Below are 57,671 nucleotides of genomic sequence, written 5' to 3' on the forward strand. Positions count from 1 at the left end.
ATCCCGCTTCGCCGGGATAGGCCCGTACGGCACGTTGATGATGTGCAATACCGCAGCAGTACAGGTCAGTGTCGATGCCGGCAGCAGTCCTGAGTCCATCGCCCAGCGTTGGCGACTTCTCGGGGACATGGGCCCGGCCCTCATCGCTGCGTTTGCGTGTTCTCCGCGCCTGCAAGGGGTTCCGAGAGGAGATTGGGCCTCCCAACGCATGCGGACGTGGCTCGAACTCGATTCCTGGCGAACAAGTGCAGTCCCGGAAGCGCAGGACTACGCAGGCTGGGCGCTCGACGTTCCGCTGATGTGCGTGAGGAACGAGGGCGACGATTGGACGGCTCCGCGGGGTGCCACCTTCGGAGACTGGATCGACGGCGCATTGGATGCCGAGATCGGACGTCGCCCGGTCTGGGCGGACTTGGACTATCACCTGTCCACGCTGTTCCCGCCGGTTCGCGCTGTCGGCCACCTGGAGGTTCGCTACATCGACGCACAACCGGGAGATCTGTGGCGAGTGCCGATAGCAGCGGTCGACGCGTTACTGTCCGGGCCCGCTGTGATGCGTGAGGCGAGTGATGCTGCAGCGTCAACGGCCGGGCGGTGGCGAGACGCGGCCGAGTACGGCTTGGATGACGTCGAACTACGTTCGGCGGCAACATCTCTGATGTCGCTTGCCGCCTCGTATGCGCCGGAGCCGCAGTTCGTCCGCCTTCTCGATGCCGCTGCCGAACGGTGTTGTCGCGCCATCGTGCCCGGTGAGAGCACCACATGACGGAGGAGGTCACCAAGGAAGCGGTCGAGGCCGTGCTTCTGCGGGCGCGTGAGCGGTCGACGCTGCTCACCGACTGCGTCGACGATACCGAATTGATCGCTCAGCATTCCCCGTTGATGAGTCCACTCGTGTGGGACCTGGCGCATATCGGCAATCAAGAGGAACTCTGGCTGGTGCGCGACGTCGGTGGCCGCGATCCGGTGCGTAGCGACATAGACGAGCTGTACGACGCGTTCAAGCATTCGAGATCGTCGAGACCCACACTTCCCCTGCTCAACCCGTCCGAGGCGCGCGAATACGTACGTACTGTTCGCGGGAAGGTCTGGGATGTGCTCGAAGCCAGCACGTTCGGGCGCACAGAACTCGACATGGACGGTTTTGCCTTCGGGATGATCGCGCAGCACGAACAGCAACACGCCGAGACCATGCTTGCGACACACCAATTACGTTCGGGGCCCACGGCACTCGTTGCGACACCCGCTCCGCAAGCGGCTCGCATGCCGGAACTCGACGAGATCACGATTCCCGCCGGCCCCTTCGTCATGGGAACCGACGACGAACCGTGGGCACTCGACAACGAGCGCACCGCACATCAGGTCTATCTCACCGACTTCGCGATCGACAGATTTCCGGTCACCAACGGGCAGTTCGTCGAATTCATCGAGGACGGTGGGTATTCCCGCCCGGAACTGTGGTCTCGCGACGGTTGGCGGCATCGTGTCGATGCGAAACTTCGTGCACCCCTGTTCTGGGAACGCGACAGTTCGGGTTGGTGGCACGAGACTTTCGGCGTCGAAGCTCCGGTTCCACCGGACAAGCCGGTAGTGCACGTGAGCTTCTACGAGGCCGAGGCCTACGCCAACTGGGCAGGCAAACGGCTTCCCACCGAGGCGGAATGGGAGAAGGCGGCGCGGTGGGATCCGGAATCCGGAAGATCACGACGGTTCCCCTGGGGGGACGTCCCCGCAGACGAGAATCTCGCCAATCTCGGTCAGCGCCATCTCGGTCCCGCCGGCGTCGGCTCGTACCCGGCGGGTGCGTCGGCAGCGGGTGTCGAGCAGATGATCGGCGACGTGTGGGAGTGGACGTCTTCGGGTTTCCATCCGTATCCGGGGTTCCGGGCCTTCCCGTATCGGGAGTACTCGGAGGTGTTCTTCGGCGGCGACTACAAGGTGTTGCGAGGGGGATCGTTCGGGACCGACAGCGTTGCCTGTCGCGGGACGTTCCGCAACTGGGACCACCCGATCAGGCGCCAGATCTTCTCGGGTTTTCGGTGCGCCAGAACGATTTCGGGTAGACCCTGACATGTGTCGGCACCTCGGGTATCTCGGGCCGCCGCGTTCGGTTCGTGAACTCCTCCACGACGGCGAGAACTCGCTGATGCGACAGTCGTGGGCACCTCGCGAGATGCGTGGCGGCGGGACCATCAATGCCGACGGATTCGGTGCGGCGTGGTGGAACGGTGGAAGGCAGGGACGGTACCGCAGTGTCTCGCCGATCTGGTCGGACCCGACTGTCGACGAGACGTTGTCCCACATCGATTCCGGATCCGTTCTCGCTGCCGTACGTTCCGCGACGGAGGGGATGGCCGTCGAGATCGGGGCCTGTGCACCGTTCGTCGACGGAACCTACGCTTTCAGCCACAACGGAGCGGTATCCGGTTGGCCTGGTTCACTTGCCGACTTGGCGGCGGAGGTACCCGCCGTCGAACTGCTGAAGATGCCCGCCCCGACGGATGCTGCCTTGTTGTGGACAGTGCTTCGGCATCGGTTGAAGTCGAAGCCCGCGGAGGCCGCCGTGACGAGCCTCGTTCACGATGTGGCTGCGGCGGCACCGGATTCACGATTGAACCTCCTGTTCGGCGACGGGCAGGAACTGTGGGCCACGGCGTGGGGCCACACGCTGTACACGCGAGTCGACGAGTCGCGGGCCCTGATCGTTTCCGAACCGTTCGATCAACTCCCGGACTGGCAGCAGGTGCCGGACCGGCACATCGTCTGCGCGCGTCCCGGTCATTTGATCATCACCCCGATTCCGATGGGAGAACAATGAAAACCCCTACACTCGAGGTTTATCTGACACCGGCCGAATCGGTCGACGCACTGCGAGCCGAGGCCAGGGAGGGCTTGACCGCTACGCCGAAATGGCTCTCGCCCAAATGGTTCTACGACGCGCGTGGAAGTGAATTGTTCGAGGAGATCACGGCCTTACCCGAGTATTACCCCACCCGTACCGAGCGCGGCCTGCTCGCGCAGTACGCCGACGAGATCGCTGCGTTGACCGAACCCGAGATCCTGATCGAACTGGGTTCCGGTTCCGCGGAGAAGACCCGGTTGCTCCTCGACGCGATGACCGCTCGTGGAACTCTGCGAACGTATGTACCGCAGGATGTTTCGGTGACGGCACTGGAAGGCGCGGCGCAGCAGATCGGTGCCGAGTTTCCCGGAATCGACGTGGTCGGAGTGGTCAGCGACTTCACCGGCTCGCTGCATCATCTGCCCGGTGGCGGACGGCGGGCGGTCGCGTTTCTCGGCGGAACTCTCGGAAATCTCGTTCCGGCAGAACGAGCCGATTTCCTCTCGGGGATCGCGGCGGTGCTCGATCCGGGGGAGAACCTGATCCTGGGCGTCGGATTGGTGATCGATCCGGCTGTTCTCGTGCCCGCCTACGACGACGCTGCCGGCGTGACGGCGCAGTTCAACCTCAATGTTCTCGCGGTCCTGAACAAGCAACTGGGAGCGAACTTTCCCTTGGAGGACTTCCGCCACGTCGCGCTCTGGGACGCCGAGAACGAGTGGATCGAGATGCGACTGGAAGCGATTCGAGAACTCTCGGTGCGTATCGACGACCTGGATCTGGAAATCACCTTCGCAGCGGGCGAGCAACTGCGAACCGAGATCTCGGCGAAGTTCACCGAGGACGGGATTGCCGCGGAACTCGCGTCCGCAGGCTTCGGGGTACGGAAGGTGTGGACGGATCAGGATCAGCGCTTTGTGCTGTTGTGTGCGCAGCGGGCGTGAAGTGGGCACATGTCAGAGGATGCTGTCTCCGCCTTGGGTATCGGTGAACTCCCCGGGATTCCGCAAACTTGTCGGTAGGTGCCCGTAGTATCGATCATATGTTCGAATCAATGATTTCCGCGGATGCGCTGTTTCGGCAGCATGCGGAAATCGCGCGCGCCCACTTCCTCGAGATCGACGCAGTCACTGCGCTGTACCTGGACCGTTGTGAGGAGGACGCCGCGGTTGGAGTCAACGAGGCTTTTCAGGGTCAATTCGCGCACGTGGAGATCGCGTCGAGACTGAGTATTACGGAGTATGCCGCGCAGAAAATGATTGCACTGGGATGTGACCTGCGCTGGCGGCTCCCGCGGGTGGCGGCCGCTTTTGCTTGTGGTGACATCGATCTGGCCAAAGCGACGGCACTGTCCGAAGCTCTCGCCAATGTTTCCGAGCACGCGCTCGATGAGATCGAGCGACTCCTCGTGGACGGTGCCTGCCGTACAACCGGTAACAAGTTGAAGGCGCGCGCACGAGGTCTCATTGCTCGGCACGACCCTGATGGGGTGCGTGCCAGGCGGGTTCGTGCGGAGGCGGATCGGGACGTTCGGACGTGCGCGTCTCACGACGGCATGTCGACTCTGGACGGAATGCTTCCAGCGGTCGGCGCTCAGACTTTGGCGACCAGACTCCGTGCGATGTCGATGCAGGTGTGTGGTTCAGATCCGAGAACTTTCGGGCAACGTCGTGCCGATGCACTGATCGCATTGGCGGAGGGAAAGACGTTGTTGGATTGTCAGTGCGACGGCGATTGCACTAGCAGGGACGATTCGAAGACCTCCGCGCTCCCGATTTCGACAATTCTTGTGGGTGTCAACGCTTCCACCCTGCTCGGATTCGACGACCTGCCAGGCTATTTGCAGGGGCACGGCCATATCGATGCCGACCTTGCGCGCGCGATCGCCGCGGATGCCACGTGGCAGAGAGTCCTCACCCTTTCACCGTCCGAGGTGCAACATTGTTCGACTGCGGGGGCAGTCGGACCGGTGCTCGGCGTGGGTCGGTCGATGCGCTCACCGGAGATACTGCCCGCTGTGACAAGGGGTAATCGCTCGACAAGGGGCAATCGCTCGAGAAGGAACAGTGGTTCGCGGCGCAGTGAATGCACGTACCAGCCGTCCGCGGCGTTGGCGAAGATTGTAAGGACGCGAGACGGTACGTGCCGCTTTCCGAATTGTGTTGTGCGTTCTGATAGTTGCGATATCGATCACACAGTGCCGTTCGATCACGGCAACCCCGCCCAGGGAGGACCTACTGCAGAACGGAACTTGGCCTGTCTGTGTCGAAAACATCACCGACTGAAGACGTTTGGCAGGTGGACAGTGCAGCAAATCGGGGGTGGTCATCTGGAGTGGAAAGATCCCTCAGGACGACGAACGGTTACCGCGCCCGTAGGCATGTTTTGTGCCCCCGAAGTGAGAGTGCCCGACGCGGCGAGACCGCATTTGACGGACGACGATGCGCTGGAACGACGTTTCGGGCTTCGGGACAGGGGAGTGGAAGCGGATCTTGAATACCTCCTGGACTGGAGTGTGCCCGCCTGGCGGAAGGCACGATCTGCATCAAGACGGACCGCGTCCCCGCTGGCGAACGCTTTGTCGGAGTTTGCAGACTTCTGAAGGGGTTTCGTTTCTCCTGTGGCCTGCGGGTATAGCGCGACGGCCCGAAAAATGGTGTTTGTCTGTTTATAGTGAGGCGCAGAACGGTTTCCGACCCGAGGAGAACGCGTGCGTCATCCGAAGCTCGCCGCATTGACCGTGGCCCTGACTGCAGTACTGGTGATGCCGGTGGCGCAGTGTGTGGCTCAACCATTCCCCTTCGACCCCGGCAGTTTCGGCAACGGAAGCACCGGATCGTTGGGGAGCGACGACCCGGACATACCCATCGAGAACACCCTCCCACAGCTGTCGGTCACCACACTGGTCGACGGACTCGATCACCCCTGGGACGTCGCGGCGGCCCCGGACGGCGCGATCCTGACCGGACAACGGTCCGGCGGATTCTTCGTTCGCCGAAGCGACAACACGACAGGTCCAGTCTCTGCTGACCTTTCGGATCTCTACGCGCAGTCCGAAACCGGACTCATGGGCATCGCGCTTGCTCGCGACTTCGCTCAGTCGCGCACCCTGTACACCTGCCAGGGATTCAGTGCCGGGGGAGTCACGGACGTTCGAGTGATCTCGTGGACCGTCGACGCCGGATGGACCGCACTCACGCGAACCGGAACCGTACTGCCCGGGATCCCGGTCTCGTCAGGGCGTCATGGTGGGTGCCGAATTCTTGCGGCCCAGGACGGAACGCTGTTCGTCGGAACGGGTGACACCGCGACACCGAGCGTGCCGCAGGATCCGAATTCGCTGGGCGGCAAGGTCTTGCACATCAATGCCGACGGAACTCCGGCGGCGGGGAATCCGAATGCTTCCAGCCCGGTCTACACGCTCGGGCACCGCAACGTCCAAGGCTTGGCCGTGCAACCCGGATCCGGCCGGGTGTACTCGGTGGAGCAGGGCACAAGCGTCGACGACGAAGTCAACCTGCTTGCCCCCGGCGGAAACTACGGCTACCGCCCGGATCGGCTTCCCGGAACGTACGACGAATCCGTGCCGATGACCGACCCGGTGCGAGTGCCGGGAGCGATTGCGGCGGTGTGGCGTTCGGGTAGCTCGACGTTGGCTACCGCGAGCGCTGCCTTCACCGGTGGGGCTGCGTGGGGTGCCTGGGACGGTGCGCTCGTAATGGGTGGTCTCAAGAGCAAGGAACTGATCTTCCTCCGCCTGAGTGCCGACGGACGCTCGGTCGACGCGCAGACCTTCGGGTTGGAGAACCAGTTCGGTCGCTTGCGGTCGGTGACTCCGACGCCCGACGGTTCGCTTCTGGTGACCACGGACAACGGAACAAGCGACAAGGTGCTTCGGGTGACACCCACGCCCTGATCTCTCAACACGTCAGCGTTCAGTACCAGGCGATAACCCGGCACGGACCACCGGAACCGCCCGCGTGCGTCGGCGCGCCCACCATCACCGTGGCGCCGGCGGCTGGAAGTGCGGACAGGTTTGCAAGGGCTTCGACTGCGTACTTTCCTGAGCCCAAAGCGCTTCGGTGAGCCCCGTGGGTCGTGCTTCGGCCCGCGTCGATGCTGAGGGTGTCCGAGCCCACGGCGACTATGTCGCGCTCGCGGACGAGAAAGTCGATCGCCTCGGGGGCGAATCCCGGTGTGTGCTGCACGCCGAGCGCATCTCGATTCGTGAAGGCACCACCGGCACCGGCTCGGGTATCCCAACCCGAGTTCATCGCCACCAGGCTGCGGGGAGATATCGTCCCGTGGACGGCTTCCCAATCGAGGATGTCCTGGCGGGTGAGCAATGTGTCAGGGTCGACGGCGGCGCGGGCGCTGATGTCGACGACCACAATCGGTACGACGAGGTCGGCAACCGGAATCTTCTCGACGGTGATCCCGTCCGCACTGGCGTGTGCGGGCGCGTCGATGTGAGTACCCGTGTGTTCCTCGAGGCGGAGTTCGTTGAGGTAGAACTTTCCACCTGACCCGGCAGAACCGAGCGAGCCCAGAGACCCACCGGCGTCGGCGATCTTCGCCAGGTTCCTCATCTCGAACGAGCGCGCGCCCGGCCACACCGGGAAATCCGGCGTCAGTACGTGTGTCAGATCGACAATGGTCCGACCCGATGGCGCTGCCGACGCTATGGGCTGCACCGCGCCGGCCACGACGGTCGCGCCGAGCGCAGTAGTGCCGAGCGCCGCGAAGATCGATCGTCGGCTGACCTTCCTGCCCTCGCGTCCGATCGATTCGTAGACCTCCGACAAGACCTTCGGTGAGCACATCAGAAACTCCAGATCACTGGGATCAATACGGTTGCAACTATCAGGAACCACAACAACATCGGGAGTCCGAGCTTCCAGTAATCACCGAACTTGTACCCGCCAGGCCCCATCACCATCATGTTCGCCGGCGTGGCTACGGGCGTCAGGAACGATGCCGCGGCTGCGACGGTGACCGTCATCAGTAGGGGCAGCACCGAGATGTCGAGTTCGATGGCGACCGAGATGGCGATCGGCGTGATGATCAACGCGGTCGCGGTGTTGCTGATCAGCTGGCCCAGAGTCGCCGTCACGACAAAGAGCCCGGCGACGACGACATACGGGCTTGCACCACCGACGACGTCGACGAAGGCATGCGCGAGTTTCTCGGCTGCGCCGGTCTGCTGGATCGCGGTCGACAGCGGGATCATTCCGCCGACGAGAATCAACGTCGTCCACGAGATGGACCGATGCGCCTGCTCGACACTGATGACTCGTAGCAGCACCATCGCACACGCCGCGAGGAGTCCGGCTATCGCCGACGGCACCAATCCGAACGTCAGCAACACGACCATCGCTGCGACGACGACGAGAGCGATGACCGCGCGGGTGCCCAACGGCGCTGCCTGCTTACGGATCTGGGCAGGTGCGTCCACCACGAGGACATTCGGATCGACCGCGGTGTGCGTGTCGAGATCGTCCCAGCTGCCTTGCAGGAGGAGCGTGTCACCTGCCGCCAACTTGACGCCCTTGGGGCCGCAGTCCTCACCGGCACGCTGGACTGCGAGGATCACCAGATCGCCACTGTCGGTCACCATGCCCGGAAAAGCTCTGTCGCCGATCATTTCCGAGCGCGGCGGGATTATCACCTCGACCACACCGTCGTGCTTGGTGATCAAGGGCTCTGCGGACGGCGCATCCTTGCCCATCAGCTGATACTGCTTCGCGAGGGTCTTGGCGTGTCGGCTCAGGTCAGGCGACATGGACGTCCCCGCACGATGGGGGAGGACGTGAGGGCCGAGAAGTACGGCGATCGCGATCGTTCCCAACACCAGGGGCGCACCGACCAAGGTGAAACTGAAGAACCCGAAAGCACCGGCCCCGGATTCCTCGGCGGCTTCGGAAACGATGATGTTGACCGGCGTTCCGGTCAAGGTGAGCATCGACCCGGCATGGGCGGCAAATGCCAACGGCAGAAGCAGTTGTGACGTCGACTTACCGAGACGCACCGCCAAGACGACCACCATCGGCACCAACGCGGCCACGGCTCCGTTGACGCTGATCAGTGCGGTCAACGCGGCAACCAGCAACATGATCGCACTCACGAGACGGACTCGGGATTCGCCGACTTTCGCCAGCAGTTTCTCGCCCGCCCACGTGGTGACGCCGGTGGCGTCGAGGGCTTCGCTGACGACGAAGAGCGCGGCGATGAACACCACCGTGGGATCGCCGAATCCTGCGAGCGCCTGCTCCATCGTGATCACACCGGTGGCGTACAGCGCCAGGGCAGTGCCGATCGCGATGATGCCGACCGGGATTCGGCCGATCACGAACAGCGCCACTACCAGTGCAAGCACGACGAAGGTGATGGTGATGTCATTCACGATTCGTAAAGGTACCTGCTCATACAGAACGGCCCCGTCTCGCAAGGAGACGGGGCCGTGGGACGGACGCGAAGGAATTAGTTGGAGGCGGCGATTCGGGCCTTCTCGAGAGCAGCCAGCGTGCGAAGAACCGTGGCCTTCTGCTTGTTGAGATCGCTCAGTCGAGCGCGCGCCGGCAACCCTTGTGCGAGTTCGGCGACCTTGATCTGCTCGTCGATCGAACCGAGCTGATCGAGAAGCCCTAGGACGCGCGTCTGGAGCGTGTCGATGTCCACGGTGTCCGTCTTGACCGGAGCGGCAACGCGCGTCGCGGTGCCCGTGCTGGCGGGGCGGGAAGCGCGTGCGGGCGACGTGTCGGCGACAACCGTTGCGGCGCGGGGCCGGATTGCCTTGCGAACCGCGGCCGCATCGGGAAGGACGTCCATGCGGATCTCGTTCAGGACTCGGCGTGCCTCGCGAGCGTTGACGCGGTACTCGCGCTCTTCGTCGTCGTCGGACTGCAGCGTGCCGCCGAGCGGGCGCAGACCGTACATGCCGAGGAAACGCTTCGCGTCGTCGATGATGCCTTCGTTTTCACGGCATTTTCCGCAGCGGGGTTCGTTGCGAAACATGTCCACGGAGTTGTCGTCTCCGCACCAGACACAAGATCCTGGGCGCCACCGCCGGATCGTCGGAACTGATGAATTCAGGGAATGAGATTCGGGCCGGGATTCCAGGGTTTGCGCGTCGATCACGACGAGCCACACTAGGCGAAGATTGCGGCGCGGTGAACACCGCCCCAACATCGACCTGGGTTTCTCGACGCGGGCGTGATCAAGATCATGCTGATTGCCGCTTTTGGTGGTATTCGTGTGTCCCACAGGTGGTTTCATGATGACCAGGTGGTCTGTTTCTGTGAGGTTCGCGAAGACGACTACGGGCGCGTACCGGTGACCGTAAAGTCACAGGTACGCGCCCGTAGTGCGGCGGGAGACTAGGCGCTGCCGTTGAACAGCGAAGTCACAGAACCGTTCTCGAAAACTTCCTTGATGGTGCGTGCCAGCAGCGGTGCGATGGACAGCACCGTCAGCGTCGGGAACTTCTTCGACTCGTCGATCGGAAGTGTATTGGTGACAACAACTTCCTTTGCGCCACACGTCGACAGACGCTCGGCCGCAGGGTCGGACAAGACGCCGTGGGTTGCGGCGATGACGACGTCACCCGCACCGGCCTCCTTGAGGACCTTGACCGCACCGGCGATGGTTCCACCGGTGTCGATCATGTCGTCGATCAGGATGCAGGTGCGACCTTCGACCTCACCGACGACGCGGTTGGACTTGACCTGGTTGGGTACCAACGGATCGCGCGTCTTGTGAATGAATGCCAGCGGTGCTCCGCCGAGCGAGTCGGCCCACTTCTCGGCGACACGAACGCGGCCCGAGTCGGGGGAGACCACCGTGATGTTCTCGAGGTTGTAGCCCGCGCGAATGTGGTTGGCCAACTGGCTGTGTGCGTGCATGTGATCGACGGGCCCGTCGAAGAAGCCCTGGATCTGATCGGTATGCAGGTCGACCGTGATGATGCGATCGGCGCCGGCGGTCTTGAGCAGGTCCGCGATCAGGCGAGCGGAGATCGGCTCGCGTCCGCGGTGCTTCTTGTCCTGGCGGGCGTACGGGTAGAACGGGAGCACTGCAGTGATGCGCTTTGCCGATCCACGCTTGAGAGCGTCGATCATGATGAGCTGCTCCATCACCCACGTGTTCAGCGGTGCCGGATGACTCTGCAGGACAAACGCGTCGGAGCCGCGAACGGACTCTTCGAATCGAACGAAGATCTCGCCGTTCGCGAAGTCGCGCGCGGTCTGCGGGGTGACGCGGATGTCGAGTTCCTTCGCCACCTGCTCCGCCAACTCGGGATGTGCGCGACCCGAGAACAACATCAGGTTCTTCTGGTTGTCGATCCAATTCGCAGTCACTGGTTCATGCCATCCTTTTGTACTTGCCGGTCGATCTGGTGGTGATCTGTGCTGTCAGGTTGTTGCAGGGCTGTCAGGTTGTGCAGCCGCTGCAGCGGCGTCGGCCGCAGGAGTGCCGGGTCGATTCTTCTGCACCCAACCCTCGATGTTGCGTTGCGCCCCACCCGAGACGGCAAGCGCCCCAGGCGGTACGTCGTTCTTCAAGACCGTGCCCGCACCGGTGTATGCGCCGTCACCAACAGTGAGTGGGGCGACGAACATGGTGTCGGAGCCGGTTCGGACGTGCGACCCCACCACAGTACGGCTCTTGTTCACCCCGTCGTAATTGACGAAGACGCTCGAAGCTCCGATATTGCTGTGATGGCCGATGGTGGCGTCGCCGACGTAGGTAAGATGCGGAATCTTCGAATGCTCGCCGATATCCGCGTTCTTGGTTTCCACGTAAGCGCCGATCTTGCCGTGTGCACCCAGGCGGGTACCCGGCCGGAGATAGGCGAAGGGGCCGACAGTTGCGTCCGCGCCGACAACAGAGTCGGTCCCGTGCGAGCGGACGACCACTGCGCGCTCGCCGACTGTCACGTTGTCCAAGGTGGTGTCCGGGCCGATCACGGCGTCTTCGCCCACCGACGTCGTGCCGGTCAGCTGAACTCCGGGCAGGAGCGTCACGTCCTGCGCGATGTGCACGTCGCAATCTATCCAGGTGCTCGCGGGGTCGACGACGGTGACGCCGGCGCGCATCCACGACTCCAGGATTCGACGATTCATCTCGCGGGCGAGCGTCGAGAGCTGCACTCGGTCGTTGGCGCCGGCGACGAGAACCGAATCCGCGATGTGTTGCGCACGAACACGCTTTCCTGCGCGTCGAGCGATCATGATCACATCGGTGAGATAGAACTCGTGCTGTGCGTTGTTGGAGTCGAGGGATGCCAGGGCGTCGCGCAGAGTTTCGAAGTCGAAGGCGTACACCCCTGAATTGACCTCGGTGATCGAGCGCTGCGAATCAGTGGCTTCCTTCTCCTCGACGATGGCGTTGACCTCGCCGTCCGTCGTGCGAAGGATTCGTCCGTAGCCGGTGGGGTCGACGGCCGTCGACGTCAACACCGTGACCGCGGCAGCGGGAGCAGCCGTGTGCTGGGCGAGGAGATCCGCGATGGTCTTGCCGTCGAGCAGGGGCACGTCGGCGGCTGTGACGAGTACGGTCCCGGCGAAGTCGGCCGGCAGCCCCTCGAGCCCGCAGCTGACGGCGTGCCCGGTGCCCTTCTGTTCGTCCTGAACGGAGACGGTGACGGGACGACCCAGCTCGCCGGCGACTGTGTTGACGGCCTCGGTGACACGCTCACGATCGTGGCCGACGACGGTCACGAGGTGCGTGGGATTCAGTGAGGTTGCCGCGTGAAGCGAATGTGCCAGCATACTGCGTCCGGCGAGAGTGTGGAGGACCTTGGGAGTCTTCGACTTCATTCGTGTACCGGCACCCGCTGCGAGAACGATCACGGCGGTCTGCACTGGTTTGAGCTCCCTCTGTCGATCAAGCTGTCGATCAAGACATGAATTTCCGCTCGGGAAATGCATGTTGTTCACCAGCTCCGCCGCCAGGACTCGAACCTGAACTATCTGAACCAAAATCAGAGGTGCTGCCATTACACCACGGCGGATTGCCACGCATTGCCGAGCCTTGCGGCCGAACGCGCGAAAGAATAATCGCACGCCGACCCGCCGTAGGTCGAACCGCTCCTCCGATTGGGCCCCCGAAGTCCCGATAGGCTGAGTGTCCACAGCAACAATTTGTGAGTCGGCGAGAGGAAGACAATGGCGACGGTGTCCGGTTCGGGTGGCGGGGATCCAGTTCCCGAACGAGCGACACGAATCCGGATGACCGGTACCCAACGGCGTCAGCAACTCATCGAGATCGGGCGGGCGCTCTTCGCCGAACGGGGATACGAAGCGACCTCGATCGAGGAGATCGCCCAGCGAGCGAACGTGTCCAAGCCCGTCGTGTACGAGCACTTCGGTGGCAAGGAGGGGCTGTACGCCGTCGTAGTGGACCGGGAGATGTCGCGCCTTCTCGAGATGATCACTTCTTCCCTCTCGCAAAATCGCTCGAGAGTTCGAGTCGAGCGGGTTGCGTTGGCTTTGCTCACCTACGTGGAAGAGCACACCGACGGATTCCGGATCCTCGTGCGCGATTCGTCTGTTGTCGCGCCAAGCGGAACCTACTCGAGCCTCCTCAACGACGCGATCAGTCAGGTGGGCTACCTGCTGGCGGGAGACTTCTCCAGACGCGGTTTCGACCCCGGACTAGCGACGATGTACGCGCAGGCGCTTGTCGGCATGGTGTCAACGACGGCTACGTGGTGGCTCGACGAACGAACTCCGTCCAAGGAAGTTGTCGCCGCCCACCTCGTGAATTTGTGTTGGAACGGCCTCACGAATCTGGAAGCCGACCCACAATTGGAGGGTTAACCAGGCGCGCCTGCCACGCAGAGATGGATCGCGGTCTAAGCTGTGTTCGCTGTATCACGATCGTTTGATGGGCAAATGTCTCATTTGTTTGCAGGGTGGGTTGAATGCCGAACCGTGCCTTCCATTTTGACGCTGTGAACGGGTAAGACCAAGGATTCGTTCGATGTGTGGTGATTGGAGGCCGGATCGATGGTGAGGCAAGAGCGGGCAGAAGCCACCCGTGATTCGGTGCTGCGCGGAGCAGCGGGTGTGTTCTTGCGCCTGGGCTATGCCAATGCCAGCTTGAGTGAGATCATCGCCGAGTCGCAGGTGACCAAAGGCGCCCTGTACTTCCATTTCGGGTCGAAGGAAGAACTCGCGCGGGCGGTGATCGACGAGGGTTCGGCACGTTTCGACGCAAAATGTGAGCTCTGGTTGGACCGTCGCACTCCGGCGCTCGAGTCGCTGATCGGTATTTCGTCGGTGATCGTCGACATCGGTGCGCACGACGCCATGGTCAGAGCGACGTTCCGATTGTTGGTCGAGATCGGCGACTATCGGGGCTCCGGGCCGGCGACTCTGGACGTCTGGCTCGACATTTACCGCGAACTTGCCAGCCGCGCGGCCGACGAAGGTGATCTTCGTTCGGATGCGGACTCTGCCGATATCGCTCGTTTCTTATTGGAAGTGGCGTCCGGAGTTCGGCTGATGGCAGCCGCTACCGGGACCGTTCGTGAGCTTTCGGACTCCATGAAGGCATCGTGGAACCTGATACTTCCGATCGTGGTCCCGGAATCGAAAGTTGAGTACTTCAGACAATTCGCGGCACGGCGTCTAGCCAGCGACCACTGAAATCGCAGCCCGCCCTGCGACTCGTTTGATTTGTTTGTTTGAAATGTCCTGGTAGGGAGCTTGTTCTCTTTGTTCTGCATTCGAAACAAACTGAGAGTATGTTTACAGTGTCGATGGGATTCCGGAAGTCTGATCTTGCCGACTATCGACGGATTGCGGTATGTTCTTCCGGTAGCTGAATAATTGCTGATAACGAGGGTTTGTCAGGGCAGGGTGACGGCGTCGGCGCACCGGGCAGCATAGGGGGCTGCCCGGCGTGTACGACCCCAGATGGGGAGTCAACAGATGGGTGACACTGCACCGACGCCGATGCTCGACATCGGCCCGCGTATCGGCTGTGACGTGGTGAACGTCGTGGATGTCACTCGAAGTATCGACCTCTTCGGGCGGAGGTATCTCGATCGAACCTTCACTTCACACGAATTGCAGACGTGCGCCGGTCCGGCGCGGGATCAGCGATTGGCTGCACGTTTTGCCGCCAAAGAGGCTGTTGTGAAGGTGCTGCGACCGGGTGACGTTCCCGTTCCGTGGAATTCCATCGAAATCACTCGGGCCGACTGGGGTGGTTGTGGGGTGACGCTGTCCGGTAATGCCGCGGAACTCGCTCGGGCCCAGGATCTGCACGACTTTCAAGTATCTATCTCGCACGAAGCGGACGTTGCCATCGCAATGGTGATCGCAACTCGCTCGGGCACTCGCATCGAAAAGAAGGACGACATCGCTGATGATTGATCAGGCAATTCGGAAAGTGCTCGTCGAGCACGGTCGGCTGGCAGTCGACGTGAGCACGATCGACGGAGAGGCCGATCTTTACGAGTTGGGTTTGACTTCGCATGCGAGCGTGAATGTCATGTTGGCGCTGGAGGATTCGTTCGACATCGAGTTTCCTGACGAGTTGTTGCGGAAGAGTACTTTCTCGAGCGTCAAGGCGATCGAGGGTGCGCTGGCGGAGTTGGGTGCTGCATGAACGCTCCGCAATCGCAGTGCTCCACCGGGACGCCCCTCGAGCGCGCCGCACGGTTGGCCGACGACGTTGCAGCGGTGTGGGCCGACGAAGTCGATGCCGAGGCAAGGTTTCCTCGTGAAGCTGTCGATGCCATGCGGAGCGAACGGCTGCTGTCCGTGGCTGTACCGAGGGAACTCGGGGGCGAAGGGCTCTCGCTGCAGGAGGTGTCGCAGATCGCTCGCGTGATCGGAACGCGCTGTGCAGCAAGCGGAATGATTTTTGCTATGCATCAGACACAGATCTACTCGTTGGTCAAGCATGGCAACACCGAAGCGCTACGTGGGTTTATCGAAGAAACGGCGGACAAGCAACTGCTGTTGGCGTCGGCAACCACCGAGCTGGGAATCGGCGGAGATGTCAGCCGGAGTTACTGTGCGGTAGAAGATTTGGGTGGGCATCTACTACTGATCAAGAATGCGCCCGTCATTTCGTACGGTGAGCATTCCGACGCGATAGTCGTCACGGCCCGGCGAACACCGGAGAGTCAGCCGAACGACCAGGTTCTCGTGGTGTGTCGTACCCCAGACCTGACGCTCGAACGCACCACCGAATGGAACACGCTGGGACTGAGGGGAACTTGTAGTCTCGGTTACATTCTTCGGGCCACCTCGACGCCCGAGATGGTCGCCGACGTTCCGTACTCCGATATCTCCACCCACACGATGCTTCCGGTCTCGCACGTCGTCTGGAGTTCGGTGTGGCTGGGAATCGCCGACGCTGCGGTCGAGAAGGCGCGCAAGTACGTGCGTGCCGCCGCCCGTAAGCAGCCGGGAGTCACTTCGCCGGGGGCGCTGCGTCTCGCCGAAGTTGCTGCTTCCGCACAACAATTCGCCGATCTCGTCGATGCTTCTGCACGCAGGTACGACCGGGCGGTTCGGGCCGAAGAGGGTAGCGCCGATTTCGAGGCGACCGGCGCGGTGGGCTTTTCGCTCGCGATGAACAACTTGAAAGTCACAACCTCCACTGCGGTGGTGGAAATCGTCGGGCAGACAATGTTGATTTGCGGCATCTCCGGATATCGCGAGGACACCGAGTTTTCGCTCGGCCGGCACCTTCGTGACGCGCACGGCGCAGCTGTGATGGTGAACAACGATCGAATCATGGCGGGTTCAGCGCACATGGCAATCGGATACCGGGGAACGATATGACAAGCGAGACTGTGACAACCGAAACTGTGACCGGCGAGACCGACCTGGATCTGGCGCGGGCCGCATTTCAGCGCGAACTGCTCGTCGAGGGACTTCTCGTCGAGACGGAGGTACCGGGACTCTACGGGCGTTCCGGCGTGTTCGAGGACATCGTCGACGGTATCGACCGAGTGGTGGTTGCGGCAGGACCAGGCGCTGCCGCGACGCGGTTGCGGTTTCCGCCGGTGTTCCCGCGCAGCAGTTTCGAGCGCACCGACTACATCGCTTCGTTCCCCAACCTGACCGGCGCCATCAATACCTTCGCCGGTTCCAATCGCGATCACGCACGACTGCTCGCCGATCGCGCCGAGGGGCAATCGTGGGATCGCCACCTCGAGCCGACCGAGACCATGCTCGTGTCCGCTGCGTGCCATCCCGCCTATGCGCGATACACCGGAGTTCTCCCCGAAGGTGGGGTGCTGCTGGACATCTACGGTTTTTGCTTCCGGCACGAACCGGCGATCGATCCGGCTCGCATGCAAGCGTTTCGGATGCACGAGTTCGTGACTATCGGTGATGCCGCAGCAGCACGAGCGCATCGCGAGCACTGGATCGAGCGGGGACTCGAGGTGCTCGGTCAGCTCCAACTCGACGCCACCCCGGTGATCGCCAATGACCCTTTCTTCGGACGCGCTGGAAAGATGCTTGCAGCTAACCAGCGTGAAGAGAATCTCAAGACGGAACTGACGGTTCGGCTCTACGGAGATCTCGACGAGGGCACGGCAATCGTGTCCTCGAACAACCATCTCGACCATTTCGGTGTCAACTTCGACATCCGAACGGCAGCGGGCGGAGTAGCACACAGCTCGTGCGTCGGCTTCGGGATGGAGCGAATTGCCTTGTCCTTGTTGCGGACTCATGGTCTGGATGTGACTGCGTGGCCGACTACCGTTCGTGAACGAATGGGCATCTGATGTCCCGGCTCATCGACATTTCACCTGATCGCTACCGGCCCCACTCGTTGCACGAGGACGACCGGGTATGGGCGCAGACCAACTGCTACACGGATCTGTGGATCGAAGTGTTGCATTCGCTCGGATTGGATCCCGTCCCGGCATTGGCCTGTGCCTTCTCGTCGCGTTTCGACGGAAATCAGTGGACGTTTCTCAAACTCAAGGCAGAAGACATCTACGCGCTGTACGGAATCGAAGTCGCCGAGATGAACGTCTGGCGGGCGCCACTGATACATGTCGAGGACAATCTCGCGGTTGGGATGTTGTCGACGGTCGAGGTGGACGGATATTGGCTTCCCGACACCCTCGGAACGAGTTATCACGAGGGGCACACCAAGACCACGATCGTGCCCAATCGGATCGACAGGGTTGCCGGCGAGCTCGAATACTTCCACAACAGCGGGTATTACATGTTGCGAGGGGAAGACTTCTCCGGTGTCTTCGATCTCGATCGTTCCTCACTTCCGTCGTTTGTTCCTTACGTCGAACAGATTCGGTTGAATCCGGTCCATGCCACCAACGCCGGAAACATCGCCGAAGTGGCTCGGCGGAACGTCGCGGTTCGAGCAGCGGGTAATCCCGTGCGCGAGCTGGGGCGCAAGGTGATCGCCGACCTCGAATGGGTGCAGGGGGCAGGCATGGATGCCTTTCACCTCTGGTCCTTCGGGCTTCTTCGTCAGTGCGGTGCCAGCGCGGAGCTCGCGGCCGACGCCAGTGAGTTCCTGGACACCTCAGGTTTTTCCGGGATGGTCGAAGCTGCGGCGGATTTCCGCAAAGTGGCGTCCGGGGCCAAGAGCGTGCAGTTTCAGATGGCGCGCGCCGCCCGGGGCCGCGCCGTGGACCCACGTGAGCAACTCGACGAGATGGCGGTGTCGTGGAAGAGGGCGATGGAAGTCGTGGCCGACACGGTCGGCGTCGACTCGCATCGACATCTGAGGTTGGTCTAGCCGTGACCAGATCGTCGGCAGACGTGTTGGCCGGCGCGAGATGGCGTTGCGCTGCAACCGAACCCGGATCCGTGACTCATCCGGATGCTCTCGACACCGTGACCGACTGGGTGACGGCGTCCGTGCCGGGAACAGTCGTCGGTGCGTTGCGTGAGTCGCAATCGGACGCCGGACGTGCAAAACAGTTTGCATCGCCGTCAGTTTCGTCATCTGTTGAATCGTCGGATTGGTGGTTCGTAACCACAGCGGCTACGACCGGTGAGGGGTCGTGGCTGCTCCAGTTCGACGGTCTGACGGCGTTTGCGGACGTCTGGATCGACGGCGTCCTCGTCGCGTCCAGTGAATCCATGTTCGCACCTGGGGAAGTGAGCATTCCGGCCGGAGTCGGAGTGGGTGAACGTGTCCGGGTGGCTCTTCATTTTCATTCGCTCGCCGCGACTTTGAAGGCACGCCGCCCACGCGGACGTTGGCGCTCGTCGATGGTACGCGAGCAGGGCCTTCGGTGGATCCGAACCACGATGCTCGGTATGGCCCCTGTATTCAGTGGCGTGCCGGTGCCGGTGGGTCCGTGGCGAGGTATCCGGTTGTTGGACAAAAGGGTTGCCGCCGTAACCTCGGTGTCCACTCAGGCGAGTGTCCACGGCACAACCGGTCGCGTTGCGATCAGCGCTCGGCTCACCGGGTTGCCGGCCTCGCTGGACTACGTCACCGTGCGAGTCGGCGAGCACTCGCAACGATTGGCTGCGATTGCCGGACCCGACGGATTCCACGACGTGTCCGGCGTCGTCGAAGTGGCGGACGCGCAATTGTGGTGGCCGCATACGCACGGCGCCCCGTGTACCTATCCTGTGACGTTGGAAACGGACGGAGTCTCCGAGCATCTTGGTTCCGTTGGATTCCGGACGGTGGAAGTTGACAGATCCGATGGTGGATTCCGGTTGAGTGTCAACGGTATCGGTGTGTACTGCCGTGGTTCGGTGTGGGTGCCGACCGACCCGATCTCGCTCAAAGGCGACGCCGGCACCACCCGTGTGCTGGAGAAACTGGCCGAGGCGGGCCTGAACATGGTTCGAATCCCGGGGACGATGTTCTACGAGAGCGACCACTTCTGGGTCGAATGCGCGCGTCTGGGAATTCTCGTGTGGCAGGACATGATGTTGGCGACGCTCGACCCGCCCGACACCGACGAATTTTTCGAACTCGTCGCCGCCGAGGTCACCGCGTACCTGCGCAGGGTGCGTGGAAATCCCGCATTGGCAGTCTTCTGTGGGGGCAGCGAGACCGAACAGCAGCCGACCATGCTGGGCTTGGTCGATCAACACATCCCACTCATTCATTCGAGACTGCCGGAGTTGATCTCGACGGTGGCACCTGAACTCGAGTACGTGACGTCGTCGCCCTCGGCGCCCCGCGGGGGAGAGCAATTGACCACGCACGTCGGAAGCGGGGTCGCTCACTACTTCGGGGTGGGGGCCTATCGTCGTCCCTTGGCTGACGTGCTCAGCGCGCGAGTACGTTTTGCGACCGAATCACTGGCGTTTTCGATTCCACCGTCGAATGCCGTGATCGAGAACGAATTCGGTTCACTCACCGTCGCGGGGCACCATCCGGCGTGGAAAGCGGCGGTGCCGCGGGACAACGGATCGTCGTGGGATTTCGAGGATGTACGGGACCACTACGTCCACGCGCTCTTCGGCGAAGATGCTCGTGAAGTCCGGTGGTCCGACCCGGAACGCTATCTCGACCTCGGACGCGCAGCTGTCTGTGAGGCGTTCGCATCCACTCTCGGTTACTGGCGTCGGCCGGACTCTCGGTGCGACGGCGCCTTGACGCTCGCACTGCGGGATCTGGAGCCCGGACCGGGGTGGGGGGTCCTCGATTGGAACGGCGACCCCAAAGCTCCGTGGTTCGTGCTCCGCAGGAGCGCCAAACCGATCGCGCTCCTCGTCACGGACGACGGTATGGACGGATTGAGGCTCGACGCGATCAACGAGACCGCCGAACCTGTCGTCGGCGAGATCAGGTTTCGAGCGCACAGTCGGTCAGGTGTCGTCCCGGTCGACGTCGCGTTACCGGTCAAGGTGGAGGCGCATTCGAGTCTGACCTGGTCGGTGGACAGTCTTGTCGGCCGTTTCACCGACCTCACTCACGTCTTTCGGTTCGGGGCGCGGACATACGACGCCGTCACCGTCACACTCGAAGGCGAAGACGGCGAGATAGTGGACGAAGTGGTGCACCTCCTGGGGAGTCCGGCACGGCCCCTCGAGCGGTCGGTCGGACTTGTCGCTACTGCGCGCGCCATCGGCGACGACGAGTGGGTCGTCGACGTCACGACCGATGCTGCCGCCCAATACGTTGCCCTCGAACTGCAGGGCTTCGAGCCCGAAGACTCCTGGTTCCACCTCGCGCCGAACGGTCGCAGGACCGTGCATCTGCGGAGAACCGGCCAGGCAACGAAGGTAATCGGCCGGGTTCGGGCGCTCAACTCTCACACCAGCGTGGCCGTGACACCGCCGAGCGTCCCGGCCACCCGATCTTCACCGACCAAACGGACGACGAAGAAGACGAGCGTTGCGGGAAACTGAACGGATCGGACTGCGCTGCGAGATCGCGCACCGATAGAATCGAACCGGCGCACAACTCTGCCTCGGTGGGGATCTTGCGCTCGGACTGTGCGTCCGCAACCCGTCATCACTGTTCAGGAGCGCGTTCGTTGACTTCCTTGTCCTCTGCCCAGACTGCGCTCGCTGGACTCGCCGAGGTCGCCCTCGCAGACGCCGCGTTCACTCCAGTGATCGACTCCATCGGTGCGGCCGCCCTGGACATCGTGGCGCCGAAACCGGCTCGACCATTCATCGCCGCGGCCCTTGCCGCCCGCACGCCGGTGCTGCTGGTGACGGCCACCGGTCGCGAAGCCGACGATCTGACGTCAGAACTCACCGAGATGCTCGGTGGAGGCGTCGCGCAGTTCCCGTCGTGGGAAACATTGCCGCACGAGCGACTGTCGCCGAGCGCGGACACCGTCGGGCGGCGAGTGGAGGTACTGCGCCGACTCGCCAGACCAGACGACGCCTCGTACGGCTCGCCTCTTCGGGTGATCGTCACGACGGTGCGCTCTCTCGTACAGCCGATGGCGCCGGGGCTCGGCGAGATCGAGCCGATCACGTTGCGCGTCGGCACCGAGATCGATTTCGATTCCGTTCTGGTTCGTCTGGTGGAGATGGCGTACAGCCGCGTCGACATGGTGGGAAAGCGCGGTGAGTTCGCGGTCCGCGGTGGCATTCTCGATCTGTTCTCGCCGACGGCGGATCATCCGGTCCGTATCGAATTCTGGGGTGACGAGGTATCGGAACTTCGGTATTTCTCTGTTGCCGATCAGCGCTCGCTACCGGACGTCGACGTCGATTCCGTGATCGCGCCGCCGTGTCGTGAGTTGATTCTGACAGCTGATGTTCGCGACCGAGCTGCAGCACTTGCTGCTGAGAATCAGGCCGACGCGTCGTTGGTCGAGATGCTGGACAAGATCTCGGCAGGCATCCCCGTCGAGGGGATGGAAGCTCTACTCCCGGTCCTCAAACCGGGTGAACTGCAACTACTTTCCGATGTCCTTCCCGTGGGGGCGCACATCCTTCTGTGTGATCCGGAGAAGGTGCGCACCCGCGCCACCGACCTGGTGCGCACCGGCCAGGAATTCTTGGAAGCGTCGTGGACCGCGGCGTCGATCGGCGGCGCTGCACCGCTGGACACGTCGATCCTCAACGGCGGGGGAGTCGATCTCGGCGCCTCCGCATATCGGTCGCTCCGTCATGTTCGCGAATCTGCCGAAGCTGCCGGCCGTCCGTGGTGGACGGTCAGCCCGCTGGCGTCCGGGAATGGTGAAGAACTCGAACTCCCGGTTCAAGCAGCACCGCAGGTTCGTGGTTCCGACGACTTGTTGGCCGAACTGTTCGTCAGCCTGCGGGCACACGTGAGCACGGGCGGTCGCGCGGCGATCGTGGTGGCAGGTGCCGGAACGGCAAGCCGCGTCGTGGAGCGACTCGGTGAAGCCGAAGTGCCTGCCAAGATGCTCGATGCCGGAGCGACCCCCGCCCGTGGACAGGTCGCGGTGCTCCGCGGTTCTCTGCACGACGGACTTGTACTCGCCGGCGATGACTCGACACCAGGGATGGTGATCGTCACCGAGTCCGATCTGACCGGCAACCGTGTAGCGGCGGTCGGCGACGGAAAGCGTTTGCCGGCCAAGCGCCGCAATCAGGTTGACCCCCTCGCGCTGTCGGCAGGGGACATGGTCGTGCACGATCAGCACGGTATCGGCCGGTTCGTCGAAATGGTCGAACGCACCATCGGCGGGGCGCGTCGTGAATACCTGGTCATCGAGTACGCGCCGAGCAAGCGTGGCCATCCGGGCGATCGTCTGTTCGTCCCGATGGAATCGCTCGATCAACTTTCCCGGTACGTCGGTGGAGAGTTGCCTGCGCTGAGCAAGCTCGGTGGATCCGACTGGGCAAACACCAAGCGTAAGGCCCGCAAGGCGGTTCGTGAGATCGCGGGTGAATTGGTTCAGCTCTACGCTGCGCGTCAGGCAGCTCCCGGGCATGCGTTCGGCCCGGACACGCCGTGGCAGAAGGAACTCGAAGACGCGTTTGCGTTCACCGAGACCATCGACCAGTTGACCGTCATCAGTGAGGTCAAGGCCGACATGGAGAAGCCGGTTCCGATGGACCGGGTGGTGATCGGTGACGTCGGGTACGGCAAGACGGAGATCGCCGTTCGTGCCGCGTTCAAGGCAGTGCAGGACGGCAAGCAGGTAGCGGTGCTGGTTCCGACGACTCTGCTTGCACAGCAACATCTTCAGACGTTCACTGAACGAATGGCGTCGTTCCCGGTGAAGGTGCGAGGGCTGTCCCGTTTCACCGACGCCAAGGACTCGAAGGAAATCATCGCAGGCATGGCGGAAGGTGAGATCGACATCGTCGTCGGTACTCACCGGTTGCTGCAGACCGGTATCCGCTGGAAGGACCTCGGGCTTGTGATCGTCGACGAGGAACAGCGATTCGGAGTCGAGCACAAGGAACACATCAAGGCACTGCGCACCCATGTGGATGTCCTGACGATGTCGGCTACCCCGATTCCTCGTACTCTCGAGATGAGTATGGCCGGGATCCGCGAGATGTCCACGATCCTCACGCCGCCGGAAGAACGTCATCCGATCCTCACCTACGTCGGCGCGTATGCGGACAAGCAGGTCGCCGCGGCCATCCGGCGCGAACTGTTGCGCGACGGCCAGGTCTTCTACGTACACAACCGCGTCAGCTCGATCGACAAGGCAGCCAAGAAGATCCGCGAACTCGTCCCGGAGGCTCGCGTCGTCGTCGCGCACGGTCAGATGAACGAGGACACTCTCGAAAAGACCGTGCAGGGATTCTGGGAACGAGACTTCGACGTGTTGGTGTGTACCACGATCATCGAAACCGGTCTGGACATCTCGAACGCCAACACGCTGATCGTCGAACGTGCGGATTCGCTGGGCCTCTCTCAGTTGCATCAGCTTCGCGGACGCGTCGGGCGTAGTCGCGAACGTGGATACGCCTATTTCCTGTATCCGGCCGAAAAGCCTTTGACGGAAACGGCATACGACCGGCTGGCAACGATTTCGCAGAATTCGGACCTCGGCGCGGGTATGGCCGTCGCGATGAAGGACCTCGAAATCCGTGGAGCCGGAAATGTTCTGGGCGCAGAGCAGTCCGGCCACGTCGCGGGGGTCGGGTTCGATCTGTACGTCAGGCTGGTCGGTGAGGCGGTCGAAGCCTTCCGGGCTGCAGCCGACGGCAAGCCGATCACAATGGACGAGGGCACGAAGGAAGTCCGGATCGACCTACCGGTGGACGCGCACATCCCGCCCGACTACGTCACCAGTGACAGGCTCAGGTTGGAGGGGTACCGCAAGCTCGCTGCGGCAACCGATTCCGACGGCATCGCTGCCGTAGTCGAAGAACTGGTCGATCGCTACGGCCCACTGCCCGAAGAGGTTCGACGGCTGATCTCGGTGGCCAAGCTTCGACTCCTCTGCCGCGAGTACCAACTGGAGGAAGTTGCCGTCACCGGAACTCAGCTCAAGATCTCGCCTATGTCACTGCCCGATTCCAAACAGATCAGGCTCAAGAGGATCTATCCGAGCGCGCAGTACCGGGCAACGACCGGGCTCGTGCAACTCCCGCTGCCTCGCACCGGCGGAGTCGGCTCGGATCGTCTGCGGGACGTCGAACTACTCCAGTACATCGCGGACTTCATCCTGGCGATAGACGGGCGCGCCGCCGGTGCCGTCCTGGTCGAGGCGTGAGCGCACAGTGAACGAATCGCCCGTCGTCGTACTGCTCGATCCTTTGCGGCCGCATGTCTTTCCGATAGAGGCGCTCCCGTTCTTGTCCGGCGCGATCGATATCGACCCGGACGTTCCCGACTCGGTACGCGGCGCGCTGCCGGCGACGACACCCGGCGCCTCGGTCACTCTGATGATGGACACCGACGAGCCGAAGATCGAGGCGATTTCTGCCGCTGGGGTAAAGGTGATTCGCGCCGAACCCATTCACGGCGATCGACTGGTGGAAGCGGCGTCGATCATGGACCGGTTGTGGAATCGTGGTGGTTGGGAGTCGACCCAGACGCACGAGAGCCTCTCGGTTTACCTCGTCGAGGAGACCTACGAGGTACTCGACGCGATTCGAAGCGACGACGAGAGCGACCTCCGTGAGGAACTCGGCGATCTGTTGCTCCAGGTGTTGTTCCACTCGCGGATCGCTCAATCTCACGGCGTTTTCGAATTGGACGATGTGGCCGGCGCATTGATCGCGAAACTTGTGCACCGCAGCCCGCACCTGGTCAGTTCCGGAGTGGTCGACATCGCTGAGCAGGAGCGGGCGTGGGACGCTTTGAAGGCTGCCGAGAAGGCGCGCGCGTCGTCCATGGACGGAATCGCACGGTCGCAGCCGCCGTTGCTCCTGGCTGAAAAAGTGTTGAGTCGGGCTGCCAAGGCCGGTGTGATCGAAAGCGCTGATGAGGCTGATCTCGAAGCCGTGATCGAACAATGCCGACGCGCCGACACGGCACTGCTCGGCGCTCTGGACAGACTGATGACCGACATAAGGACACGTGAGGCTAGTGGCCTCGAAAACGTGGAGGATTAGCCCACTTTGACGTAATTGCCCGGTAATCATCTGGCAACCGGAAAATAGCTTGGACTCGGTGAGTGCAGTTGAAACAAACCTAAGGTATGTTTACGTACGAAATGAGCAACACTGGGTCGTTTTCTCGCACGAAGTGGCCTTTGATCGGCAGTTATGTAGGGGGGTCCGATGACGGTTCGTTTCTGCACTGCGAGCGGCGAGGTACGGCAACCGGCGGGGTGTTGCCGTACCTGGAGGCTCGGAGTGGTTACCGATCAGCGATCCGCCGAAGTCGTTCGATCCGCTGAAGCCGTTCGAATGACTAGAAGGACTGATGGCAAATGAGCGTTCATGCTGAGGTGGAGAGCCGGTCGGTAGCATTACAAGATTCCGCTCATGTCGGCACCGACTGGCGTCGGGCATACCGGAAGCGGATCGCCGTGAGCGATTCGATCACGGTCCTGTTCGTGATCGCACTCGCTCAGATCGGCAGCATGTGGCCGCATCCCATCGAGTGGCTGACACCACTCAAGGTGATCGCGTCTGCAGCGCTGGGCGGGTTGTGGATGATCGCGCTCGCACGGGGGCGTAGTCGTCATCAGGCGATGTTGGGTGAAGGCAGTGACGAGTACGAGAAGGTGCTGCTCGCTACCGGCCAGGTGTTCGGGGTAGGTGCATTGGCCGGGATCATTCTCGGCGTGGGAATTGCGCGAAGCTATCTCATGATCGCCCTGCCCGTCGGACTCGCTGCGCTGCTTCTCGGGCGCTACCTCTGGCGACGCGACATTCGAAAGAAGCGTGCGATCGGGGATTGCCGCAACTCGGTGCTGTTGGTCGGTGGACACGCGTCCGTCGTTGCCACCACGCGTGCCTTCGTGCGCGATTCCTCGGCCGGCTACGACGTCGTGGGAGCGTGCATTCCGCGTCGGGCGACCGCGTTGGACGATCACATCGTTGTCGACGGCGCAGCAGTCCCGGTATTGGGCAATGAATTCGAGGTGGTCGAGGCGATGCGCGCAAGTGGCGCAGACACCGTCATCGTCACCGGGACCGAAGACCTCGGGCAGGTGGGCATTCGCAAACTGATGTGGGACCTCGAAGCAGAGGGCGTAGACATGGTGGTTTCACCGGTCGTGGCCGATGTGTCGAAGGCTCGCTTGATGTTTCGGCCTGCGGCGGGACTCCCGTTGATTCACGTTGCGCGGCCGCGCTATCAGGGGGCGAACCGGCTTGCGCCCGCTGTTTTCGACGCGGTGTTTTCGATGCTGATGATCCTCCTCCTGGCGCCGGTCATGGTCGCCGCTGCCGCTGCAGTCAAGTTCACGTCGAAAGGCCCGGTGTTCTACAAGGCGGAACGCATCGGCCTCAACGGGAAACCGTTCCCCATGTTCAAGTTTCGTACCATGGTGGAAGGTGCCGATCAACAGGTTGTCGATCTGATGGGCGACAACGAAGGCGCTGGGGGCGTGTTGTTCAAGATGCGTGAGGATCCACGAATCACGTCCGTCGGCAAGATCCTTCGTCGATTGAGCATCGACGAGCTCCCACAGTTCTTCAACGTCATTCGCGGGGAGATGAGCGTCGTCGGCCCCCGGCCGCCGTTGCGTCGCGAGGTCGAGATGTACGACGACGAGGTTGCCCGGCGCTTGCTGGTCAAACCTGGCATCACCGGTCTCTGGCAGGTAAGTGGTCGCAGTGATCTCTCCTGGGAGGAATCTGTTCGTCTCGACTCGTCATATGTGGAGAATTGGTCTGCGGCGCAGAACATCTCGATCATCACCAAGACCGTATCTGCAGTGCTCAGGAGCGACGGAGCGTACTGATCGGCCAGAGCCGGTCAGCATTCCTGGAACTGGGCGCGAACATACCCCGCGGTTTGCCACACGTAGTTTGCGGCCCAAACCCAGAAGGGCAGTGGTCGGCGGTCCGCGACTACGTCGATGTCACCGTCCCAGCAGCGGTTGATGATGTAACGACTGCGAGAGACGTGGGGAACGAAGGTCACTACGATGACGCGCTTCCATCCCTCTGCCTCTGCGCGACGCCGAATCTCCTGTCCTTCGCCACGCGTGGTCGACGGATCTGGCTTGAAACAGCTGACCTCGAAGTCGTAAGTTCCTTCGCATATTGCGTTGATCTTCGGATCATTGCTGCGATACGGATTCGAAAAGATGATCTGGGGCGCGTAGCCCTGCTCAGCCAGGGACAGTCCGTACTCTTCTCTGCCGTCGTGATCACCGCCCAGAACGACTATCGCGTCGGCCATTTCGGGTGTGTCGATCACCGGATCGACGTAGACCGGCCAGCCGGCAGCAGTGATTGCAGTAAGTCCGCCGACAATGCCACTGAGAACGAGTATGCGTCGACGAACCTTGGGGCGAGTGGATTTCACAATTACTTCCTGTAGTGCAGATGTGGGAGCCGCTCAGAGCCTGTATTGGGTCTCGAGCGCTGCACGAACGGCAGGCATTCCTAGGCGTTCGCGAGCAACACTTCGAGCGCGGGCGCCCATCTCTGCTGCGGCGACGGGGTCCTTCAAGAGCGACGAGATCGCCGCAGTCAGTGACTCGGTGGCGTCGTCGATCACGAGGCCACACCGACCGTCTCGAATCAGTGGTGCGAGGCCACACGTGTCGGTGACGACTACGGGCAGTCCAGCGGCCATCGCTTCGAGTACGGACATTGGGAACGGCTCGTTCACGGAGGGCAAGACATATACCGACGCTTGACGAAATCGCGCGGCAGACTTGTCGAACGGAAGTGGGCCTTCGTACCGGATGAAAGTGCTATGCCCTGAGCGTTCGATCAGTCCGTTGACGGCTTCTGCTTCACCCTCATCCGGCCCGACTATCGAAAATCGCGCCGTGTGTCCGCTGTCCAACAACTCTTTTGCGGCTTCAACGAACACCTGGGGTCGCTTTCTTGCCTGTAGGCGTGCGAGGTAGAGGACCTCGGGCGGGTCGTAACTGTTGCAAGGCCGCGACTCGAGGTCTTCTGCCTCCGGAATCCCGTTGTTGAGTTCCACCAAGTTTAGGTGACCGTCTCCGACAACGGACTGCAGGTCTGCGTGTTCGCGTTCGGTCAGATAGAACACTGTCCGTGCTCGTTTGAGGACCGGGATCGTGAGAGCAGCGTCCAACGGTTTTGCCAGCAGCTTGTCTGTTTCGTCGATCATCCCGTGAGTCTGAGCGAAAACTGGAATGCCGTATGCAAGAGCCAGCTTCGCGGCAGGAAGAGTCACCAGGTCGCGAGCGAGATGAATGTGCACGACATCGAATTCTCGGATGTGCTTGTGAAGCCACACAAGCATCGACGGCGCGCCGATTCCCGCGTACCCGATCTTGGGGATCACGGTTCGCGCCGAAAACAATTTCAGAGCGATACCTTGCTCGTGTGTCGGGGGCACCGCGTATCCACGCTCACCCGCGGCGATAGTTACGTCATGACCATTGTCTTGCAATGCTTTCGACTGATTGAGGGCGACCCTGATAGGCCCTCCGTATGCGGCGTCCGGTGAGAAGAGAGTGACGATTTGCAGTATCTTCATCGTGCGGCGCCGGCCCGTGGCGCCAACATTGTGGTTCCGGCGGAAACATCGGACGTCACCAAAGCCGTCGCGCCGACGATTGCGTTGTCCCCGATCGTTACACCCCGGAGTATCGTCGCGCGGGCGGCGATCCACGCCTGGTCACCGATAACGATGGGGGCATTGTCGAACTCGAATGTGGGACTTCGGTGATCATGACTGCCCGTACACAGGAGGACATCCTGCGAGATAGCCGTGTTCGCCCCTATCGTGACGGGTTCGAGATTGAGTATCCAGGTTCCCTCCCCGATCCACGAGTCTGCTCCGACCGTCAGCTTCCACGGCCAGTGGATACGGACACGGTGTCGAATCAGGACCCCGTCGGCGATGTCTGCGCCGAACTGCCGGAGAACTGCAACGCGTATTCCGTTGGGGCACCACCAATGAGAAAGCAGCACACCGGAAATCACAAGCCAGGAGATTTGAACCAGTAGGCCGCGTCCCTTGTCGTAGCCTGCCCCGGTGAACCCGGACAGAGTGCGTGTTGTGCTCACAGTCGGACCGCTGCAGACGAGTCCCGTACGTGCTCGCGATACCATGCAACGGTCGACTCGATGCCCTCGCGTGTTGAGATCTGTGGTTTCCAACCGGTGGCCATCAATGTGGACACGTCGAGTAGTTTGCGCGGTGCACCATCGGGCTTGCTTGTGTCCCAGTCCATTCGGCCTTCATATCCCACTGCTTCGGCCACGATGTTTGCGAGATCTTTGATGGTTTCGTCGTGACCGGTACCGACGTTGATATGTCCGGACTCGTCGAAGGTGTCGAGTAGGTGAAGGAGTGCGTCGGCCAAGTCGTCCACGTGGAGGAATTCTCGACGGGGGCTCCCCGAACCCCAGTTCGTGACGGATTCAATTCCATCCTTCTGGGCTTGGTCGAGACGGCGAATCATCGCAGGAAGTACGTGCGAGACATTCTCCGTGAAGTTGTCGCCGGGGCCGTACAGGCTTGTCGGCATCGCCGAGATCCAAGGCAACCCGAACTGCCGACGAACAGCCTGGACTTGGATGATTCCCGCAATCTTGGCGATCGCATACGCGTCGTTGGTCGGTTCGAGATGGCCGTTCAGTAACTGATCTTCGGTGATCGGCTGTGGTGCCAGGCGCGGGTAGATGCACGAGGACCCGAGGAACAGCAATCGACGCACGCCGTGCCGCAACGCTGCGTCGAGCACATTGGTCTGGATCTGGAGATTGTCGGAGATGAAGTCGACCGGATATGTGTTGTTCGCGACGATCCCCCCGACCTTCGCGGCAGCCAAGACAACGCACGACGGTTTGGTTGCTTCGAAGAAGGCGAACACGTCAGCACGGTTTCGCAGATCGAGTTCGGCAGATGTGCGGCCGATCAACTCGGTGAAGCCACTCTGTTCGAGCTTGCGCCAGAGCGCGGAACCCACTAGTCCCTTGTGGCCCGCGATGTATGTCGGGGCGCTGCGATCAAGAGGTGCAATCGATTTCGTTGTGATCATGAGAGCGAGATCTTCCAATCAGGGAGATGTGGCGTGTCGATCCACGGTGTGCCGGCATTCGCCAATGCTGCGATGTCGGCGTCCATCATGATTCGAGCCAATTCTGGGGTCTGTACTGTTACTTTCCAGCCCAGTTCGTCTTCGGCCTTGCCTGCGTCGCCGACCAGAGCGTCCACCTCTGTCGGGCGAAGGTAACGAGGATCGAATTTGACGTACTTCTGCCAGTCGAGACCAACATGTTCGAAGGAGGCCACGACAAAATCCTGGACCGTGAAGTTCCCTCCGGTGGCCAACACGTAGTCATCTGGTTCGTCGACTTGAAGCATCCGCCACATACCCTCGACATACTCGGGTGCGTAGCCCCAGTCTCTGACCGCGTCCAAATTGCCCAGGTACAGGGAATCTTCGATCCCGGCCTGAATCCGCGCGACTGCACGCGTAATTTTTCTGGTGACGAATGTTTCACCGCGGCGGGGTGACTCGTGATTGAAGAGGATCCCGTTCACCGCGTGAATTCCGTACGCTTCGCGATAGTTCCTGGTGACCCAGTACGAGTACACCTTCGCAGCACCGTACGGCGACCGCGGATAGAACGGGGTGTCCTCGTTCTGTGGAGGCGGACTGGCTCCGAACATTTCCGAACTCGAAGCCTGGTAGAAGCGGCACTGCAATCCCGTCATGCGGACTGCTTCGAGCAAACGAATAGACCCGATTCCGGTTGTGTTGCCGGTGTGTTCGGGCTCGTCGAAGCTGACCCGCACGTGCGACTGCGCAGCGAGGTTGTACACCTCGTCTGGTGCGATCTTCGACAGAAGCGTGACGAGTCGTGCGCCGTCGGACAGGTCACCGTAGTGCAAGAACAGCCGTGCGCCCTGTTCATGAGGGTCCTGATAGAGGTGATCGATGCGCGACGTGTTGAAAGTTGATGCGCGTCTGATCAATCCGTGTACTTCGTAGCCTTTGGCCAACAACAGTTCTGCCAGGTAGGAGCCGTCCTGTCCGGTGATCCCTGTGATGAGTGCGCGTTTGGTCATCGAGCGTCAGCTGCCTTGTCTGTGTTCGTCGTCTTCGGATCCGAGTCCAGGTGTGTGTCGAGATGTGTGAGGTGTTGTTCCGAGTGGCTCGCGTACTAATTGCGGCCGGCCACCAGCTCGCGGATCCACTGTTCACATTTGTCGATGGACGCGGTTTTGCCGACCGCGGTAGCGCAGTAACGGACCCCGGCTGCGCCAAGTCTGGCGGAGGTCTCTGCGTCGCCCGCGAGTTGCAGGGCTGCGGTGAGCAGGCCGGCGGGATCACCGTTCCGAGTGACGACGCCGGCACCGGAAGCACGGATTTCGTCAGCAGTCGTGGATGCCACGTCGGTCGCAGCGACAATCGGGGTACCGCTGCTGAAGTACGACGTCAACTTGCTCGGCACTGCCATTCCGACGATTCCGGGTGCCTCGTTGACCAGTAGAACGTCAGCGGCGGCCATGGCAGTGCGGAAGTCCTGGTCGTCGAGTGGCCGCACGAAGTCGATTCGATTGACTCCCATTGCCGCAGCTTCGAGGTTCGGTCGCTGATTGCCGTCACCGACCAGAACGAATCGGATCGGTAGATTCTGCTCGTCGGCGAGTCGAGCCGCCTCGACCACATTCTCCAAACCTTGCTTTACACCCATGTTTCCGGTGTGCAGAACTATGGTTTCATCGGGCGACCACCCGAATCTGGTGCGTGCGGCGGTAAGATCCTCGACATCGATCGGTGCTACGTGCGTCCAGTTCCGAACGACGGTGACTCGTTCGCGTGGGACGTGAAGTTCGTTGACGACGTGGTCGACGAAACGGTCATGGACGACAGCGATTCCATCGGCGGACTTCACGACAGCCGCCTCTAGCCGAGACGTTGCGCGGGCACTGCGGCCTGTCATCGCGCCGGTCTCCACGACACCTTGTCCGTACAAGTCGTGGACCCAGACCCCGATTGCCGGGCGATTGGGCGTCAGCCGAGCACGTCCGAGGACCATCGCAGTGGCCAGCAATGCCGGACTGGTACACACGATCACATCAGGTGTGTTCCACCCGGAACTGGCTGCGCGTGCGCCGAAACTCAGCTCCATTTTGATTCGTCCCAACGCGTTCGGTGGGTTCGGGACGAAGTGGCGGCGTCGGTGAACGTGAACGCCGTTCACGATCTCGTCTATCGACCGCCCCTGATACGAAGTGTCGATTTCCCATGCCGGATAGTGCGGGTAACCGGTGACGACGTGCACCTCGTGCCCGCGCTCACCGAGCGATTCGGCAAGGTCCGTCATGTACGGAGCTATCCCCGTGGTTTCCGGCGCGTAGTTGATTCCGAGGATTGTGATGTTCAGCGAGCCGACGGTGGCACTTGTCGGTAACTCGGGAATCGCCGAAGCGCCGCCAGGGTAGTCGTGCATCTGGTCGGTCTGTGTACTGATGACGAACCTCCGGTTGGGAAATGGCGCGCGAAACAGTCAAACGGTTTTATTCAAGCTATTTAAGCCCCAGTAGGGCGGTTTATCAACCCGGTCGGCTGGCCAAACTCGACAAAATGGGCGAATCGCTCAGATGAATGCCCGGCATTCGACCGCCTGAACGACCGATTTAGCCAAAAAATAACTGGATGGATGTGATTCTGGTGATAGTTGGGTCGAGGTGGGTGGTGTGCGTCCGGGCGGGTCCGGATTCTGCGCTCTCGCACCGTGTGCAATTCTGTGCTCACGCAATGGTCTGCGTGAATGTTCGATCACACCTTGACCGTCTTGCGGTTTGTTGTGTATTCGGCGGCAGAGGGGAAATGATGAGGTCTGATCCGTGGGGGAACATCTACTGCTGCAATACTCAGCAGGCGTTTGCGACAGTTGTACCGTCAGTGGTCGACGACGCGATTTCGGTGTGGATCAGCAGTGTTTTCGATCCCGAGGACGAGGTCCGTGTGCGCGTCGTGTTGGTGCGCCGAGTCGATGAATCCGAAATCGAATCCGAGCACCTGGTGCTCGACGACGCGGCTGGCGATCTCCCCGACGAGTTCGACACAGTCGATGTCGACGAATTCGACAAGGTCTTCGTGAGTTTCTTCCATAACAGCCGCCTCGTCGACCCGTCGACAATCGTGTTGGTCGTAAGTGCCGGAATGCTCGGACTGATCTACTCGCACCGATTCGGTGACGAGACGGTGTTCATGCCGAAGTCGGAACGACTCTTTCTGGCATTGAGTGGGTTGAGTCCTGACTGTGCGCCAGTTCGGCAGGACCGGCGGCCGTTGACTGCGCGGAGGATCGTCGAGGGCGGACTTCGGATGTCCGTCGCTCACCCCAAAGCATCTTTCGGAGCGATACGTCAGATTGTCGGTATGCGGAAGGAGGTTCCGCGCCCGGTGGCTTGCCCGGACGAGTCGGGGATGCATGCATTGGACTCACGCGCGTGGTGGTATTTCGCTCGGCTCGAAGGCAGGACTGATCGCAAATTGCCGTCGGTCTACTTCTACTGCGCACTACTTGCCGCGTTGGAACGTGGGGCGCACGAGAGTCATCACGTGGTGGCGGACCTTCGGTCGTACTCCCCAGTTCTCGGGCTCACCGATGGGAATGCATTCAGTCACATACCATTTCGAGCCGACTGGTCGGTCGACGACCCTGCTGACGTGGCGCACGAACTGTCGTCGCGAATTCGGTCGGGCGAGGCGCTGATCCGTCGATCAGTAGGTGAGGTGGTCACGCGCGCAGCTGACTACAGGCACGGATCCGGTGGTGGATTCGGCGAAGGTGGCGAGATCGCGGAACAGCCTCTGACCACCAGTATGTCGTGTTTTCGTCTCCCGGCCGACCGGCCGTATGCGAAGCGTGATGGTCGGCTCGTGTACTCCGGTGGCATGCAGACCTACGCCGCAAACGCGATGTCGATCAACATTCGGGCGACTGGAAACGTCTCCGATTGCACGTTCAGTCATTCCGGTGGACATGTCGCGAAGGCCTCACTGATTGCGGCGGTGAAAACTGCCGCTGGCCTGTCGGGTGCCGACGTGACGATGGAAACAGGATTTCACTTCGGCGAGCGATAGCGGAAACCTGCGTCCCACGGTGCGTCTGCAGGCACTTCGTACTCCTCGGCTACTTCGCAGTAAACAATCCTATAGACTGTTTTGAGTGAACTGAGCCGACCGATGGTTTCAAATTGATCTCGGTCTTGAAATCTCGGTCGCGGAACATCGAGGTCTTGGAATGCAGCGAGCGCAAGGGGGAGGTGAGAGACGTGGCGGGTCTCAAACTGCGCGTGCTGTTCAGCGCGGGTGATCAGGTACTGTCCAGCGTCAGCAATGCGCTGATACTGTTCGCAATGGCCGGCCCGTCGTCGGTGAGTGAGTTCGGCCTGGCGATCCTCGTTTTCTCCATCCTCACGGCTGCGCTCGGATTCGTTCGAGGCGCAGTTGGCACTCCGCTGCTGTTGATGAGTGCATACAGCCGCAACAGGATTCGCACCGAGAGCAGACACGCGATCTTGGGTGCGGCCTTCTTCGGAGTCGTAGTCGGGATCGTTGCCCTCGGAGTTTCTGTTTTCCTACACGAACCGCAGGTGGGGATTGCATACGCCGTCGCCGCGCCGGTTGTTCTCACGCAGGATGCGTTGCGGTTCACCTCGATGTCGATGGGAGAACCGGAACACGCGTTCTTCAGCGACGCGTTGTGGGCGAGTGCGGCCTTCGGTGTGCTTGTCGTGACTTGGATTAGACCAGAGGCACTTTCGATCGCCGAGATGATCTGGCTGTGGTCCCTCTCCGGAGCGCTGGCACTCGTTTACTTGATGATTCGCGTACAGACGCTACCGCGACTGACTGGTCTGTATCGCTGGTGGGCGTCGTTCTGGACTCATCGAGTCCGGTTCGGATTCGAGAGCGGTATCGACCAATTGGCGGCAATCGTGATCGTCGCGGTGTCCACAGCCTTCATCGGAACAGTGGCTGCGGCGTCTTTGCGCGGAGCAGTGACCGTCCTTGGTCCGTTCGCCGTGCTGATCAGTTCGCTTCCACTGATCGTCATTCCCGAATCCGTTCGGGCCGGCCATACCGCGCGCCAGGTGTGGAGCACACTGCGTTATGCAGCGTGGCTCACGTCCGCGATGGCGGCAACGATCGGATTCGCCGCTCCCTTCCTTCCGGATGCACTCGGCCGGGTCGTTCTCGGAGAGTCCTGGGCCGAGGCCCGCCATGTTCTGCCGTTTCTCGGACTCGAGTACGCGGCGATCTGCTGGATAGCGGGCGTTTACAATCTATACCGCACTCAAGGAGCCAGTGGCCGACTGCTCAAACTGCGAATCGTCCAGAGTCTCACGGCAATTGTCATCTGCAGTGCGGCTGCAGCCCTCACTGGAACCGCGGTCGGAGTCGCGATCGGACTGGCGCTCTCGTCCATCCTGGTTGCAGTCTGCCTGGTGGTTGCTGCCCAGCGGAAGCACTCTGGCCGTGAAGGCCCTGCGATCGTGCCGTCCACTGTCGATCGTTCCGAACCCGGCGACATGCGCCGAGCACGTACAGGCACACTGGCCGGGACGACCACGTGAAAACACTTTTCAGCGGGCGGTCAAAGCCTCACGAGTTCGCGGAATTCGACGTCAGTCGGAAAGACTCGTTGATGCCACCGCTGATTGCGACCTGGACCGCGGTGATCATGGTGATCATCGTGCCTTTCGCAGTCGTCGAGTTCACTCCGACACCGCCAGGGCGCGTGTGGATGGCGGTACTTGCCATCACAACGATTTCGGGATTGCGCTACGCGTGGATTGTCGGCGAGGGCTTTCGTCGGCTCGTCGAGATGTCGTTCTGGGTCTTCACCTATGTCTTCATGGGTCTTGCCCCACTTGCTCAGCTCCGCCTGCGGGAGATTCCTCCTACGACGCCGCGAGTGGATCCCTCCCTCAACTCGACAGCGGTCTCGATCGTCCTTCTGGGGATCGTCGGCTTCCTGGTGGGATTGGTGTTCTCCGGTGCGGTCTGGCGTCGAATCAGAGACACGCGATGGGGAAACGCCACAAGTGTGCGTGTGGATCCCGTTCGGGTTTTGATTCTTGCCGGTTGCGCCCTGGTCGCCAACGCGTACTACATCAAGAAACTCGGTGTAGGGACGCTTCTGTCGAGCCGAAGTGCGGTGGTGGAGCAGGCGAGTGCGTCGCTGGGGCAATCCACGGTCGCCAGCATCATCGGCGCCGTCGCGATGATGTCGTTGCTCGTCGCATTCATCGCGGTGGTCAAATACCGTGATCAGAATCCCGGATCGGATCGTCTGTTTCTTCTCTGCGCCATCGTGCTCGGAGCCGTGCTGTTGTTGACGTTCAATCCGATCTCGAGTGCGAGGTATCTGTTCGGTACTGCAGCACTCGCCGTGGCGGCACTTTTCGGACTCTTCGCGACCCGCGTTCGATTCCGTGTGGTTGCCCTGCTTGCCGTGGCGGCACTTGTCCTGGTCTTTCCGCTCGCCGATGCGTTCAGATACAGCACGTCGGCACAGTTCAAGACAAGCTCGCCTCTCGAATCGCTCACGTCTCCGGACTACGACGCATTTGCGCAGGTCAACAACACCGTCAACTTTGTGAATACGCACGGGGTTACCGATGGCAAGCAGGCACTCGGAGTTGTTCTTTTCTGGATTCCGCGGACCATCTGGCCCGGCAAAGCTACGGACACGGGCATCCTGCTCGCAGAGAGCCGCAACTACACGGTCAAGAACCTTTCTGCGCCGTTGTGGTCCGAGCTGTTCGTCAACGGTGGGTGGATCGCGTTGATTGCCGGAATGGTCGCGCTGGGCTTGATCGCAGGGATTCAGGACAGAAGAATCGAAATGTCGCTGCACCAGTCCAGGGCGCCGACGATTCTTGCCTGCATACTGCCCTTCTACCTGATCATTCTTCTCAGAGGGTCACTGCTGCAAGCGATGTCGTACTTCCTCGTCATCATCGGCTGTGCATTCTTCGTCTCACGACGGGAGGCGACTCGATGACTCGGACGAGCCGATTCTCGTCGAGAATCTCTGCCCGTCGCCGCCCGCTGGAAATCACGGGTCTTGCTTTGCTGGTGGTATTGGTCGTCTGTGCGACAGCGCTGGCCGTGCGTCAGAATTCTGCTGCCGAAAACGGCCGTTCCGCCCTCACTACAGCGACAACGGTTCCTCAGTTGCAGCCGGACACGGCGCCGGCATCGATGTGGTTCGGCGACAGCTTCACTGCGGGTATCAACGGAATCGGGCTCGGGGCGTACCCGAGAATCATCTGCGTCCGGATGGGGTGGAACTGCAATGTCGATGCACAGGGAAGCACCGGTTTCACCAACGACGGCGCCCCGGAGTATCAGGGAACTACAACACGATTCGCGAATCGCCTACCAGTGTCGATCGAGCGGTATCGAGCGGACATCATCTTCGTGGACGGTGGGCGAAACGATCTGCACATGACTCCGATGGATTTGTTTCCCGTCATGACGTCGTACATCGATGCCGTCCGGGACGCATGGCCGGATGCGCGTCTGGTGATCATCGTGCCGACCTACGTCACACCAGTGCCGTACGAAGGATACGAGCAATTCGTGTCAGCGCTGCGAAGTTACGGGGAATCGGTAGCGGCGACCGTGATCGATCCTGTCGCCGACGGTTGGTACGCCGACGTCGACCTCGCGTCATTGAAATTCGAGGATGGTGTGCACCCGAATGCAGTGGGGAATGCTGTGATTGCTCAGAAACTGGTGGAATCGCTGACTACCTCCGGTGTGATTCGCGAGGGCGCGCCCGATGGGGGAATTCTCCGATGAACCCGTCCGGCTTCTTCGAAGTCCTTCGTGACAGGTGGATTGTCGTGGGCATCTCGACAGTGCTCGGCCTGCTGGCAGGCGTTCTGTTGACATTGCTCACGCCGACCACTTTCAAGTCCTCGACCGAACTCTTCCTCACCACACCAGGTTGGGGAACACCGACCACTCTGGGCAATGCCGATTCGAGCCCGTTCCAAGGTGACGAGTTCTCGCAGCAACGAGCCGGTACATATACGCGTCTGGCGGAAGGTGCCGACTTCTCTGCCCGTGTCGCAAGTCGCCTGGGCGAGAATGGTCTTCGTGACATCGAAGTCATTTCGGTTCGCGTTGTGCCCGACACCGTGTTGCTCGAAATCTCCGGGACCGCCGACAGTGCAGATCGGGCGCTGCAACTGACGAATGCGGCTTCGGATGAGATGAACGAAACGATCCGGCGGCTCGAGACGCCGAGTGGGACTTTGATCCCGACGGTTCAGCCGCTGACTGTCGTCACGGCGTCAGCACCCACGAGCCCGTCTGGCCCGCAGACGATTCCGAACGTTCTTCTGGGGTTGGTCGTCGGATCGATGGTTGGAATGACTGGTGTGATCTTGGCTGCTGCAAGGTCGAAAGCAGTTCAAGGTATCGACCAATTGGCGGCCTGGACGGGTCTACCCGTGCTCGAGTCCATCCCGTACGTCGGTGACAGGGGATTTGCCGCCGAGGAAGGTGCTCAGTCGGCAGTGAGGAGTTCTTTCGAGCGACTGCAGTTCAACCGAGATCTCATCGGGGCAGGCACGCCTGCATCACCTGTGCTCGTGACCGCTGCCGACAAGGGGGAGATCAGTGGGTTCGCAGGTGGCGGTATCGCCGATGCTGCTTGCGCTCTCGGGTATTCGGTGGTTCTCGTCGACTGCAACTTCCGATCCTCGCGTGCACATATCGAGTTGGGGGTCACCGACATCGTCATGTCGGACAGCGTCCTCGACGATGTTCTGATCTCGACACCACTGCAGCCGACTCTCCTCCGGAGCGGTTCGCCGACCGAAAGTCCCGAGCGAGTCTTCGAGTCGGAGTCGTTCGGACGCATGTTGCGAGATCTGAGTGCCAGGTTCGATGTTGTGGTTGTCTTCGACTCCGGCGGGACGCAGTACGCTGATTCGAGCCGATTGGCCAAGGTATGCCGTTCGATAATCCTTGTCGTTCAATCTCATTCGACGAGCAGGCAGGCGTTGATGACGAAGATTCACGATCTGGAGATCGCAGGCGCGAAAATCGAAGGTTCGGTCCTCTTGGCCACCACACGCCGAGGGCAGAGAGGGGCAGTGTTGCCCGGCGGTCGGCCCGACACAACTGACTCGGTGGCAAGTCACACGCCCCGGCGCGACGGAGACACACGCACACAGCGGTCTCCAAGAAAGGCGAACACATGAATGCACTCAGCTCTGCCGCGCGAATCCTGAGGCGGGGGTGGGCAATACCTGTTTTCGCGGTGTTCGGCTTGATCCTCGGTGCATTCATGGCCATGTCGAGTCCGTCTTCGTACACGTCGACAACTGTGCTCTTCATTGGCTCGCCGATCAGTGCCGACTCGGCCGGCGCCTATCAGGGCGATCTGTTTTCTCAACAACGAGCGGCGACCTATGCCCAATTGTTTTCGAGCGACGATCTCGCAGTCAAGGTGATCGACGACCTGGGTCTTCCAATGAGCGGACACGAGTTGGCCTCGCAGGTTTCGGCGGCAGCAGTGGAGAAAACCGTGCTCTTGCAAGTCTCTGTCACGGATTCGACGGCCGAAGGATCGGCCGGTATCGCCAATGCGTATGCGAAGAATTTTGCACAATATGTCGGGCAGTTGGAGACCCCTAACGGTGGTGGACGTCCGAATACGTCTGTACAGGTGGTCACCGAGGCCAACGCCGAAGATGCCAGTGGGGGGTCGAATCTCGTGATGATGTCCCTGTTCGGCCTCGTCGGTGGCCTGGTCGTCGGCGTCGGCGTCCGGGTGCTCCTTGGGCGGCTCGATCGTTCCGTTCGAAGTGCTTCCATGCTCTCAGCCGTTGCGGGCGTACCGATTTTGGCGACAGTTCCGGAATCGGCTTCGCGGGGATCTCACGCGTTGACGTTCCCCGCCGACGGCGGGACCGCCTATGCCGAGTCGATACGCAAGCTCAGGACAGGTATCGAGTTCGCCGGCCCGAGTGCCGACGCGATCCGTTCGGTCCTCGTCACCTCGCCGCGGTACTCGGAGCCTGCGGGGTGCCTTGCGGCCGATCTCGCGATCGTCCTGTCCGAAGCGGGACGTCGAGTGCTTTTGGTGGACGGTGACTTGAGGTCGCCGAGCTTGGATTCATACCTGGGGATGACGCCGGCAGCCGGCTTTTCCGACGTACTTGCCGGCGCAATTCCGCTCGTGGACGTGCTCGTTCAGGTACCTGGTCGCTCATTGACTCTGCTGCCCGCCGGCTCGATACGATCCGGTTCCGCTGACGCCATCGCGTCGACCTCAGCACGTCAGGTGTTGGTAGAGGCCACCGAGAAATTCGAATACACGATCATCGTGGGTCCACCTTTGTCGCTCTATTCCGATTCGGCTGTGATCGGCTCAGTCGTCGACGGTGTGGTTCTTGTTTCAACACAGAGTATTTCGTCGGTGGACGAGGTTGAAGGGGCAGTGACGACTCTGCGCGCTGCCGGCGCGAACTTATTGGGTGCGGTGCTGGCGGGTGCTGGACGTAGTGGATCGGTCAAGGGCCGTAGCCGAGTGATCGTGGTCGACGAGCCTTCGGTGAACGAGCCTCCGGTGAAGGACACGTCGAATGAACCAGTCGGCGCGTGGCCTCCCGTCGAGCGGGGAGCCGCTGCGCAGTTGGTCCGTACGGAACCTGATATGGGTTCGACGGGGAAGAATGAAGTGAACAAGCATGATTCGGCCGATTCGGGTGAATCTTTTGCCGACGATGTGCGAATCGATTTCGACGAATGGGAGCCGGCGGAGACCGAAGAGCGCTACACGCGGAGTGATCTTGACAGTCCCACAGTGGCAATCCCGCGCTCGATGCTCCGGACGAAAGTCGTGCCGAAGGCAAACCGCTCGAGCGACAAGTTGTCGACCGATGAGCGGCAGGGGTGAGTATCGAAGGTTCGCGAGGCAGGAAATTTCGTGCAGTTGCCGTCGGCATTGCGCTGGTATCGTCAGCGCTTCTCGTAGCGGCCGGCCTCAGGCTCTCTGATGGAGTGGACCGAAACGCGAGGGTTGACGAGGCGGTGTCTTCACATCCCGCCGTCGAGCTTCCGGTCAACGGACAGTCGATCGGAAAGGTGGTCTTTGCGCACTACTTCCCGCCGTATCCCCTTTCGATCGACAACCTACCGTCGGGCGAAGACTATTACGCCAATCAGTATCTCAATCCGAACGGTGAACTGGGCGCATACGCCGCATTCGGAGGGTTTCTGCGAGACCGGCCACAACCACGGCCCGTTTCAGCGGACCCACAGTGGAGGCAGCGAGATCTCGAAGACGAAGTGCGGCAGGCAATCGACGCGGGAATCAGTGGCTTCTCGGTTGACATTCTGACGAAGTCGTCGAATTCGTTGTGGACTTCTTCCGTTCCGTCCGAACTTCTCGCCGCTTCGGCTGCGGTTGATCCTGCGTTCGAAATAATGCTGATGCCGGATATGAACGGCGAACTCGGCACATTGGACCCCGCGAATCTGGCAGGCGAGTTGTCGCAGTATGCGTCAGCGCCGTCGGTTTTTCGATTGACGGACAACCGGGTGGTCATTTCGCCGTTTCTTGCCGAGAAGCACGACCCGGCGTGGTGGTCGCAGTTTCTCGAAATCATGAAGGCCCGCTACGGGATCGAGGTAGCTTTCGTTCCGCTCTTCCTGAACTCCACCACAAATATGGATTCATTCGCGTCGATAAGCTACGGAATGTCGACGTGGGGTGGACGTAACCCTTCCTTCAATCCAGTGACGGACACCGGGATAGGCTCGCCACTGGATCAAGCGAACCGAGCGCATGCTCTCGGCAAGATATGGATGCAGTCGGTCTCATTCCAGGATGCGCGTCCCAGCCAATCGGTTTTCGACGAAGCGCAGAACACCGGGAATCTCCGAAATACCTGGCAGATTGCGCGCGAATCGGATAGCGAATGGGTGCAACTAATTTCGTGGAACGACTACAGCGAAGGTACGGCGTTTGCACCGAGCGAGGGGCACGGTCGTGCGCTGCTCGATCTGAACGCATATTTTGTCGACTGGTTCAAAACTGGAACGGCACCGGCGATTACACGTGACGTCGCGTACGTCACCTATCGGAACCAGTTGTCGTCTGCGCAACCCACACTACCCTCGGTATCGCCGATGATTCTGCGTGCGGAGTCGTCCCCGGTTCGCGACACGATCGAGGTTTTGACCTTATTGGTCGATGGTGCCGAAGTGAAAGTTACGGCCGGAGGTACGACGACCACATGCAGCGCAGATTCAGGGATGGATATCTGCACAGTTCCCTCTGCAGTCGGCGCCGTCTCGGTCAGCGTGGTTCGGAACGGGACGGAAGTGTCTTCGGTGAAGGCACATTCCGACGTCGCATCCACTCCTGCGGTTCAGAACATGGAGTACCTGGTCGATTCGAGTTTTCGACCATAGTCAGCAGTCCGACGGAGGTGGCTCGCCTCTGAAGCGCGCTTGGAGCCAAACTGCGGTCTCCGACCCCGGATCCAGATTGTTGTGAGTTTGGCCTGCCCTGACGATGTGCTGCACCGAATCGCCGAACGCGCAGGCATTGTCGACGGCCTCTTGCACCCACCGCGGGCGGATCGTCTGATCAGCGTCGCCGTTGATCACCAGGAGTGGACCTCCGGCCGGACGCTGCGGAAGTGCGATCGATGTGAGCCAGTTGCGCAAGACTGCTACGGCGTCGTCGGAGCTTGGCAGGGTATCGGCGGGATTCAGTCGTGATGCTTGTTCGCCGCGTTCTTTCAACGCCGGACCCGCACATGCCAACCACATCTCAGAGTTACTCGACAGCGCGCCGTGCAGGTAGTTGCCTGGATCTGTGCCGGGTCGAGCGATGGTCAGCCCAGATACGACGTACGACATCATGATCTGCTGTTCATGTGTCAGCCACTGCGACTGGGCCAAGTCGGCGAGCTTGGAAAGATCTGCGGCCGGAGCCAGCGCTACCGATCCGACAAAATCCAATTCGGGCGCGTAGAAACCGGACAACTCTGCCGCCGCCCATGTAGCTTGCCCACCGATCGACACGCCGAGTCCTGCCCATTTCGCGGACGTGTCCGGGACCATTTCTCGCGCCGCGCGAACTCCGTCGATCAGGTTGAACGCGCTGGTGTTCGGATCGAGGTACGGGTTGATGCCGCCTGCCGGACCCAACCCTTGGTAGTCGGTCATGACTGCGACGAATCCCAGTTTCATCAAAGGGACGATCGTACTCGCGTAGCCCAGGAGATCCGGGTGCATAGAAGGTCCGCACTCCGCAGTCACTCCCGTTGTGCCGTGACCGACGGTGACGACAGACCGCCCGCCGGGTGGTGGATCGCCTTCCGGAACGAAGACGACTCCAGAGACGATCGTTGAGCTTCCGTCCGTGCCTGAAGCTGATCGGTACGTGATCTGGTGGGCAGTCGCGCCCACGCCGACTATCAGTGGATCGACGTTGTCGAACGCGGACGTGCTTTCAAGTTTGCCTCTGGCCGCGACGGCGTCGACGCTGATCGAGGGAAGAGGTGCGGACGTCGGAGCCGGTTCTGCGGGCGCTGTGTCGGAAGTGCAACCGGTCAGAAGCGCCGCGGTTGTCGCTGCAACGACTACGAATACGTAGGACGACGTTCGAATTCCGTCCCGGGTAGACGTGCGCATCATGCTCCGATTCCCTCCTTGTCGTGCTTCGACACGGCGCGTCTTCGGTCTCCGAACGCATCGAGTGCAGAGGCAACTATCAACCGGCCGACGCGTTCTCGCGAACTGCGATGGAACAGGTTGTGATCACCGGAGCCTGAGAACAAGACGTGCGGGGGATTCTTCGAGCTCGAAAGACGCGTGACACCTTGTCTGCCTCTGTTCGCCTCGAACCACGCTTCGTCTTCAGGCGCGAGGGACACTGCGGTCTTTGTCCCGCGGCGGGTCAAAGTGCGAAGCATCGACTCAGGGGCGTTGACCAGTCCGAGGAAGCCGAGACCGAGCCACACGGGGTAAGGCACGTACCGCTGGGCTCGTCGTCCGGCATTGCGAATTGTTCTGGCCACGACGAAAATTCGGTTTGCAACGTCAGACTCCATTGCATCGACATGTGCTTTCTTCACTGGTGGTCGTCGATTGTTGATCGACCAATTCACGATGTTGAGAAGCACCACGGACCGTGCGCCGCGCTGGCTTGCCACGTAGGCACCCATCCATGCGCCGGAACACATTCCGATGTGCATCCGGCGCGACGGCGGTACGTCGAGAGTGTCAATCAGGTCCAACACATTGCGGCGCGCTTCCGGAGACACGATGGGGGTGTTCTCGTCGGTGAGGACAGTTCCGCTGTCTCCTGTGCCCATCCTGTCGAAGCGAACCGAGCGGATGCCGTGCGCTGCGAGAGTTCGAGCGGACTCGACCCACAGTCTGGCCGGCCCGATCCGGTGTTCGTTCGCGGTGCTGTGAAAGACCGCAGTGGCAGCGTGACTCGTAGTCGTGCGGGAGGCGGTGGAGATTGCAAAGAGTGATCCGGTGGACCGTCTTTCCAAGGTTTCCCAGACTTCTTCGCCGTCGTCAGTCGTCGAGACATGCGCCGCCGACGTGATCTCTGGATCGACGAAAGTTTTGTCCTCGCCGAATTGACGTGACACCCAACTCGAAATCTGTTTGATGTCGTGCGTTGGCACCGAGAGCACGAAACTGCTGGGGGATACGAACTGATTCTGGCGTTCGACGAACATGCGTTCTGCGCCGGATCGCTCGAGCATCCGAACAGTACGGGGCGAAGCAGCGAATTCAGGGCGAATCGCGGCGAGGACCTTCGTCGAGGAACCCGGATCGAAGGTGCTGAGGTCGAGTCCGGAAAGGTCTTTCACCGCAGCGGAATCAAGCACGCCGCCGACGATGGACGTGCAATCGTCGTGGTGAGGGTCGTCGTCGACCGAAACGCGGTACAGCGAAGTTAGTTCGCGAACGTAGGACCGACCGGATATGACCGGATCCCACAACACCATCGCACGTAGGTCGCCAAGCGTATCGACGGCGGCCGCCGCGATCAGTGCCCCTGCGCGCAAACCTGTGACGGCAATGGACTCGATGCCCGCGCGCCGCGCGTACGCAACGGCTGCCGCAACGCTGGCTTGCCATTGCGCAACTGCGAGCGGGTCATCCTGACAGCCGGATGAATCACCCTGTCCTGCATAGTCGAAACGAAGCGCGAGGAATCCGTGTTCGGCAAGTTCTTGGGCGAGTTGGCGCAGTCCCCGGTAAGCGCTTATGTGTTCCTTCGCAAGGGGTGGACATATGACGACGGCGCCGCGAACGGCTGCATCCGAAGGCAGGTGAATCGAGGCGAACAGAGCCCTGTCGCCTGGGCCTGGAATCCAAGTGTCAATCGTGCGAATCCCGGTCGGTGTCTGGCGGTGGCGGAAGTGTCGAGGGGTTGTCTCCAGCGGGGTGAGATGGGGGACGTGTAGTGCGGACATCACGCTTGTCATGTTGGCCATCGACTTGTTCAAGGACCTCTCCACACATTGATTCAGCCTGCCAGTTTCGCGTAGTTCTCCGGTTTCCCGAGGATCCGGTAAACTTCCCGCTACGGATAACATACCGCAAGTATGTTTTGCGACGAATAAGCAGTGCAAGAGTTGGATATGGGGGTGCGTACAGCGATGGATCCAGTGTTCGGTGCGTCGTTGGGCGCTGCATCGGTTCGTATTGTTCGGGCCGACTCCCAGCCGGAAACCGGATCCGCGAGCAGTCGATTCCTGACTCGGACGGTAGACGCACACGACGCCTCTCCGGTGAGGACAGCCGCGATTCACCTAGTTGCTGCGGTTCGCGGGGACACTTCACGGACGGTCATCGCGGTTCCTGACGAGCGGCAGAACGTGGCGCTCGAATCAGAACTGCGTGCCCGAGGTATCGAGGGTGTTGTCACGGTGTCGGAAGCGGTGGCCGTTGTCGCGCTGGTACGGACTTCGGGTGCGGCCGAAGGTTTTCGGTTACTGACAGTTCTCGACATCGGTCGAACGGGGGTGACTGTCTCGATGATCGAGATCGGAACCGCGATAACGATCGCGTCCACGCGGTCGACGGCGCTCGCCGGTGACAGGCTCGACGGGGTAGTCGCGGAGTTACTCTCCGCAACCACGGATGATGCAGCCCTCGACGCTGATGCAGCGTTCGACGCCCGCGAAGTCAAGGAATACCTCGCCAGTGGCTCCCGTCGTGCGCAGGTGATGCCCGTTCCCGAGTCCATGTGCATCCGTTTCGATTCGGTTGTCACGCGGGAAGTCGAGGACACGCTGATGGTGATCCGAGAAGTTGCGGCACGAGCCCGGTGTGTCCCTGACGCTTTGGTTCTCGTCGGAGGAGGCGCCCGAATTTCACTGGTGGAGAAGATGCTCGAGCGGGAGTTTTCGGTACCGGTGATCAGGCCGGCCGAGCCCGAGCTCGCCTCGGCCAAGGGTGCAGCATTGATAGCCGAGGTCTTACATCAGGAGCACCTCAGCTCGGAAGTCGCGGTTTCGGAAGTCTCGGTTTCGGGCGTCTCTGACTCGGAAATCGCAACGGATGCGGTAGAACGGTCTTCCGATCAGGCCGTGGTGCGCAGTGTCGGTGAAACCGAAGAAGACACGGAATCGGATTCGCTTCCTTCTGGTGGGCTTGGGCGAATGCAAATCCTTGTGGGCATTGGGTTCTCGCTGGTTGCACTGACCAGCTTCCTCGCGTGGGCGGTGCTGCGCCCGTTCTCGGATCCTGCGCAGGCGGAACCACCGCTGACCCAAACAACGGCGATTGTCGCGCCGGTGCCTACCTCCGAGTTGCTGCCGCCGACCACGACCAAGGCAATCGATCCACTGACCGAGCGGAATCGGGCACCGGTCAATTTGGTGCGTTCGTGGAGATACTGAAACCGGTGACGCGCATCAGGTGAACAGCTGGGAACTCCAGTCCTTGCCGTCGGCAAGACCACCGGGGCACGCGAAGACGGCAGAACCGACGTGTTGGATGTATTCGTTCAGCGCGTCGTGTCGTGAAAGGTTTTGCTGCATCGGAACAAACTGCTCGACCGGATTCCGGCAGTACGCAACGAAGAACAGTCCCGCGTCCAGGTGGCCGAAGCCGTCGGAGCCGTCGGTGAAGTTGTATCCGCGGCGCAGGATCTGAATCCCACCGAGTTCCTCGGCAGAGGCCAGACGCACGTGTGAATCCTCCGGGATGACGAAGTCGTGTCCCATCTTGGAATCGAGATCGAGTTCGTCGAACTCGTCTTTGCCGCCGAGTGGCGCTCCACTGCGTTTGGAGCGGCCGATCACGGCTTCCTGTTCCTTGAGTACTGCGCGATCCCACTGCTCGATCAGCATGCGGATTCGTCTGGCGACGAGGAATGATCCGCCTGCCATCCAGGCCTGATCGTCGGCGGGATCAACCCAGACGTGCTGGGCGAGTGCGTCCGGGTCTTCTGCCTTGATGTTGGCTGTTCCGTCCTTGAACCCGAACAGATTTCGTGGTGTCGCCTGCGTCGTCGAGGTCGAGGACGTTCGTCCGAATCCGAGTTGTGACCATTTGACCGACGCGGTCCCGAACGCGACTCGCGCGAGGTTGCGGATCGCATGGACGGCAACCTGGGGATCGTTGGCGCACGCTTGGATGGCGATGTCGCCCCCGCTGCGATTCGGATCGAGGTTGTCCGCACGGAAGTGGGGGAGATCGAGCAAGGCAGCAGGTTTCTTGTCTGCGAGCCCGAAACGGTCGTCGAAAAGTGACGGTCCGAATCCGATGGTCAGGGTGAGTTGCGACGGCGCGAGATCGAGCGCCTCGCCGGTATCGCTCGGTGGCGCGTACGGTCCGTCGCCGGTCGCTCCGTCCTCGGTTGCTTCTTGACCCGCTGTCATCCGTTCGGCCATCGCCGTCCACGTCTGCAGCAGCGTGATCAGTTCGTCGCGCGACTTCGTCGTCACGTCGAACGCGACGAAGTGCATGCGATCCTGGGCAGGCGTCGTGATACCTGCCTGATGTTCGCCGCGAAAGGCCACCACGTCTGCGTGATCGGTGCCGGAATTCTGGTCGGCGGTCACCCGACCGATGACGGCGCCGGCACCGGCCAGGACCGCCCCGGCTCCCACGGCGCCGAACAGTCGGCGCCGTGAGACTGCATGCGGCGCTGGGTTTTCCGCAGCGGGTGTGCCTTCTGGTGAATCTGTCATCTACTGTCCCGCAACTACTTCCTGGACCTGGCTGACCTCGGCGGACAGGGCATCGATTTTACGCGAAAGTTCCTGACGCTGTGCCTCGGTGACGGTGTCGTAGTACACGAATCCGTCGCCGACGCGGAACTGCGCCAGCGCAGCGTCGAGGTCGGCGAATCGGTCAGCGATGCGCTGGGCGAGCTCGGGATTACGTTCCTGCAGAATCGGGTTCAGTGCCGCGATCGCCGCTTGCGAGCCGTCGACGTTGGCCTGGAAATCCCAGAGGTCGGTGTGCGAGAAGATGTCTTCCTCGCCCGTGATCTTGGAGGTCGAGATCTCGTCGAGCAGCCCTTGAGCGTCGCCGGCGATCTTGGTGGGATCGATCGTGTAGTCCTCGGCGTTCACCTGATCGGCAAGATACTGAATGTCTTCGAGCAGCTGGTCGGCGACCGCGTTGGTATCCGGCTGAAGTCCGGTCACCCACAAGTCCTTCTCGAGGCGGTGGAATCCTGTCCAGACCTGACCGGGCTCCAGGTCCGCTTCACGCAGGTCCAGCTTGGGATCGAGTTCGCCGAAGCTCTCGGCTTCGGGCTCGATGCGCTCGTAGTAGGTACGTGCGATCGGGAACAGTGCCTTCGCCTGGTCGACGTTGCCGGACTGAACGGCGGAGACGAACTGAGCTGCGGTGTCCTGCAGCGCGACGATCTGGCTGCGGATGTACCGCCGGTAGCCGTCGGCAGCTTCGGTGAGTTGGTCGCTCTCGTCTGTGGCCGCCTGCGAATCGCCCGTGACGACGAAGTCCTGACGGATGCCGGTTCCGACCATGCCCGGCTTGCACGCGAGTTGATAGGTCGCAGCCTCGGGAAGAGAGACGATCAGCTGCCGGGTAAGGCCGGGGCCGATGTTCTCGACTTCGCCCATCGCTCGGTCACCCTCGGCGAAGACGTAGAACTCGGTGACCTTCGAGCCGTTGTTCGTCACCTGGAACGTCGAACTGCCAGTGGTTCCGGTGGTGGCACTGACGTCACACGAATCGTCGGTGGCCGTGACGACGATGTCGCCGTCGCTCGCCGTCGTCTTCTCGGTGCACGCGGCGAGAGAGAAGGGTAGTACCGCAGCCGTGGCCAGTACGAGGGTGGATTTACGCATGTCGGTAGTGCCTCTCAGGATTTCTCGGGAACGTGTGTGTCGTGCGCAGGCGGGGTTGCCGGCTCCGAAGGGCTGGGCGGAAGGGGACGCAGGAAGAGCGCGAGGACGACTACGAGATAGACGAGCCACGCGGCGGCCTGCAGGACCGTCGGATCCGGTCGGAAGTTGAAGATTCCGGCGAGGACGGTGCCGTACCAGGTCGACGGGTCGTAACCGGGTGTCAGGTTGAACGCGAGAGAAGATCCGCCCGGCAGGACGTTTCCGGTCTGTAGAGCGCGAACACCGTACGAGAGGATTCCGGCGGCAACGACGATGAGGAAGATCGCCGTGTACCGGAAGAACGTCGTCAGGTTGAGACGGAGGGCGCCGAAGTACATGGCGACGGTCAAGACGGAGGCCAAGAGAATTCCGAGGAGCAACCCGACCAGCGGCCAGGAGCTGCCTGCGGTGTTCTCGGCGTAACCGACCATGAGCAACGCTGTCTCGACGCCTTCACGACCGACCGCGAAGAACGCCAGCGACAAGATGGCGACCGGGCCTGCAACGAGAGCCTTTTCCATCCCGGCCTTGAGGTCTCCGGAAATGTTCTTCGCAGCCGTGCGCATCCACAGGACCATGATCGTGACGATGACGACGGCGATCAGGGAGGCAACACCTGCGATGATCTCGGCGGTCAAGCCGTCGACCGTCGAGGTTCCGTAGTGGATCGCGAAGAAGATGATCGCCACCATCGCGACGGCGATCGCGACGCCGAGCCACACCCATTTGAGTGCGTCCTTGCGCTGCGCCTTCACGAGGTAGGCGGCGAGAATCATCACCACGATGCCCGCTTCGAGGCCTTCGCGCAGACCGATCAGGCCACTACCGAATAACTGGGTGGCAACTGACGGTGTGCTCGCGGCAGCGAGTACCGACACGGGCACGGGCGACTCCTGACTGAGTGAGTGCAACAGCTTCTGACGAACGACTGAGGCTAGGCCAGCCTTAACTCAGAAGAAGATACTCCACATTCGGTGGTGAACCATGCCCTGACCTGTACTTTTGCTGTTCTTTACCAACGGATTCGGGAGTAGTTCGCTGGCATGTGGATGATGGAAGGGTGTACCGAACTCCCGCTGCCCGCAGAAGTCCCCGGCGTCTCTCTCGAGCCGTAGCAGCAGTAGCTGCTGGAACAGCTTTACTGGGCGCAGGCGTCGTGGCTTGTGGATCGAACGAACCGAAAGTAGCCATTCCGGAAGGCATACCCCCAGGTACCGGCTCTCCGACGCCGCCGATCGACATCAATGCTCCCGGTCGCAGTGCTGATCAACTCGCCGACTGGGCAGCGGGATTGTCGGACGACATCGGGATCGGGACGACGGCACTCGAGGCCTACGGGTACGCCGCTGCGGTCATGGCCGAGACGCTTCCCAGCTGCGGAATCGGGTGGACAACGCTGGCCGGTATCGGCAGCGTCGAGAGCCGCCACGGGACCTACGACGGTTCGTCGGTCGACGCTTCGGGCCAGGTCGCCCCGATCATCCGGGGAATCCCTCTGGACGGTGGCCCGGGAGTTGCCGAGATTCCCGACACCGACGGCGGGACGATGGACGGCGATCCAGTGCACGACCGCGCGATGGGGCCTATGCAGTTCATCCCCGAGACATGGCTCAAATGGGGAGTCGACGCCAACGGTGACGGCCGGGTGGACCCCGACAACATCGACGACGCTGCCCTCACCGCCGCCCGCTACCTGTGTGCACGCGGGGGAGATCTCACGACTGCTGCCGGGTGGCAGCAGGCGCTCATGGCGTACAACCTCTCGGGCGACTATCTCGCCCTCGTTCGTGATCGTGCGTCGGCGTATTCAGTCGGGGTACGGCCGGACTGACGGTGATCGATCCGCAGGTCGGGCCCGTGACCGCGCGTCGATAAAGAAGCCTTCGGCCCGTGCGGTTAGGCTGTGTGCTGGCACTACAGAGGTGCTGGCACTGCAGAGGCCCAGCCGCGATCGTGGTCCTCTTTCGACCGGAGGGGTCGGAGCCCAAGTGTCAAGCACGCAGAGCGTGCCCCAATGCGAAGCCCATTCGAAGGAGAACCACACAGTGGCCAGTATTGAGCAGGTCGGAGCTCGCGAGATCCTTGATTCCCGTGGCAACCCCACGGTTGAGGTCGAGGTTCTGCTCGAAGACGGAAGTTTCGCCAGGGCCGCGGTGCCGTCCGGCGCTTCGACCGGTGAGCACGAAGCCGTCGAACTGCGCGACGGTGGCGCACGCTACGGCGGAAAGGGCGTCGAGAAGGCCGTGGAGGCTGTGCTCGGCGAGATCGCTCCGGCCATCATCGGTATCGACGCAACCGAGCAGCGCACGGTCGACCAGGCGCTGCTCGATGCAGACGGCACCCCGGACAAGTCGCGTCTCGGCGCAAACGCTCTGCTCGGTGCCTCGCTTGCCGTGGCTCGCGCCGCTGCCGAGTCCTCGGGCCTCGAGCTGTTCCGCTACGTCGGTGGCCCCAACGCTCACGTTCTCCCCGTCCCGATGATGAACATCCTCAACGGTGGCGCGCACGCCGACACCGGTGTCGACGTCCAGGAGTTCATGGTTGCTCCCATCGGTGCACCGAGCTTCAAGGAATCGCTGCGCTGGGGTGCCGAGGTCTACCACTCCCTGAAGTCGGTTCTCAAGGAGAAGGGCCTCTCCACCGGTCTCGGTGACGAAGGCGGATTCGCGCCCGACGTGGCAGGCACCAAAGAAGCGCTCGACCTCATCACGATCGCCGTGAACAAGACCGGCCTCAAGCTGGGTACCGACGTCGCGCTCGCTCTCGACGTGGCCGCCACCGAGTTCTACACCGACGGCACCGGCTACAAGTTCGAAGGCAAGAACCGCACCGCGGCCGAGATGGCAGCGTTCTACGCCGAGCTCATCGACGCCTACCCGCTCGTCTCCATCGAGGATCCGCTCGACGAAGACGACTGGGACGGCTGGGTCGCACTCACCGATCAGATCGGCAACAAGATCCAGCTCGTCGGCGACGACCTCTTCGTCACCAACCCCGAGCGCCTCGAAGAAGGCATCGTCAAGGGTGCGGCCAACGCGCTCCTGGTGAAGGTCAACCAGATCGGCACCCTGACCGAGACCCTCGACGCCGTCGATCTCGCTCACCGCAACGGTTACAAGACGATGATGAGCCACCGTTCCGGCGAGACCGAGGACACCACCATCGCCGACCTCGCAGTTGCCGTCGGCAGCGGCCAGATCAAGACCGGTGCTCCGGCACGCAGCGAGCGCGTTGCCAAGTACAACCAGCTGCTGCGTATCGAGGAGAACCTCGGCGACGCAGCACGTTACGCCGGCGAGGTTGCGTTCCCGCGCTTCGCTTTCGAGGCCTGACGGAAATCTAAGATTCAGTAGTGTCTGCACAGCGAGGTAAACCACGATCCCCCGGCGGAAGTCCGGGGGGTCGTGGTTCCCGTCGTGGGGACACACCGTCGCGTGCGCGTCGGGACAGCGCCCGACGCCCACGCGTGTCGGAACCTTCGGTAGATCCGGCAGCAGTCGATTCCACTGTGTCAGACCCCGCGCAACCGGGGGGTTCCGCCGAGAAGTCGTCGGCGCGTGGGTCGAAGTCGGCTCGGGGGAAGAGCGGAACCAACAAGTTCTGGTCTCGGCTTCCGAAGTCGGACAACACCATTTTCGGCTTGTCCACCAGTCGGGCCGTTGTGCTCGCGATGGTTGTCCTCATGCTGGCGCTGACACTGGCAGTACCGCTGCGCACCTACATCAGCCAGCGTTCCGATGCCGCGCAGGTGGCCGCCGAACGCCAGGTGCTCGAGGAAGAACTGCGAAAGCTGCAAGGCCAGAACGCACGCTTCGACGACCCTGCTTACATCGAAGCTCTTGCACGAGAACGCCTTCGGTACGTCAAACCGGGCGAGACCCCGTTTCAGGTTCAGCTTCCCGGCGACTACAAGGAACCCGAGAAGAAGCAGGAAAAGGAAACACCGCTGACAGGTCCGTGGTATCGCGATCTGTGGCAGACGATTTCGGAACCGCCAGTGGTTCCCGAGACGACGACACCGGCTCCGATGCCGTTGGCGCCGATCGAGCCAGAAGAACAAGGAGTACCCACCGGGTGAGCAACACGTCCGAAAATTCCCCACAGGTTTCACAAGCGGACCTCGACGCCGTTGCCGCTCAATTGGGCCGTGAGCCACGCGGAGTGATCGAGATCGCGTACCGCAGCCCGGACGGTCAGCCCGGCGTGGTCAAGACCGCCCCCAAACTTCCGGACGGAACACCGTTCCCGACGCTGTACTACCTCACCGACCCGCGACTGACTGCCGAAGCGAGCCGTCAGGAATCCGCCGGCGTCATGCGTGAGATGACCGAACGTCTGACCCAGGATCCCGAGCTTGCCGCGGCCTACCGCCGGGCGTACGAGTCGTACCTCGCCGAGCGGGACGCGATCGAATCTCTCGGAACCGACTTTGCCGGTGGTGGGATGCCGGATCGGGTCAAGTGCCTGCACGTGCTCATGGCGCATTCGCTTGCCAAGGGTCCCGGCGTGAATCCGCTCGGTGACGAGTCCGTTGCCTTGGCCGGCCACGGGAAGCTGCGCGGTACTGCAATTCCCGCGGACTGGCCTGGCATCGACGATGCCGACACCGCCGACCGGTGACTCGCCGTGTTGCCGCAGTCGATTGCGGTACCAACTCCATTCGACTGCTGATCGCCGACGTCGGCGCCGACGGTCGTCTGGTGGATGTCCGGCGCGAGATGCGCGTCGTGCGACTGGGTCAAGGCGTTGATGCGACAGGGACATTCGCGCCCGAGGCCATCGAACGCACCCGGGTCGCGCTGGTCGAGTACGCGTCGATGATCGCCGATGCCGGAGCAACCGCCGTTCGGATGGTCGCGACCTCGGCTACTCGCGACGCTGCGAATCGCGAAGACTTCTTCACGATGACGCGAGACGTGCTCGGTGCGGTCATTCCCGGATCCGGAGCCGAGGTGATCACCGGCGACGAAGAGGCGCGACTCTCGTTCAGCGGTGCTGTGGGAGAACTTGATCCGTCCGAGGGCCCCTTCGTGGTGGTCGATCTCGGCGGCGGATCCACCGAAGTTGTCCTCGGCGACGCGTCGGGTGTCCAGGCCGCGTACTCCACCGACATCGGCTGTGTGCGCGTCACTGAGCGGTGCCTACCGTCGGATCCGCCTACGGCAGAGCAGGTTTCCGAGGCGACGACTTTTGCGACTGCAAAACTTGCCGAGGCGTTCGAGGTCGTCCCCGTCGAGAAGGCGCACACGTGGGTGGGTGTCGCTGGAACCATGACGACGCTGGCCGCGATCGCGCAGGATCTTCCGGAGTACGACGCCGAGAAGGTGCACCTGTCGAGGATTCCGTTCAAGCAACTCTTCGAGGTGTGCGAGCGTCTTACCGCCATGCCTCGGGTTGATCGCGCCGCCTTCGGCCCGATGCATCCGGGGCGGGTGGACGTCATCGGTGGCGGAGCGATCATCACCACGGTGCTGGCTCAGACATTCGAAGCCAAAGCCGGGATCACCGAACTGGTTGTCAGCGAACACGACATCCTCGACGGCATCGCGATGTCGATAGCTCAGACCCACCCGATAGTCTGATCCCTGCCGCACCCGACCAGTCGGGTGCGGCACGGCCCCCATAGCCCAATTGGCAGAGGCAACGGACTTAAAATCCGTCAAGTGTCGGTTCGAGTCCGACTGGGGGCACCGCGTAGCGACTGACCTTCCAGTCGCTACTGAGCCCAGACCGTCGTTCCGGCAGGGGCGTTCAGTGTGTTGACGAGGTCGATGCCGGCTACGACAGCCGCGCCGCCGCCGCCGAGGATCGTTCCGGCGACACCGCCGATTCCGGCTCCCGTTGCGAGACCACCCAGGCACAGTGCCGCAGCGACGGGGAGGCCGACGATGGTCAAGCCCAGCGGAGCACCGACAGCGCAACCGATTCCGGCGCCGACGATGGTGCCGAGCAGGCTGCCGACCTGAGTGCCGAGACCGAGCTGGCTCTGGAAGTGCGCAATCGCCCGATCATTCTCCTCGGGTGAGGCGACGGGCGTCCAATCCTTTGCAGCAGGCGCACTCTCGGGCCGAGGAGTGGCCTTCGCCGAATCGGTGATCGGGGTCAGCGTGAGGGTCTTACCGTCTTCACTGATCGTGCGATCGAAGGGAAACTGCAGATCCCCGAGGTTGTATGCGAGAGGCAACGAAACAAGGTCGGCTCCCTTGCTGTCCTGCAAGACGACAGACTTGCCGTCGCCGGATACCTTGAACAGCCCGGCGTCGATAGTGGTGACGATCGACTTGTCGACGATCTTCGCTTCGTAGTTCACGTCGGTCGACGGATCAGCTGATGCGATCCCTGTTGATGCTCCGACTGCAGCGACCGCTAGAGCAGTCACAGCCGCCTTCTTGAAGAAACCCATAGTTCAACCCCGTGTTCGCCTGCGTGTGCTCGCAGAAACTCGACAACTTCGGACATTGGTAAACCCCCGACAAAGCCTTCGTATTAAATCAGACCGAAGTGACGGAAGGGATAGTTGCGCTCGGGCCGACCGGAAGCGGGCGGTGCAATCGAATTTTCCGTTTGCAGTACCAAGGCGTCGAACATGTGTGCGAAAATGTGAAGATGCGGTTGACCGAGCGATCCCCGGACCGCTGCCCGAACGGACACCGACTCACGGCGAACACCTGCCTTGTCGGCTGGGAGGTGTGCGGGTGTACCTCGACCGAGAATGGCGGGCATCGGACCCATTACTGCAGGCGCTGTGGTGAAACCGTCCGGACGCCAGAGTGTGTCGGCGTGGATCCGCAGAAAAGTCGGTGGAGTTGAAGGGGTGCCCTGCCTGTTTGGGTGGGGCAACCAGGCAGGGCAGTGGCTTGCCGTCCCTCTCAATACCGACCTACGGCGAACCATCGGCGTTGAAACTACCCACAGTTCGTGACGCGCGCCACTTACGTACCGGTACCTTCGTTAGCCGAGGTCGAACGTGGCGACGACGGCGGTCGTCGACGTCCCCGCGGGGACGTGGTTCATCGAGAAATCGCGGTCCCGATCAGGGTTCACGACGCTTGCCAGCAGGAGCATGGCGGCGACAAAGAGGACTCCTGCGGCGAGGTAGGCGATTCTCACGGGCAGGCGTGGGCGTCGATCTGAATTCGTGGACATTCACGTTCTCCATCGGTGCATGTTGGACGAACGCTTAGTTTAACGATCAACTAATAAGATGGCACGAACAGTGATGCAAGATACGAAAAGACCCTCGATCTCGGGGGAAATCGAGGGCCTTTCCTGTCGAACGTCGGCGTCGCCAAGCACATAGCGTCACCGACCCACTATCGGTGTCGAGCGTGACCCCTCATGTCCGACCCCACTTCTCGACACTATCCAGTAACTTGCGACATTGTGGACGATTCGGACATTGTCATTCGGATGGGGGACACCCCGCCCGCGACACCTACTTTCGTCCGGCAGCCCATTTCATACCCCAGTTGTACGCACGGTCGAGATCGGACTGACTGCCGTT

49 protein-coding genes and 2 tRNA genes (1 of these 51 running past the window's edge) are annotated in these 57,671 nt (G+C 61.7%); 30 read left to right on the forward strand and 21 right to left on the reverse strand.

What is annotated here, in order from left to right; all coding sequences use genetic code 11:
- From G8767_RS24975 to egtD, 4 genes are all read left to right on the forward strand, one after another.
- The coding region (locus G8767_RS24975) for a glutamate-cysteine ligase family protein (RefSeq protein ID WP_240952767.1) at window positions 1–766 on the forward strand (766 nt) is incomplete at its 5' end.
- On the forward strand, window positions 763–2,070 hold the full coding sequence (egtB, locus tag G8767_RS24980; protein ID WP_166812452.1) for an ergothioneine biosynthesis protein EgtB: 1,308 nt from the start codon (window positions 763–765) through the stop codon (window positions 2,068–2,070). The genes G8767_RS24975 and egtB, both read left to right, overlap by 4 nt.
- A gap of 1 nt (window position 2,071) precedes the next feature.
- On the forward strand, window positions 2,072–2,818 hold the full coding sequence (egtC, locus tag G8767_RS24985) for an ergothioneine biosynthesis protein EgtC (RefSeq protein ID WP_166812454.1): 747 nt from the start codon (window positions 2,072–2,074) through the stop codon (window positions 2,816–2,818).
- Window positions 2,815–3,786, forward strand: a complete 972-nt coding sequence (gene egtD / locus G8767_RS24990) for an L-histidine N(alpha)-methyltransferase (RefSeq protein ID WP_166812456.1) — start codon at window positions 2,815–2,817, stop codon at window positions 3,784–3,786. The genes egtC and egtD overlap by 4 nt, the downstream gene beginning before the upstream one ends.
- A 107-nt stretch (window positions 3,787–3,893) precedes the next feature.
- On the opposite strand, the gene G8767_RS35915 is transcribed toward egtD, so the two are convergent.
- Window positions 3,894–4,319 carry a hypothetical protein gene (locus G8767_RS35915; protein WP_240952769.1) on the reverse strand — a complete coding sequence of 142 codons (426 nt, stop codon included), beginning with the start codon at window positions 4,317–4,319 and terminating at the stop codon, window positions 3,894–3,896.
- A 1,233-nt stretch (window positions 4,320–5,552) separates the two neighbouring features.
- Between G8767_RS35915 and G8767_RS25000 the strand changes: the two genes are divergently transcribed.
- A complete protein-coding gene (locus tag G8767_RS25000) occupies window positions 5,553–6,758 on the forward strand; it encodes a PQQ-dependent sugar dehydrogenase (RefSeq protein WP_166812460.1) in 1,206 nt (401 codons plus the stop codon).
- Between the two features lie 19 nt (window positions 6,759–6,777).
- Here the strand turns inward: G8767_RS25000 and G8767_RS25005 are convergent, their stop codons facing one another.
- The 6 genes from G8767_RS25005 to G8767_RS25030 form a co-directional block, all read right to left on the reverse strand.
- Window positions 6,778–7,665, reverse strand: coding sequence for a cyclase family protein (locus G8767_RS25005; protein ID WP_166812462.1), 888 nt, complete (start codon window positions 7,663–7,665; stop codon window positions 6,778–6,780).
- Window positions 7,665–9,245 (reverse strand): SLC13 family permease, encoded by a 1,581-nt coding sequence (locus G8767_RS25010; protein WP_166812464.1) that lies wholly within the window; start codon window positions 9,243–9,245, stop codon window positions 7,665–7,667. Before G8767_RS25010 ends, G8767_RS25005 begins: the two co-directional genes overlap by 1 nt.
- 77 nt (window positions 9,246–9,322) lie before the next feature.
- Window positions 9,323–9,856, reverse strand: coding sequence for a hypothetical protein (locus G8767_RS25015; protein WP_058226039.1), 534 nt, complete (start codon window positions 9,854–9,856; stop codon window positions 9,323–9,325).
- Window positions 9,857–10,218: 362 nt separating this feature from the next.
- Window positions 10,219–11,199, reverse strand: coding sequence for a ribose-phosphate diphosphokinase (locus G8767_RS25020; protein ID WP_003946284.1), 981 nt, complete (start codon window positions 11,197–11,199; stop codon window positions 10,219–10,221).
- Window positions 11,200–11,253: 54 nt separating this feature from the next.
- Window positions 11,254–12,705: a bifunctional UDP-N-acetylglucosamine diphosphorylase/glucosamine-1-phosphate N-acetyltransferase GlmU gene (gene glmU, locus G8767_RS25025; RefSeq protein WP_166812467.1), complete on the reverse strand. Its 1,452-nt coding sequence runs from the start codon at window positions 12,703–12,705 to the stop codon at window positions 11,254–11,256.
- Window positions 12,706–12,783: 78 nt separating this feature from the next.
- A tRNA-Gln gene (locus tag G8767_RS25030) sits at window positions 12,784–12,854 on the reverse strand.
- 154 nt (window positions 12,855–13,008) lie between these two features.
- On the opposite strand from G8767_RS25030, the gene G8767_RS25035 reads away from it, so the two are divergent.
- The 11 genes from G8767_RS25035 to G8767_RS25085 all read left to right on the forward strand — a co-directional run bounded on the left by G8767_RS25035 (window position 13,009) and on the right by G8767_RS25085 (window position 27,572).
- Entirely contained in the window at window positions 13,009–13,662 is a 654-nt protein-coding gene (locus G8767_RS25035) for a TetR/AcrR family transcriptional regulator (RefSeq protein ID WP_095972137.1), read from the forward strand.
- Window positions 13,663–13,851: 189 nt separating this feature from the next.
- Window positions 13,852–14,493 carry a ScbR family autoregulator-binding transcription factor gene (locus G8767_RS25040; protein ID WP_003946317.1) on the forward strand — a complete coding sequence of 214 codons (642 nt, stop codon included), beginning with the start codon at window positions 13,852–13,854 and terminating at the stop codon, window positions 14,491–14,493.
- Window positions 14,494–14,778: 285 nt separating this feature from the next.
- Window positions 14,779–15,225, forward strand: a complete 447-nt coding sequence (locus tag G8767_RS25045; RefSeq protein ID WP_095972138.1) for a holo-ACP synthase — start codon at window positions 14,779–14,781, stop codon at window positions 15,223–15,225.
- Window positions 15,218–15,460: an acyl carrier protein gene (locus tag G8767_RS25050; RefSeq protein ID WP_095972139.1), complete on the forward strand. Its 243-nt coding sequence runs from the start codon at window positions 15,218–15,220 to the stop codon at window positions 15,458–15,460. The genes G8767_RS25045 and G8767_RS25050 overlap by 8 nt, the downstream gene beginning before the upstream one ends.
- The gene (locus G8767_RS25055; protein ID WP_166812469.1) at window positions 15,457–16,647 is read left to right on the forward strand and encodes an acyl-CoA dehydrogenase family protein; all 1,191 of its coding nucleotides are present in this window, start codon (window positions 15,457–15,459) and stop codon (window positions 16,645–16,647) included. The genes G8767_RS25050 and G8767_RS25055 overlap by 4 nt, the downstream gene beginning before the upstream one ends.
- Entirely contained in the window at window positions 16,644–17,600 is a 957-nt protein-coding gene (locus G8767_RS25060) for an amino acid--[acyl-carrier-protein] ligase (protein WP_166812471.1), read from the forward strand. The genes G8767_RS25055 and G8767_RS25060 overlap by 4 nt, the downstream gene beginning before the upstream one ends.
- Window positions 17,600–18,586: a DUF1839 family protein gene (locus G8767_RS25065; RefSeq protein ID WP_095972142.1), complete on the forward strand. Its 987-nt coding sequence runs from the start codon at window positions 17,600–17,602 to the stop codon at window positions 18,584–18,586. Before G8767_RS25060 ends, G8767_RS25065 begins: the two co-directional genes overlap by 1 nt.
- Before the next feature lie 2 nt (window positions 18,587–18,588).
- Window positions 18,589–21,171, forward strand: a complete 2,583-nt coding sequence (locus tag G8767_RS25070; protein ID WP_166812473.1) for a glycosyl hydrolase — start codon at window positions 18,589–18,591, stop codon at window positions 21,169–21,171.
- 128 nt (window positions 21,172–21,299) lie between these two features.
- A complete protein-coding gene (mfd, locus tag G8767_RS25075; RefSeq protein WP_124567108.1) occupies window positions 21,300–24,926 on the forward strand; it encodes a transcription-repair coupling factor in 3,627 nt (1,208 codons plus the stop codon).
- A gap of 7 nt (window positions 24,927–24,933) precedes the next feature.
- Complete coding sequence (locus tag G8767_RS25080; RefSeq protein ID WP_124567107.1) at window positions 24,934–25,770, forward strand: MazG family protein; 837 nt, start codon at window positions 24,934–24,936, stop codon at window positions 25,768–25,770.
- Between the two features lie 320 nt (window positions 25,771–26,090).
- On the forward strand, window positions 26,091–27,572 hold the full coding sequence (locus tag G8767_RS25085; protein WP_166812475.1) for a sugar transferase: 1,482 nt from the start codon (window positions 26,091–26,093) through the stop codon (window positions 27,570–27,572).
- Window positions 27,573–27,586: 14 nt separating this feature from the next.
- Here G8767_RS25085 and G8767_RS25090 read toward each other — a convergent pair whose 3' ends face one another.
- From G8767_RS25090 to G8767_RS25115, 6 genes are all read right to left on the reverse strand, one after another.
- On the reverse strand, window positions 27,587–28,141 hold the full coding sequence (locus tag G8767_RS25090) for a YdcF family protein (RefSeq protein WP_095972146.1): 555 nt from the start codon (window positions 28,139–28,141) through the stop codon (window positions 27,587–27,589).
- A 33-nt stretch (window positions 28,142–28,174) separates the two neighbouring features.
- Window positions 28,175–29,296: a glycosyltransferase gene (locus G8767_RS25095; protein WP_124567104.1), complete on the reverse strand. Its 1,122-nt coding sequence runs from the start codon at window positions 29,294–29,296 to the stop codon at window positions 28,175–28,177.
- The gene (locus G8767_RS25100; protein WP_095972148.1) at window positions 29,293–29,829 is read right to left on the reverse strand and encodes a DapH/DapD/GlmU-related protein; all 537 of its coding nucleotides are present in this window, start codon (window positions 29,827–29,829) and stop codon (window positions 29,293–29,295) included. Before G8767_RS25100 ends, G8767_RS25095 begins: the two co-directional genes overlap by 4 nt.
- Entirely contained in the window at window positions 29,826–30,806 is a 981-nt protein-coding gene (locus G8767_RS25105) for a GDP-L-fucose synthase (RefSeq protein WP_095972242.1), read from the reverse strand. The genes G8767_RS25100 and G8767_RS25105 overlap by 4 nt, the downstream gene beginning before the upstream one ends.
- On the reverse strand, window positions 30,803–31,840 hold the full coding sequence (gmd, locus tag G8767_RS25110) for a GDP-mannose 4,6-dehydratase (RefSeq protein WP_166812477.1): 1,038 nt from the start codon (window positions 31,838–31,840) through the stop codon (window positions 30,803–30,805). The genes G8767_RS25105 and gmd overlap by 4 nt, the downstream gene beginning before the upstream one ends.
- Before the next feature lie 95 nt (window positions 31,841–31,935).
- Window positions 31,936–33,228, reverse strand: coding sequence for a glycosyltransferase family 4 protein (locus G8767_RS25115; RefSeq protein ID WP_124567102.1), 1,293 nt, complete (start codon window positions 33,226–33,228; stop codon window positions 31,936–31,938).
- A gap of 383 nt (window positions 33,229–33,611) precedes the next feature.
- Here G8767_RS25115 and G8767_RS25120 point away from each other — a divergent pair, with 383 nt between their 5' ends.
- The 7 genes from G8767_RS25120 to G8767_RS25150 all read left to right on the forward strand — a co-directional run bounded on the left by G8767_RS25120 (window position 33,612) and on the right by G8767_RS25150 (window position 43,235).
- Window positions 33,612–34,871, forward strand: coding sequence for a hypothetical protein (locus G8767_RS25120; protein WP_124567101.1), 1,260 nt, complete (start codon window positions 33,612–33,614; stop codon window positions 34,869–34,871).
- A 191-nt stretch (window positions 34,872–35,062) separates the two neighbouring features.
- On the forward strand, window positions 35,063–36,367 hold the full coding sequence (locus tag G8767_RS25125; RefSeq protein ID WP_143538692.1) for a hypothetical protein: 1,305 nt from the start codon (window positions 35,063–35,065) through the stop codon (window positions 36,365–36,367).
- Between the two features lie 71 nt (window positions 36,368–36,438).
- Entirely contained in the window at window positions 36,439–37,800 is a 1,362-nt protein-coding gene (locus G8767_RS25130; RefSeq protein ID WP_206029762.1) for an oligosaccharide repeat unit polymerase, read from the forward strand.
- Window positions 37,797–38,603, forward strand: a complete 807-nt coding sequence (locus G8767_RS25135) for an SGNH/GDSL hydrolase family protein (RefSeq protein ID WP_095972154.1) — start codon at window positions 37,797–37,799, stop codon at window positions 38,601–38,603. The genes G8767_RS25130 and G8767_RS25135 overlap by 4 nt, the downstream gene beginning before the upstream one ends.
- Window positions 38,600–40,015: a hypothetical protein gene (locus tag G8767_RS25140; protein WP_124567098.1), complete on the forward strand. Its 1,416-nt coding sequence runs from the start codon at window positions 38,600–38,602 to the stop codon at window positions 40,013–40,015. The genes G8767_RS25135 and G8767_RS25140 overlap by 4 nt, the downstream gene beginning before the upstream one ends.
- The gene (locus tag G8767_RS25145; RefSeq protein ID WP_124567097.1) at window positions 40,012–41,715 is read left to right on the forward strand and encodes a polysaccharide biosynthesis tyrosine autokinase; all 1,704 of its coding nucleotides are present in this window, start codon (window positions 40,012–40,014) and stop codon (window positions 41,713–41,715) included. Before G8767_RS25140 ends, G8767_RS25145 begins: the two co-directional genes overlap by 4 nt.
- A 134-nt stretch (window positions 41,716–41,849) precedes the next feature.
- On the forward strand, window positions 41,850–43,235 hold the full coding sequence (locus G8767_RS25150; RefSeq protein ID WP_346843035.1) for a glycoside hydrolase family 71 protein: 1,386 nt from the start codon (window positions 41,850–41,852) through the stop codon (window positions 43,233–43,235).
- Here the strand turns inward: G8767_RS25150 and G8767_RS25155 are convergent, their stop codons facing one another.
- A complete protein-coding gene (locus tag G8767_RS25155; RefSeq protein WP_166812481.1) occupies window positions 43,236–44,468 on the reverse strand; it encodes a lipase family protein in 1,233 nt (410 codons plus the stop codon).
- Window positions 44,465–46,303 (reverse strand): alpha/beta hydrolase, encoded by a 1,839-nt coding sequence (locus G8767_RS25160; RefSeq protein ID WP_166812483.1) that lies wholly within the window; start codon window positions 46,301–46,303, stop codon window positions 44,465–44,467. The genes G8767_RS25155 and G8767_RS25160 overlap by 4 nt, the downstream gene beginning before the upstream one ends.
- 141 nt (window positions 46,304–46,444) lie before the next feature.
- Between G8767_RS25160 and G8767_RS36585 the strand changes: the two genes are divergently transcribed.
- Window positions 46,445–47,701, forward strand: coding sequence for a hypothetical protein (locus G8767_RS36585; RefSeq protein WP_206029763.1), 1,257 nt, complete (start codon window positions 46,445–46,447; stop codon window positions 47,699–47,701).
- Window positions 47,702–47,716: 15 nt separating this feature from the next.
- On the opposite strand, the gene efeB is transcribed toward G8767_RS36585, so the two are convergent.
- Genes efeB through efeU form a run of 3 tightly spaced genes read right to left on the reverse strand, consistent with a single transcriptional unit; the run spans window position 47,717 to window position 51,045 of the window.
- Window positions 47,717–48,997 (reverse strand): iron uptake transporter deferrochelatase/peroxidase subunit, encoded by a 1,281-nt coding sequence (gene efeB, locus G8767_RS25170; protein ID WP_166812487.1) that lies wholly within the window; start codon window positions 48,995–48,997, stop codon window positions 47,717–47,719.
- Complete coding sequence (efeO, locus tag G8767_RS25175) at window positions 48,998–50,128, reverse strand: iron uptake system protein EfeO (RefSeq protein ID WP_166812489.1); 1,131 nt, start codon at window positions 50,126–50,128, stop codon at window positions 48,998–49,000. It lies immediately after the preceding gene.
- A gap of 14 nt (window positions 50,129–50,142) precedes the next feature.
- Window positions 50,143–51,045, reverse strand: coding sequence for an iron uptake transporter permease EfeU (efeU, locus tag G8767_RS25180; RefSeq protein ID WP_166812552.1), 903 nt, complete (start codon window positions 51,043–51,045; stop codon window positions 50,143–50,145).
- 263 nt (window positions 51,046–51,308) lie between these two features.
- Here efeU and G8767_RS25185 point away from each other — a divergent pair, with 263 nt between their 5' ends.
- The 6 genes from G8767_RS25185 to G8767_RS25210 all read left to right on the forward strand — a co-directional run bounded on the left by G8767_RS25185 (window position 51,309) and on the right by G8767_RS25210 (window position 55,857).
- Window positions 51,309–51,998 (forward strand): lytic murein transglycosylase, encoded by a 690-nt coding sequence (locus G8767_RS25185; RefSeq protein WP_240952784.1) that lies wholly within the window; start codon window positions 51,309–51,311, stop codon window positions 51,996–51,998.
- Between the two features lie 214 nt (window positions 51,999–52,212).
- Window positions 52,213–53,499, forward strand: coding sequence for a phosphopyruvate hydratase (gene eno / locus G8767_RS25190; RefSeq protein WP_003946309.1), 1,287 nt, complete (start codon window positions 52,213–52,215; stop codon window positions 53,497–53,499).
- A gap of 134 nt (window positions 53,500–53,633) precedes the next feature.
- Window positions 53,634–54,245, forward strand: a complete 612-nt coding sequence (locus G8767_RS25195; RefSeq protein ID WP_166812491.1) for a septum formation initiator family protein — start codon at window positions 53,634–53,636, stop codon at window positions 54,243–54,245.
- Complete coding sequence (locus G8767_RS25200; protein WP_020908542.1) at window positions 54,242–54,787, forward strand: DUF501 domain-containing protein; 546 nt, start codon at window positions 54,242–54,244, stop codon at window positions 54,785–54,787. Before G8767_RS25195 ends, G8767_RS25200 begins: the two co-directional genes overlap by 4 nt.
- Entirely contained in the window at window positions 54,784–55,749 is a 966-nt protein-coding gene (locus tag G8767_RS25205; protein WP_166812493.1) for a Ppx/GppA phosphatase family protein, read from the forward strand. The genes G8767_RS25200 and G8767_RS25205 overlap by 4 nt, the downstream gene beginning before the upstream one ends.
- Window positions 55,750–55,783: 34 nt before the next feature.
- A tRNA-Leu gene (locus tag G8767_RS25210) sits at window positions 55,784–55,857 on the forward strand.
- Between the two features lie 26 nt (window positions 55,858–55,883).
- Here the strand turns inward: G8767_RS25210 and G8767_RS25215 are convergent.
- From G8767_RS25215 to G8767_RS25225, 3 genes are all read right to left on the reverse strand, one after another.
- Window positions 55,884–56,570 carry a hypothetical protein gene (locus G8767_RS25215; RefSeq protein WP_095972166.1) on the reverse strand — a complete coding sequence of 229 codons (687 nt, stop codon included), beginning with the start codon at window positions 56,568–56,570 and terminating at the stop codon, window positions 55,884–55,886.
- 548 nt (window positions 56,571–57,118) lie between these two features.
- Window positions 57,119–57,313, reverse strand: a complete 195-nt coding sequence (locus G8767_RS25220) for a hypothetical protein (RefSeq protein ID WP_095972168.1) — start codon at window positions 57,311–57,313, stop codon at window positions 57,119–57,121.
- 289 nt (window positions 57,314–57,602) lie between these two features.
- A protein-coding gene (locus G8767_RS25225) for a tellurium resistance protein (RefSeq protein WP_166812495.1) crosses the window boundary here: on the reverse strand, window positions 57,603–57,671 show its 3' portion. It continues 609 nt past the right edge of the window; only the last 69 of its 678 coding nucleotides appear in the window; its start codon lies beyond the right edge, outside the window; its stop codon occupies window positions 57,603–57,605.

The sequence above is a fragment of the Rhodococcus sp. IC4_135 genome (genome assembly GCF_011602025.1).
Lineage (GTDB): Bacteria > Actinomycetota > Actinomycetes > Mycobacteriales > Mycobacteriaceae > Rhodococcus_F > Rhodococcus_F baikonurensis.

What these genes read in the sequence shown, in the direction of transcription:
- egtB (WP_166812452.1), top strand. Translation starts at nt 763, where the DNA reads ATGACGGAGGAGGTCACCAAGGAAGCGGTCGAGGCCGTGCTTCTGCGG.
- egtC (WP_166812454.1), top strand. Translation starts at nt 2,072, where the DNA reads ATGTGTCGGCACCTCGGGTATCTCGGGCCGCCGCGTTCGGTTCGTGAA.
- egtD (WP_166812456.1), top strand. Translation starts at nt 2,815, where the DNA reads ATGAAAACCCCTACACTCGAGGTTTATCTGACACCGGCCGAATCGGTC.
- G8767_RS25005 (WP_166812462.1), bottom strand. Translation starts at nt 7,665, where the DNA reads ATGTGCTCACCGAAGGTCTTGTCGGAGGTCTACGAATCGATCGGACGC.
- G8767_RS25015 (WP_058226039.1), bottom strand. Translation starts at nt 9,856, where the DNA reads ATGTTTCGCAACGAACCCCGCTGCGGAAAATGCCGTGAAAACGAAGGC.
- G8767_RS25035 (WP_095972137.1), top strand. Translation starts at nt 13,009, where the DNA reads ATGGCGACGGTGTCCGGTTCGGGTGGCGGGGATCCAGTTCCCGAACGA.
- G8767_RS25040 (WP_003946317.1), top strand. Translation starts at nt 13,852, where the DNA reads ATGGTGAGGCAAGAGCGGGCAGAAGCCACCCGTGATTCGGTGCTGCGC.
- G8767_RS25045 (WP_095972138.1), top strand. Translation starts at nt 14,779, where the DNA reads ATGGGTGACACTGCACCGACGCCGATGCTCGACATCGGCCCGCGTATC.
- G8767_RS25050 (WP_095972139.1), top strand. Translation starts at nt 15,218, where the DNA reads ATGATTGATCAGGCAATTCGGAAAGTGCTCGTCGAGCACGGTCGGCTG.
- G8767_RS25055 (WP_166812469.1), top strand. Translation starts at nt 15,457, where the DNA reads ATGAACGCTCCGCAATCGCAGTGCTCCACCGGGACGCCCCTCGAGCGC.
- G8767_RS25060 (WP_166812471.1), top strand. Translation starts at nt 16,644, where the DNA reads ATGACAAGCGAGACTGTGACAACCGAAACTGTGACCGGCGAGACCGAC.
- G8767_RS25065 (WP_095972142.1), top strand. Translation starts at nt 17,600, where the DNA reads ATGTCCCGGCTCATCGACATTTCACCTGATCGCTACCGGCCCCACTCG.
- G8767_RS25085 (WP_166812475.1), top strand. Translation starts at nt 26,091, where the DNA reads ATGAGCGTTCATGCTGAGGTGGAGAGCCGGTCGGTAGCATTACAAGAT.
- G8767_RS25095 (WP_124567104.1), bottom strand. Translation starts at nt 29,296, where the DNA reads ATGAAGATACTGCAAATCGTCACTCTCTTCTCACCGGACGCCGCATAC.
- G8767_RS25105 (WP_095972242.1), bottom strand. Translation starts at nt 30,806, where the DNA reads ATGATCACAACGAAATCGATTGCACCTCTTGATCGCAGCGCCCCGACA.
- gmd (WP_166812477.1), bottom strand. Translation starts at nt 31,840, where the DNA reads ATGACCAAACGCGCACTCATCACAGGGATCACCGGACAGGACGGCTCC.
- G8767_RS25115 (WP_124567102.1), bottom strand. Translation starts at nt 33,228, where the DNA reads ATGCACGACTACCCTGGCGGCGCTTCGGCGATTCCCGAGTTACCGACA.
- G8767_RS25120 (WP_124567101.1), top strand. Translation starts at nt 33,612, where the DNA reads ATGAGGTCTGATCCGTGGGGGAACATCTACTGCTGCAATACTCAGCAG.
- G8767_RS25130 (WP_206029762.1), top strand. Translation starts at nt 36,439, where the DNA reads ATGCCACCGCTGATTGCGACCTGGACCGCGGTGATCATGGTGATCATC.
- G8767_RS25135 (WP_095972154.1), top strand. Translation starts at nt 37,797, where the DNA reads ATGACTCGGACGAGCCGATTCTCGTCGAGAATCTCTGCCCGTCGCCGC.
- G8767_RS25140 (WP_124567098.1), top strand. Translation starts at nt 38,600, where the DNA reads ATGAACCCGTCCGGCTTCTTCGAAGTCCTTCGTGACAGGTGGATTGTC.
- G8767_RS25145 (WP_124567097.1), top strand. Translation starts at nt 40,012, where the DNA reads ATGAATGCACTCAGCTCTGCCGCGCGAATCCTGAGGCGGGGGTGGGCA.
- G8767_RS25155 (WP_166812481.1), bottom strand. Translation starts at nt 44,468, where the DNA reads ATGATGCGCACGTCTACCCGGGACGGAATTCGAACGTCGTCCTACGTA.
- efeB (WP_166812487.1), bottom strand. Translation starts at nt 48,997, where the DNA reads ATGACAGATTCACCAGAAGGCACACCCGCTGCGGAAAACCCAGCGCCG.
- efeO (WP_166812489.1), bottom strand. Translation starts at nt 50,128, where the DNA reads ATGCGTAAATCCACCCTCGTACTGGCCACGGCTGCGGTACTACCCTTC.
- G8767_RS25215 (WP_095972166.1), bottom strand. Translation starts at nt 56,570, where the DNA reads ATGGGTTTCTTCAAGAAGGCGGCTGTGACTGCTCTAGCGGTCGCTGCA.
- G8767_RS25220 (WP_095972168.1), bottom strand. Translation starts at nt 57,313, where the DNA reads ATGTCCACGAATTCAGATCGACGCCCACGCCTGCCCGTGAGAATCGCC.